The 55300-nt window shown below is 70.9% G+C and carries 55 protein-coding genes and 1 riboswitch (1 of these 56 cut by a window edge); of the genes, 28 read left to right on the forward strand and 27 right to left on the reverse strand.

Annotation, left to right across the window (positions count from 1 at the left end; translation table 11 throughout):
- Nucleotides 1–93: 93 nt before the first annotated feature.
- The 3 genes from POF73_RS37400 to POF73_RS37410 all read right to left on the reverse strand — a co-directional run bounded on the left by POF73_RS37400 (nt 94) and on the right by POF73_RS37410 (nt 1656).
- A complete protein-coding gene (locus POF73_RS37400; protein ID WP_272123724.1) occupies nt 94–402 on the reverse strand; it encodes a hypothetical protein in 309 nt (102 codons plus the stop codon).
- Between the two features lie 255 nt (nt 403–657).
- On the reverse strand, nt 658–948 hold the full coding sequence (locus tag POF73_RS37405) for a hypothetical protein (RefSeq protein WP_272123725.1): 291 nt from the start codon (nt 946–948) through the stop codon (nt 658–660).
- A gap of 219 nt (nt 949–1167) precedes the next feature.
- Nucleotides 1168–1656, reverse strand: coding sequence for a hypothetical protein (locus POF73_RS37410; RefSeq protein ID WP_272123726.1), 489 nt, complete (start codon nt 1654–1656; stop codon nt 1168–1170).
- A gap of 424 nt (nt 1657–2080) precedes the next feature.
- On the opposite strand from POF73_RS37410, the gene POF73_RS37415 reads away from it, so the two are divergent.
- The 6 genes from POF73_RS37415 to POF73_RS37440 all read left to right on the forward strand — a co-directional run bounded on the left by POF73_RS37415 (nt 2081) and on the right by POF73_RS37440 (nt 7481).
- Nucleotides 2081–2896: a hypothetical protein gene (locus tag POF73_RS37415; protein ID WP_272123727.1), complete on the forward strand. Its 816-nt coding sequence runs from the start codon at nt 2081–2083 to the stop codon at nt 2894–2896.
- A gap of 72 nt (nt 2897–2968) precedes the next feature.
- Nucleotides 2969–3250 carry a hypothetical protein gene (locus POF73_RS37420; RefSeq protein ID WP_272123728.1) on the forward strand — a complete coding sequence of 94 codons (282 nt, stop codon included), beginning with the start codon at nt 2969–2971 and terminating at the stop codon, nt 3248–3250.
- A gap of 142 nt (nt 3251–3392) precedes the next feature.
- On the forward strand, nt 3393–4670 hold the full coding sequence (locus tag POF73_RS37425) for a wax ester/triacylglycerol synthase domain-containing protein (protein ID WP_272123729.1): 1278 nt from the start codon (nt 3393–3395) through the stop codon (nt 4668–4670).
- A 36-nt stretch (nt 4671–4706) separates the two neighbouring features.
- Nucleotides 4707–4985, forward strand: a complete 279-nt coding sequence (locus POF73_RS37430) for an acyl carrier protein (RefSeq protein WP_272123730.1) — start codon at nt 4707–4709, stop codon at nt 4983–4985.
- A complete protein-coding gene (locus POF73_RS37435) occupies nt 4982–6190 on the forward strand; it encodes a beta-ketoacyl-[acyl-carrier-protein] synthase family protein (RefSeq protein WP_272123731.1) in 1209 nt (402 codons plus the stop codon). Before POF73_RS37430 ends, POF73_RS37435 begins: the two co-directional genes overlap by 4 nt.
- 22 nt (nt 6191–6212) lie before the next feature.
- Nucleotides 6213–7481 carry a wax ester/triacylglycerol synthase domain-containing protein gene (locus POF73_RS37440; RefSeq protein ID WP_272123733.1) on the forward strand — a complete coding sequence of 423 codons (1269 nt, stop codon included), beginning with the start codon at nt 6213–6215 and terminating at the stop codon, nt 7479–7481.
- Here POF73_RS37440 and POF73_RS37445 read toward each other — a convergent pair.
- Nucleotides 7369–8547, reverse strand: coding sequence for a DUF4037 domain-containing protein (locus POF73_RS37445; protein WP_272123734.1), 1179 nt, complete (start codon nt 8545–8547; stop codon nt 7369–7371). The two genes, POF73_RS37440 and POF73_RS37445, sit on opposite strands and share 113 nt — an antisense overlap.
- Nucleotides 8548–8753: 206 nt before the next feature.
- The gene (locus tag POF73_RS37450; RefSeq protein WP_443049708.1) at nt 8754–9665 is read right to left on the reverse strand and encodes an aminoglycoside phosphotransferase family protein; all 912 of its coding nucleotides are present in this window, start codon (nt 9663–9665) and stop codon (nt 8754–8756) included.
- A 26-nt stretch (nt 9666–9691) separates the two neighbouring features.
- Between POF73_RS37450 and POF73_RS37455 the strand changes: the two genes are divergently transcribed.
- Together POF73_RS37455 and POF73_RS37460 are read left to right on the forward strand one after the other, a co-directional pair.
- On the forward strand, nt 9692–11098 hold the full coding sequence (locus POF73_RS37455) for an NAD(P)/FAD-dependent oxidoreductase (RefSeq protein ID WP_272123736.1): 1407 nt from the start codon (nt 9692–9694) through the stop codon (nt 11096–11098).
- An 86-nt stretch (nt 11099–11184) separates the two neighbouring features.
- Nucleotides 11185–14436, forward strand: a complete 3252-nt coding sequence (locus tag POF73_RS37460; protein ID WP_272123737.1) for an IPT/TIG domain-containing protein — start codon at nt 11185–11187, stop codon at nt 14434–14436.
- A gap of 84 nt (nt 14437–14520) precedes the next feature.
- On the opposite strand, the gene POF73_RS37465 is transcribed toward POF73_RS37460, so the two are convergent.
- From POF73_RS37465 to POF73_RS37475, 3 genes are all read right to left on the reverse strand, one after another.
- Nucleotides 14521–16026, reverse strand: coding sequence for an MFS transporter (locus tag POF73_RS37465; protein ID WP_272123738.1), 1506 nt, complete (start codon nt 16024–16026; stop codon nt 14521–14523).
- An 80-nt stretch (nt 16027–16106) separates the two neighbouring features.
- Nucleotides 16107–17087: a zinc-binding dehydrogenase gene (locus tag POF73_RS37470; RefSeq protein WP_272123739.1), complete on the reverse strand. Its 981-nt coding sequence runs from the start codon at nt 17085–17087 to the stop codon at nt 16107–16109.
- Between the two features lie 81 nt (nt 17088–17168).
- Entirely contained in the window at nt 17169–18347 is a 1179-nt protein-coding gene (locus tag POF73_RS37475; protein ID WP_272123740.1) for an FAD-dependent oxidoreductase, read from the reverse strand.
- Between the two features lie 176 nt (nt 18348–18523).
- Between POF73_RS37475 and POF73_RS37480 the strand changes: the two genes are divergently transcribed.
- Nucleotides 18524–19219 (forward strand): pentapeptide repeat-containing protein, encoded by a 696-nt coding sequence (locus POF73_RS37480; protein ID WP_272123741.1) that lies wholly within the window; start codon nt 18524–18526, stop codon nt 19217–19219.
- A gap of 204 nt (nt 19220–19423) precedes the next feature.
- A complete protein-coding gene (locus POF73_RS37485) occupies nt 19424–19633 on the forward strand; it encodes a hypothetical protein (RefSeq protein ID WP_272123742.1) in 210 nt (69 codons plus the stop codon).
- Between the two features lie 77 nt (nt 19634–19710).
- Here the strand turns inward: POF73_RS37485 and POF73_RS37490 are convergent, their stop codons facing one another.
- The gene (locus POF73_RS37490) at nt 19711–20211 is read right to left on the reverse strand and encodes a hypothetical protein (RefSeq protein WP_272123795.1); all 501 of its coding nucleotides are present in this window, start codon (nt 20209–20211) and stop codon (nt 19711–19713) included.
- 86 nt (nt 20212–20297) lie between these two features.
- Between POF73_RS37490 and POF73_RS37495 the strand changes: the two genes are divergently transcribed.
- Nucleotides 20298–21689, forward strand: a complete 1392-nt coding sequence (locus tag POF73_RS37495) for a M1 family metallopeptidase (protein WP_272123743.1) — start codon at nt 20298–20300, stop codon at nt 21687–21689.
- An 82-nt stretch (nt 21690–21771) separates the two neighbouring features.
- Here POF73_RS37495 and POF73_RS37500 read toward each other — a convergent pair whose 3' ends face one another.
- The gene (locus POF73_RS37500) at nt 21772–22302 is read right to left on the reverse strand and encodes a GNAT family N-acetyltransferase (protein WP_272123744.1); all 531 of its coding nucleotides are present in this window, start codon (nt 22300–22302) and stop codon (nt 21772–21774) included.
- A 76-nt stretch (nt 22303–22378) separates the two neighbouring features.
- Entirely contained in the window at nt 22379–22954 is a 576-nt protein-coding gene (locus POF73_RS37505; protein ID WP_004000230.1) for a TerD family protein, read from the reverse strand.
- 179 nt (nt 22955–23133) lie between these two features.
- On the opposite strand from POF73_RS37505, the gene arfB reads away from it, so the two are divergent.
- Together arfB and POF73_RS37515 are read left to right on the forward strand one after the other, a co-directional pair.
- Nucleotides 23134–23571: an alternative ribosome rescue aminoacyl-tRNA hydrolase ArfB gene (arfB, locus tag POF73_RS37510; RefSeq protein WP_272123745.1), complete on the forward strand. Its 438-nt coding sequence runs from the start codon at nt 23134–23136 to the stop codon at nt 23569–23571.
- 97 nt (nt 23572–23668) lie between these two features.
- Nucleotides 23669–24583 (forward strand): sigma-70 family RNA polymerase sigma factor, encoded by a 915-nt coding sequence (locus POF73_RS37515; RefSeq protein ID WP_272123746.1) that lies wholly within the window; start codon nt 23669–23671, stop codon nt 24581–24583.
- 218 nt (nt 24584–24801) lie between these two features.
- On the opposite strand, the gene POF73_RS37520 is transcribed toward POF73_RS37515, so the two are convergent.
- Nucleotides 24802–25284: a GNAT family N-acetyltransferase gene (locus tag POF73_RS37520; RefSeq protein WP_272123747.1), complete on the reverse strand. Its 483-nt coding sequence runs from the start codon at nt 25282–25284 to the stop codon at nt 24802–24804.
- Between the two features lie 94 nt (nt 25285–25378).
- Nucleotides 25379–25981, reverse strand: a complete 603-nt coding sequence (locus POF73_RS37525) for a flavin reductase family protein (protein WP_443049706.1) — start codon at nt 25979–25981, stop codon at nt 25379–25381.
- A 311-nt stretch (nt 25982–26292) separates the two neighbouring features.
- On the opposite strand from POF73_RS37525, the gene cdgB reads away from it, so the two are divergent.
- Complete coding sequence (gene cdgB, locus POF73_RS37530; protein ID WP_272123748.1) at nt 26293–27951, forward strand: diguanylate cyclase CdgB; 1659 nt, start codon at nt 26293–26295, stop codon at nt 27949–27951.
- Between the two features lie 118 nt (nt 27952–28069).
- Nucleotides 28070–29026, forward strand: a complete 957-nt coding sequence (locus POF73_RS37535) for a CBM35 domain-containing protein (RefSeq protein ID WP_272123749.1) — start codon at nt 28070–28072, stop codon at nt 29024–29026.
- 3 nt (nt 29027–29029) lie between these two features.
- Here the strand turns inward: POF73_RS37535 and POF73_RS37540 are convergent, their stop codons facing one another.
- From POF73_RS37540 to POF73_RS37550, 3 genes are all read right to left on the reverse strand, one after another.
- Entirely contained in the window at nt 29030–29959 is a 930-nt protein-coding gene (locus POF73_RS37540) for a 1-phosphofructokinase family hexose kinase (protein WP_272123750.1), read from the reverse strand.
- A 143-nt stretch (nt 29960–30102) separates the two neighbouring features.
- Nucleotides 30103–31209 carry an N-acetylglucosamine-6-phosphate deacetylase gene (gene nagA / locus POF73_RS37545; RefSeq protein ID WP_272123751.1) on the reverse strand — a complete coding sequence of 369 codons (1107 nt, stop codon included), beginning with the start codon at nt 31207–31209 and terminating at the stop codon, nt 30103–30105.
- A gap of 131 nt (nt 31210–31340) precedes the next feature.
- The gene (locus POF73_RS37550) at nt 31341–32285 is read right to left on the reverse strand and encodes an ROK family protein (RefSeq protein WP_272123752.1); all 945 of its coding nucleotides are present in this window, start codon (nt 32283–32285) and stop codon (nt 31341–31343) included.
- 99 nt (nt 32286–32384) lie between these two features.
- Here POF73_RS37550 and POF73_RS37555 point away from each other — a divergent pair, with 99 nt between their 5' ends.
- The 3 genes from POF73_RS37555 to otsB all read left to right on the forward strand — a co-directional run bounded on the left by POF73_RS37555 (nt 32385) and on the right by otsB (nt 34927).
- Entirely contained in the window at nt 32385–33689 is a 1305-nt protein-coding gene (locus tag POF73_RS37555) for an ABC transporter substrate-binding protein (protein ID WP_443049707.1), read from the forward strand.
- A 35-nt stretch (nt 33690–33724) separates the two neighbouring features.
- Nucleotides 33725–33982: a DUF3263 domain-containing protein gene (locus POF73_RS37560; RefSeq protein ID WP_272123754.1), complete on the forward strand. Its 258-nt coding sequence runs from the start codon at nt 33725–33727 to the stop codon at nt 33980–33982.
- 66 nt (nt 33983–34048) lie between these two features.
- Entirely contained in the window at nt 34049–34927 is an 879-nt protein-coding gene (otsB, locus tag POF73_RS37565) for a trehalose-phosphatase (protein ID WP_272123755.1), read from the forward strand.
- A gap of 401 nt (nt 34928–35328) precedes the next feature.
- Here the strand turns inward: otsB and POF73_RS37570 are convergent, their stop codons facing one another.
- Together POF73_RS37570 and POF73_RS37575 are read right to left on the reverse strand one after the other, a co-directional pair.
- Nucleotides 35329–36771 (reverse strand): alpha,alpha-trehalose-phosphate synthase (UDP-forming), encoded by a 1443-nt coding sequence (locus POF73_RS37570; RefSeq protein WP_272123756.1) that lies wholly within the window; start codon nt 36769–36771, stop codon nt 35329–35331.
- Nucleotides 36772–36924: 153 nt separating this feature from the next.
- Nucleotides 36925–37869, reverse strand: a complete 945-nt coding sequence (locus POF73_RS37575) for a glucosyl-3-phosphoglycerate synthase (RefSeq protein ID WP_272123757.1) — start codon at nt 37867–37869, stop codon at nt 36925–36927.
- A gap of 129 nt (nt 37870–37998) precedes the next feature.
- Nucleotides 37999–38145: riboswitch (SAM riboswitch) on the forward strand.
- 18 nt (nt 38146–38163) lie between these two features.
- Between POF73_RS37575 and thrC the strand changes: the two genes are divergently transcribed.
- The 7 genes from thrC to POF73_RS37610 all read left to right on the forward strand — a co-directional run bounded on the left by thrC (nt 38164) and on the right by POF73_RS37610 (nt 45966).
- On the forward strand, nt 38164–39450 hold the full coding sequence (gene thrC, locus POF73_RS37580; RefSeq protein WP_272123758.1) for a threonine synthase: 1287 nt from the start codon (nt 38164–38166) through the stop codon (nt 39448–39450).
- Nucleotides 39447–39722: a MoaD/ThiS family protein gene (locus POF73_RS37585; RefSeq protein WP_161166812.1), complete on the forward strand. Its 276-nt coding sequence runs from the start codon at nt 39447–39449 to the stop codon at nt 39720–39722. Before thrC ends, POF73_RS37585 begins: the two co-directional genes overlap by 4 nt.
- A gap of 459 nt (nt 39723–40181) precedes the next feature.
- Complete coding sequence (locus tag POF73_RS37590; protein ID WP_030050353.1) at nt 40182–40388, forward strand: cold-shock protein; 207 nt, start codon at nt 40182–40184, stop codon at nt 40386–40388.
- A 393-nt stretch (nt 40389–40781) separates the two neighbouring features.
- The gene (gene groL / locus POF73_RS37595) at nt 40782–42404 is read left to right on the forward strand and encodes a chaperonin GroEL (RefSeq protein ID WP_272123759.1); all 1623 of its coding nucleotides are present in this window, start codon (nt 40782–40784) and stop codon (nt 42402–42404) included.
- Between the two features lie 371 nt (nt 42405–42775).
- Nucleotides 42776–43903 (forward strand): NADH:flavin oxidoreductase, encoded by a 1128-nt coding sequence (locus tag POF73_RS37600; RefSeq protein WP_272123760.1) that lies wholly within the window; start codon nt 42776–42778, stop codon nt 43901–43903.
- Nucleotides 43904–43952: 49 nt separating this feature from the next.
- On the forward strand, nt 43953–45077 hold the full coding sequence (locus POF73_RS37605; RefSeq protein ID WP_272123761.1) for an NADH:flavin oxidoreductase: 1125 nt from the start codon (nt 43953–43955) through the stop codon (nt 45075–45077).
- 28 nt (nt 45078–45105) lie between these two features.
- The gene (locus POF73_RS37610; protein ID WP_272123763.1) at nt 45106–45966 is read left to right on the forward strand and encodes a metallophosphoesterase family protein; all 861 of its coding nucleotides are present in this window, start codon (nt 45106–45108) and stop codon (nt 45964–45966) included.
- A gap of 279 nt (nt 45967–46245) precedes the next feature.
- Here POF73_RS37610 and POF73_RS37615 read toward each other — a convergent pair whose 3' ends face one another.
- Complete coding sequence (locus POF73_RS37615; protein ID WP_272123764.1) at nt 46246–46749, reverse strand: response regulator; 504 nt, start codon at nt 46747–46749, stop codon at nt 46246–46248.
- A 341-nt stretch (nt 46750–47090) separates the two neighbouring features.
- Between POF73_RS37615 and POF73_RS37620 the strand changes: the two genes are divergently transcribed.
- On the forward strand, nt 47091–48572 hold the full coding sequence (locus POF73_RS37620) for an MFS transporter (protein WP_272123765.1): 1482 nt from the start codon (nt 47091–47093) through the stop codon (nt 48570–48572).
- Nucleotides 48573–48581: 9 nt separating this feature from the next.
- Here POF73_RS37620 and POF73_RS37625 read toward each other — a convergent pair whose 3' ends face one another.
- The 7 genes from POF73_RS37625 to POF73_RS37655 form a co-directional block, all read right to left on the reverse strand.
- Nucleotides 48582–49157: a hypothetical protein gene (locus POF73_RS37625; protein WP_272123766.1), complete on the reverse strand. Its 576-nt coding sequence runs from the start codon at nt 49155–49157 to the stop codon at nt 48582–48584.
- 347 nt (nt 49158–49504) lie between these two features.
- Nucleotides 49505–49702, reverse strand: a complete 198-nt coding sequence (locus POF73_RS37630) for a hypothetical protein (protein WP_272123799.1) — start codon at nt 49700–49702, stop codon at nt 49505–49507.
- Nucleotides 49703–49922: 220 nt separating this feature from the next.
- Complete coding sequence (locus POF73_RS37635; protein ID WP_272123768.1) at nt 49923–50735, reverse strand: hypothetical protein; 813 nt, start codon at nt 50733–50735, stop codon at nt 49923–49925.
- Between the two features lie 128 nt (nt 50736–50863).
- Nucleotides 50864–51397 (reverse strand): DinB family protein, encoded by a 534-nt coding sequence (locus tag POF73_RS37640; RefSeq protein ID WP_272123769.1) that lies wholly within the window; start codon nt 51395–51397, stop codon nt 50864–50866.
- A 230-nt stretch (nt 51398–51627) separates the two neighbouring features.
- Nucleotides 51628–52473 (reverse strand): aldo/keto reductase, encoded by an 846-nt coding sequence (locus tag POF73_RS37645; protein ID WP_272123771.1) that lies wholly within the window; start codon nt 52471–52473, stop codon nt 51628–51630.
- 39 nt (nt 52474–52512) lie between these two features.
- The gene (gene murQ / locus POF73_RS37650; protein WP_272123772.1) at nt 52513–53457 is read right to left on the reverse strand and encodes an N-acetylmuramic acid 6-phosphate etherase; all 945 of its coding nucleotides are present in this window, start codon (nt 53455–53457) and stop codon (nt 52513–52515) included.
- Between the two features lie 113 nt (nt 53458–53570).
- The gene (locus POF73_RS37655; protein WP_272123773.1) at nt 53571–54488 is read right to left on the reverse strand and encodes a MurR/RpiR family transcriptional regulator; all 918 of its coding nucleotides are present in this window, start codon (nt 54486–54488) and stop codon (nt 53571–53573) included.
- A gap of 55 nt (nt 54489–54543) precedes the next feature.
- Here POF73_RS37655 and POF73_RS37660 point away from each other — a divergent pair, with 55 nt between their 5' ends.
- Together POF73_RS37660 and POF73_RS37665 are read left to right on the forward strand one after the other, a co-directional pair.
- Nucleotides 54544–54930: a hypothetical protein gene (locus tag POF73_RS37660; RefSeq protein ID WP_272123774.1), complete on the forward strand. Its 387-nt coding sequence runs from the start codon at nt 54544–54546 to the stop codon at nt 54928–54930.
- Nucleotides 54931–54967: 37 nt separating this feature from the next.
- Complete coding sequence (locus tag POF73_RS37665; RefSeq protein ID WP_272123775.1) at nt 54968–55237, forward strand: DUF4031 domain-containing protein; 270 nt, start codon at nt 54968–54970, stop codon at nt 55235–55237.
- Nucleotides 55238–55275: 38 nt separating this feature from the next.
- Here POF73_RS37665 and POF73_RS37670 read toward each other — a convergent pair whose 3' ends face one another.
- Nucleotides 55276–55300, reverse strand: the 3' end of a protein-coding gene (locus POF73_RS37670; protein WP_272123777.1) for a carboxymuconolactone decarboxylase family protein. It continues 449 nt past the right edge of the window; 25 of the gene's 474 nt are visible here — the last part of the coding sequence; its start codon lies off the right edge, out of view — the gene reads right to left on this strand; it ends in the stop codon at nt 55276–55278.

The raw sequence follows: 55300 nt of genomic DNA on the forward strand, positions 1-55300 counted from the left end.
CCCCCCGGCCCCCCCCCCCCCCCCCCCCCCCCCCCCCCCCCCCCCCCCCCCCCCCCCCCCCCCCCCCCCCCCCCCCCGAGGGGAGGGTGTTGCTTACTTGTCGAATGCGCTGTTGTTGCAGCCCATGTCCGAGCCGAGGTGGGTGGCCTGCCCGCCGGCGTTGCCCTCGCCGTTGAGCAGGTTGCCGCCCAGGCCGTTGGCGATGCCGACCTGGCCGAGGACGTCGACGTTGGCGTCGTGCGACCGGCAGTTGGTGCTCTGCAGGACGCTGACGCTGGAGCCGCCGTTGCCCCGGCTGCTCTTGCCCCATCCGCCCTGGTCGGCGTGGGCAGCGCCGATGCTCAGGACTCCGACGCTCCCGAGGGCGGCGACCAGAACGGCAGCCTTGCGGAGCTTGTTCATGTTCTTCTCCGGTGGAGTGAAGAGGATGCGATCCATAACGGATCGACTTCGAACAGTTACGGAGGCTAATAGGAAGTATTCGGCATTAATCGGAGGCACGCCGAATTTGAGAAACTCTCACCGCCTTGGCCGAATGTCGGGAAATAGCTCCCGGCCTGATAAATCCGGGCACAAGGCTGAGTCCCGGCACCGGGCTCTGGGCTCGGTACCGGGACTCTGTTCCCGCTGTCGGCCGGCTAGGCGGCCGTTGTGCGCTTAGAACGCGCTGTTGTTGCAGCCCATGGACGAGCCGAGGTGGGTGTCCTGCCCACCGGCGTTGCCCTCGCCGTTGAGCGCGTTGCCCAGCAGGCCGTTCAGGATGCCGACCTGGCCGAGGACGTCGACGTTCAGGTCGTGCGACTTGCAGTTGGAGCTCTGCAGGACGCTGAACTTGCCCCCGTCCTTGCCGCCGTGGCCGCCCTGGTCGGCAACGGCGGTGCCGGCGCCCAGGAGCCCGACGCTGCCGAGGGCGACGACCAGGACGGCAGCCTTGCGAAGCTTGTGCATGTCATCTCCGGTGGAGTGAGGTGTGTGTGCGATCCGTGAAGGATCGACTTCGTACAGTTACGGAAGATTAGTAGTGAATATCCGATATGTCCGAACGGCGCGCCGGGATTCTTGATCTCGTATCAGAAACACCCGGAAGTCCCATACCTCAAAGAAAAAGCGCTGGTCACAGCCCCTCGATGAAGGGCTGTGACCAGCGCTGTCGTGGCGGTCGGTGTGCTAGCTGGTCGCGCGGGCGTTCGCGGCGGAGTTCGCCTGGCTGTTGGCCTGGTCGCAGTCGACACCGCGGGCGTCCGCGGCGGCGAGGGCGGCGATCGGCACGTTCGCGTTGAGCAGGGACTGCGGGCTGCACTCCTGGGCGGGGCGGAAGAGGTTGGACTGGCTGAAGAAGCCCTCGCCGGAGGAGGCGGGCTGGGGCGAGAGCTGCGGGTTGATCTGCGGGCTCAGCTGGGGGCTGACCTGCGGGCTGACCTCGGCACCGCGCTGCGGGGCCGCCATGCGCTGCGGCGGGGCCTGATGGCTGCCGGGGGTCGACACGCTGGCCTGTGAGCGGGTCCAGGTGTGGGCCTGGGCGTCCTGCTGGCCGACGGGGGGCGGAGTGGCGCCCCGGTATGCGACGGGGGCGTCCGCGACGCTGGGGCCGGCGCCGATGGCTGACAGTCCACTGGCTGCTGCGACGACGAGCGCGACCTGCTGAAGCTTGCGCATGGAACCTCGGCCCTTCATTGACCTGTGCGTGGAACATATGGAAGTGCTGTAGCCAATTGCTCTGACCTTGTGGGGAACGAGGCAAGTGCATGACCGGTCACGTGTGTCCGAGTGTGCTCACCCATTTGCCGGTGCCGTAAATCATCGACGATCCGCATAGCGTTTTATCGGATAGATGGCAATTGAGTGACGGACTTTCTCATCCCGTGACCCGGCCCATTAATTGTCGTTGCCAGCTGGGAGAGGGCAGCGATCAGCAGTCAGAGAGGGCCAACGGGATCCGCTGCCGACTCCAGCGTGAAGTCCACACGACAGCTCAGGCATTACCCCTGTATGGGCGCAGTACGAATATCAGACTGAGCGCACGCAAGACTGCACTGAATAAACGGATTCCCTGCACAGGTAATGAAGGGCCGAGGGTTCCATGCGCAAGCTTCACAAGGCCGCGCTCGTCGTAGCGGCGGCAGGCGGATTGACCGCCATCGGCGCCGGCGTCAGCGAGGCCGCCGAATATCCCTATGGGTACGGCGCTCCAGCGCCCGCTCCCGAGTACCCGGCACCTCACTACGCCCCGGCGCCAGCCCCCCAGTACGCGCCACCCCAGTACTACGCAGCCCCGGCGCCCGCTCCCCAGTACGCGCCGCCCCAGTACGCGCCGCCGGCGCCCGCTCCCTACCCGGGGCCGCACGCCGTCGCGGAGGCGCGTTCGACGGGCGTCGCGCAGACCGCGACTCAGCAGCCCCAGTACGCGCCCCCGGCACCGCAGTACACGCCTCCGGCCCCGGCTCCCGCGCCCGCGCCTGCTCCGGCCCCCGCGCCTGCTCCGGCCCCCGCTCCGGCACCGGCCCCCGCTCCAGCGCCAGCTCCGCAGCCGCAGAGCGGTCACGCCTCTGCCTCGGCCATGTCGGGCGGTGCCGCGGAGGCCTCCAACGGGCCGCGCTCCGCGCCGCAGTCGCCTGCCCAGTCGCCGGTGTCGCAGGTCGTGCCGCAGGTCACCCCGCAGACGGCGCCGCAGGTCATGCCGCAGGTCGCCCCGCAGGTCCACGCGCCCCAGGTGTTCAACCCGGAGCCGCCGCCGCGGGTCGCGCCGCAGGTGAACCCGCAGGTGAACCCCCAGGTGAACCCGCTCATCAACCCGCTGGTCCCGACGGGCGGCGGCGTGCCGCAGGTGCCGGGGCTCGGGCTCGGGCAGGTCCAGGCGCCTCCCGTGGGTCAGTTGGGTCTGCCGAAGCTCGGCTGATCCCTCCCGTAGTTGTCCACCGTTCCAACTCGATCTGCTGCACAGCACATCTGCTCGACCAACGGAGAAGAAATGCGCAAGCTTCACAAGGTCGCCCTCGTGGGCGCCGTCCTCGGCAGTGTCGGTTCGTTCGGCGTCGGTACCGCCGTCGCCCACGGTGAGGGCGGGGCTCACGACCTCGACATCCAGCAGGGCATCGAGTGCCGCTCGCACGACATGAACGTCGACGTCCTCGGCAGCGTCGGTGTCCTCAACAGCCTGCTGGCGAACGCGCTCAACGGTGAGGGCAGCCCGGGTGCGCAGGACACCCACCTCGGCTCGGACATGGGCTGCAACAGCGCGGCGCTCAAGTAGAGCGTGTGAAGCGTTCGTCCGACGCCCGCTCCACCACGGGGCGGGCGTCGGACTGTTGGGCGCGCCATGTGCGTTGAGTGACCGATCGTAACCCTGCGTGTAGGGTGATGTCGTTTACCAGGAAGGGTGGGCGACCTGTCGCATGAGACTGTCCTGTGCCGACGAGATGCTGTTGCTCAACGGGTGTCCGGGAGTCATCGGCCTGGCGGCGGTCTTCTCCGGTGAACAGCCGGACGTGGATCAGGTGCGGGCACGTGTCGCCGAGCGGTGGACGGGCCTGGAGCGGATGAACTGTGTGCTCGACGGGCCGTCGGGCGACGGCGGGACGGCGCGGCGGGGGCCTTTCCGGCGGCGTGGGCGGGTGCGATGGGCGGTACCGGGACCGTTCGATCCCGCCGTGCATGTCACCGTGACCGGGACCGAGTTGGACGACCTGTGGGCGCGGAGCGTGGACCGGCCGATCACCGGCGCGGTTCCGCCCTGGCGGCTGCATGTGATCCCGGGCGCGGCGTACGGCGGCGGGTTCGCCCTGGCGCTGGTGGCCCAGCACGTGCTGCTGGACGGCCGCTCCCTGGCGACGTTGATGCGTCTGCTGACGGACAGTCCGGTGGCGGCACGGGAGTCGGCGCGGTCGGTGCCGCTGGCGCGGACCGGGCTGCGCGCCGCGGGCCGGGAACTCAGGGCGATGGCGGCCATCGGGCAGGCCCTGCCGATGCGGTCGCCGGGAGACACGTACGCCTCGGTCGCGGTGAGCGAACTGCCCGCGCACCTGGTGCGGTCGGCGCGCCGGCAGCCCGCCGACGGCCGGGGCGCGACGCTGAACGAGCTGCTGGTGGGCGCGGTGGCCGGGGCACTGCGGGCCAGCTACGGGCCGGTGCGGGGCTGGCGGCAGCGGGAGGAGCCCGCCTACACGGCCGTACCGTGTGACTTGCGCACCCGGGCGAATCCTCGGGAACTCGGGAACACGCTCACGGTCGTTCGGGTTCCGCTGCCCGTCGACGTGGACGGGCCCGTGGCGCGGCTGCGGGCGTGCCAGGCCGCTCTGGCCTCGGTGCCCGAGCGGGCCGCCGTGCATGCCGGTGTGTTGTTCCCCGCCGCAGAAGCGGTTCGGCGGACCGGGCCGTGGGTGACCGGACTGTTGACCGACCGCGGTCGCCGTTCCTGTTTCGCGGCGACCGCGACCACAGCCATGAAGTGGCCCGGCGGGGCGAGCACCTTCGAGGGGCGCCGGCTCGTGCGCACCGTGGGGCTGCCGCCCCTGCAGCACCCGGGCACCGTCAGCTTCGCCCTGGCACAGGCGGGGGACGCGTTCACGCTCACCGTGGTGGGCAACCTGCGCCGGGACGACGCGGGACGGCTCGCCGACGCGGTCGTCACGGAGTTCGAGACATGGGCTCGGATGGTGACGCCGTCGGTGTGAGTCAGCACTGACGGCACCAGGAATGGAGACAGTTGCATGGATGTGGAACACGGCGACGACGTATGGGAAGCGCTGCGCCCGCTCTGCGCGCGGGTGATGTCGGTGCCGCCGGAGGCGGTCGTGCCACAGGCGCGGCTCGTTGCCGACCTGGGAGCCGACAGCCTGGACATCACCGAACTGGAGGCGGCGTCCGAGGAATTGTTCGGGGTGTCCCTGCGCGGGTCCGACAAGACCGGGGTGTCCACCGTGGGTGATGTCGCCGACCTCATCGTGAGCCTGCGCACCCCCGCCGCCCACAGCCCCCTCGCCCGATGACCGGCCGGCACGCCGTCGCCGTCACGGGCCTGGGTGTGCGCTGCGCCGCCGGGGCGACTCCGGCGGCGCTGTGGGAGAGCCTCGCGCAGTGCCGTCCGGCGACGACGCTGCACGCGTTCGACGCCGAGTGCACCGTCGTGTACCCCGCGTGTCCGATGCCCGGCTTCGATCCGGCCGGCTATCTGACGCCCAAGGAGGTCCGCCGGGCCGACCGTTCGGTGCAGATGGCGGTGTGCGCGGCCGCGGACGCCGTGCAGGACGCCGGAGGACTGCACGTGGCACCCGGGCGGCGGGCGGTGGTCACCGGCACCGGGTACGGCGGGGTGATCAGCCAGGAGAACGGCATCGGACATCCCGACGTGCTCTACGCGCCCCGGCTGATGCACAACGCGGGCGCGTACTGGATCAGCGCCGGGCTCGGCATCACCGGCCCCAGCCTCACGGTCTCCACCGCGTGCGCCTCCGGGACGCATGCGGTGGGGGAGGCGCTGCAGATGATCCGGGCCGGGTGCGCGGACGTCGTGGTGGCGGGCGGCCATGACTGCCCGCTGACCCCCACGACCGCGCTCGCCTTCGGGCGGGCCGGTGCCATGGTCACCGAGTGCGAGGATCCCGCCGTCGCGTCACGGCCGTTCGACGCCGGGCGGCGCGGGTTCGTGCTCGCCGAAGGGGCCGCCTTCCTGGTGCTGGAGCGGCTGGACCTCGCCCACGCGCGGGGCGCCCGGATCTACGCCACGCTGACCGGCTACGGCCGTACCTCCGACGCCCACCACCTCACGGCGCCGCATCCCGACGGTGCCGGGGCGCGGGCGTGCATGGAGCAGGCGATCGCCGACGCCGGTACGACGGCGGACGCCGTCACGCATGTCAACGCGCACGGCACCGGCACCGAGTTGAACGACCTCGCGGAAGCCCACGCCATCGCCGCCCTGTTCGGCCCGCGCGCGGTGCCCGTGACCGCGCCCAAGGCGGTGACCGGGCACGGGCTGGGGCTGGCCGGAGCGCTGGAGGCCGTGATCACGGCCCTGTCCGTGCGGGAGGGGCTCGCCCCGCCGACCGCGTGCCTCACACAGCTGGACCCCCGCTGTGAGCTGGACGTGGTCACCGCCGAACCGCGCAAGATCCCGAACGGCCCGGTGATCAGCAACAGTTTCGCCTTCGGAGGCCACAACGCCTGTGTCGTCTTCGACTCACCGCACGGCTGATCACCGAAGGAGGCTGCGGAGCATGCGGCTGACGGCCATCGAGGAAGGGCACCTGCGCAACGGGCTGCCGGGGACGATCGGTATCGCCGGGCTGTTTCCCGGAGGGCCGTTCGAGCCGGAGCAACTGCGGTCCCGGGTGCGTGAACGCTGGGGCGCACTGGACCGGATGAGCCAGGTCCTGCAGCCCCCGACCGGGCCGGCGGCGCTGTCAGGCCACCGTTGGGCGGCGGCCCGGTCCTTCGACCCCGGCGCCCATGTCACCGCCACGGACCAGGACCTGGAGTCCCTGCTCACCGACGGTGTCAGCCACATGCTGCCGCCCGAACGACCGCTGTGGCGGCTGCTGGTCACCCGGCAGGCCGTCGTGCTGTTCGCCCATCACGCCCTGCTGGACGGCAGGTCCCTGGAGACCCTGTTCCGGCTGCTGATGGACGGCGCCGTACCGCCGCCCCCGCTCGCATCGGCCGCGACCCATGTGCTCGCGGCGGCACAGCGGCGCCCGCCGCTGCGTCCCGGCACCCTGGGCCGGGAGGTGCGCCGCATCGGGGCCGTCGGCCGGTCCCTGCCGTCGGCCTCCCCCGGTGGACCGCGGCCGTCGGTGGCCGTCGTGGAGCTCGACCCGCAGGTGATGCGTACGGCACGCCGCCAACCCGCCGGCGGACGGGGCGCCACCCTCAACGAACTGCTGCTCAGCACCTACGCCGGTGCCCTCCACGCCTGTTACGGCCCGCTGCGTTCCTGGCCCGGGGGAGCGGCCCCCTTCTACGCCACGGTGCCGGTCGACCTGCGGACCCGCCACCACGCACAGCAGCTCGGCAACGGCGTCACCGCGCTGCGCATCCCGCTGCCCGTCGACGCCGTGTCCCCGGTGGCCCGGCTGCGGGTGTGCCAGGACCTGGTCGCGGCGTTCCCCCACCGCTGCGACACCCACCGCGCGATCCTCCCCACGCTGCAGACGATCGCCCGTAACGTGCCATGGCTGTCCGGGGCGATGGCCAGGAGCCTGGCGCGCTCCGAGGTCACCACGAGCCTGTGCACCGCCTTCAAGTGGCGTGACAACCCCAGCCACTTGTACGGCCGCCCCCTGACCCGCGTCGTTCCGCTGCCGCAGCTCGCCCCTCCCGGCACGGCGAACCTCTGCCTCGTCCACACCGCCGACGCCTACACGCTCACCGTCGTCAGCCACTCGCGTGCGGGCGATGCGGGGATGATCGGTGCTGCCGTGGCGCGGGAACTGACGGCAGTGGCGACGGCGTCCGATGCTCCCGCCGCGTGTGCTGGACGGCCCTGACCAGATCCCGGCACAGGGCGGGGCGCATCAGCACGTCCGTACTGTCGGCGAACTGGTCCACCGCTCCGGCGGGCGGCAGGTCCTTGAGCACCGGGTCGGTGATGCGGGCGGTCAGGGCCCTGGCGAAGCGGTCGGCGCGCAGCACCTGGAAGGGACGCGAGTGGTACGCGCGCGTGGCGGGGTCCACGCGGTCGGTCAGACGGAGCTGGTTGTGCTGGTGCGCGACGATCTCGTAGGCGTGCACGAGGTGCTGCTCGCGTGTGTGCCGGTCCGTGGCGGCGAGCGCCGCCGTCAGCACGGGGGTCAGGCGGGGGGCGGCCGCGGTGCGGGCGAAGGAACTGCCCAGCCATTTGCCGTACGGCGGGTAGCGGCGGTCCATCAGGAGACAGAGCCGCATCAGGTCGCGGACCAGCCGGGCGGCCGTGACGGCGGAGCCCAGTTCGTCGCCGACCTCGCCGCAACGGCCCACGAACGCCTCCTCCTGCGCGACGCGCTGCCACTGGGCGGCCAGGACGTACAGCCAGACGTCGTGGGGGTACCAGCGCAGCGCGCGACGTAACGGGGTGAGCGTGTGCAGGCCGTCGTGGAAGACGGCGCCGCCGGTGATCTCGGCGAGCAGTTGGGTGGGGGTGGCCAGCCAGTCGGCGGGGGTGATGCCCTGCGCCGGGTCGAAGCCGAGGGTGTCGGTGAACCAGATGGCGGTGCTGGTCACTTCGACGCGGTGCCCTGCCGGTGGGCTGAACCGGGTCGGGTGGCCGAGGAACGTCTTCGGGAGGTGCTCGGTGAGTACGTGTCTGATGCGGGCGGCGTGACGCGGCACGTCGTGGCGGTGGAGAAAGACCTGGAGACGTGGGCCCCAGTCGTGGTCGGTGGAGCGCGGGGTGTCGTAGCCGAGGACCTCGGAGCCGGTGCCGATGCGGGCGGCGGAGTGGGGGACGCCGGGGGCGGCCTCCTCCAGCAGGGGGCGTACGGCGTCGGTGTAGAAGCGGCGGGAGAGTTCGAGGCCGGGTATGAACTCGGGTTCTGGCGCGGGGGAGTTGGCGTTGCGCATATTCGCGGGGCTCATGCCAGGGAGCCGTGCCCGTTTGGTGAGGGCCCATGCGAAGTGCGTTCACACTGTTGCGGGGTGCGGACATTTGGGGTGTGGCGGAGGGGGGCTTGTGTTGTTTGCCGGGTGCGGGTGCGTGGGGGCTGGTCGCGCAGTTCCCCGCGCCCCTTAGGGCGTGCAGTCACGTGTGCCTGTGGAGCTGAGTCGCGATGTAGGGCGTGCAGTCACGGACCCCCGCGCAGCCGCCTCGCGATTTCCAGTTGGCGGTTCTCCAGGGGGCGGCCGTCCTCGATGTCCCAGAGGGCGTTCTGCAGGAGGCGGCCGTATGTCCACGCACGCGCGCGTGCGCGGTCGAGGCCCAGTACGTCCGTCATGGCGTCGAAGCGCCAGCGGACGTCGTCGGCGTCGAAGCGGTTGTCGATGGCCGGCCAGAGCTCGAAACCGGGGTCGCCCGCGAGGGGCTTGGGGTCGATGGCGAGCCAGGGGGCGCGGTCGGAGGCGAGGACGTTCTCGTCGTGGAGGTCCCAGTGCAGGAGGCGGTCGCCGGGTTCGTCCACGACCTCTCGTACGGCGGCCGCGCAGTCGGCGACGGTACGGCGGGCCTCCGGGTCCGGGATGCGCTCCAGTGCCCAGGGTGCCTGCTCCAGCATGGCCTGCGCGATGTCGCCGAGGCGACGCAGACCGGCGGGCGCGGTGAAGGACGTGAGGTGGGCCAGCAGGCGGGCGATGACCAGGACGGACTCGTGGACGTCCGGGTGGTGCGCGAGCATGCGGGACGAGTCGAGGCGTTCCAGGAGCATCGTGCCCGTCGCCTCGTCATGGTCCAGGAGCCGTACCGCCCCGTCGCCGTCCCAGGCGCGCAGGGCCACCGGTTCGCCCTCGCTCTCCTCGTCGAGGAGTTGCAGCTTGAGGACGGCGGGGGTGTCGTCGTGACGGAGGACCGGGAGGACCAGGGCGGAGACGCCGTGCATGGGGCGGCCGTCGCTCTTCAGCTGCCAGCGGTCGAGGAAGTCGGCCGTCAGGGCCGGGAGTCCGGCGATGAAGGCGCTGCCCGCCTCCCCGTTGTACTTCTGCTGTGATGCGGCGAGCTCCTGCGGAATGTCGATCACCTCGTGACCGTACTGGGCTCCCGGAATCGGCTCACCCCGATTAACGTCCTGCCATGAGCAGCTCGGTGAGCGGTGCGGTGAACGGCGGCATCTCCTTCTGGTACGCGGACGACGGCCTTCCCGAGGTGCGCGATCCGCTGGCGGGGGACGCCTCCGCGGATGTGGTGATCGTGGGCGGCGGGTACACGGGACTGTGGACCGCGTACTACCTGAAGAAGGCGGTCCCCTTCCTCCGTATCACCGTTCTTGAGCAGAAGTTCTGCGGCTACGGGGCCTCGGGGCGCAACGGCGGATGGCTGTACAACGGCATCGCCGGGCGCGACCGGTACGCCAGGCTGCACGGCCGGGACGCTGCCGTACGGCTTCAGCAGGCCATGAACGACACGGTGGACGAAGTCATCAGGGTGGCGGGCGGCGAGGGCTTCGACGCCGGTATGCACAAGGGCGGCGTCCTCGAAGTCGCCCGTACGCCCGCGCAGTGGGCGCGGTTGAAGGACTTCCACGAGCACGAGGTGTCGTACGGCGAGAAGGACCGTGTGCTGTACGGCGCACGGGAGACCGCCGAGCGGATCAAGGTCGCGGACGCGGTCGGCTCGACCTGGACTCCGCACGGCGCCCGGGTGCACCCGGTGAAGCTGGTGAAGGGACTCGCGGCGGCCGTGGAGGCGCTCGGGGTCACCATCCATGAGCTGACGCCGGTCACGGAGATCCGGCCCAAGCACGCCGTCACGCCGTACGGCACCGTCCGTGCGCCCTATGTGCTGCGCTGCACCGAGGGGTTCACCGCGGCGCTGAAGGGCCAGAAGCGGACCTGGCTGCCGATGAACTCCTCGATGATCGCCACCGAGCCGCTGACGGAGGAGCAGTGGGCGGCGATCGGCTGGGACGGGCGGGAGACGCTCGGCGACATGGCACATGCCTACATGTACGCGCAGCGCACCGCCGACGGGCGGATCGCGTTGGGCGGGCGCGGGGTGCCGTACCGCTTCGGGTCGCGGACCGACAACGACGGGCGGACCCAGCCGGCGACCGTCGAGGCGCTGCGGGAGCTCCTCGTCGCGTTCTTCCCGGCGCTGGGCGGGGTGCGCGTGGAGCATGCCTGGTCGGGCGTGCTGGGCGTGCCGCGCGACTGGTGTGCGACGGTGACGCTGGACCGGTCGTCGGGGCTCGGCTGGGCGGGCGGTTACGTCGGCTCGGGCGTCGCCACCGCCAACCTCGCGGCGCGCACCCTGCGGGACCTGGTGCAGCAGGACTCCGGACAGGGCGGGCGGACGGAGCTGACCGAACTGCCGTGGGTCGGGCACAAGGTGCGCAAGTGGGAGCCGGAGCCCTTGCGGTGGCTCGGGGTGCACGGGCTGTACGCCACCTACCGGGCGGCGGACCGGCGGGAGCATCTCACCAACAGCGCCGAGTCGGCGAGGCTGGCGCGGATCGCCGACCGGGTCTCCGGGCGGCACTGAAACTTTCGTCCCTGGAATCTCACGAGGGCGTTGTCGCACCTCTGTGCGACTATCCCCTCAACGACCGATGATCCAGGGGGGATCCCATGTCCGACGACGACTCCTGCCCGCGTGCGAGACGGGGGCGGCGGGCCGTGCTGCCGGCCGTTCTCGCCGCCGTCGTCCCACTGTTCGCCTCAGCTCTGACCGTGACCGGGGCGGGCCCCGCCGTCGCCGCCGACGAGGAGTGCGCGCCGCTCGCGGTCGCGTCGTTCGGCGACCCGGGGGACGCCGTCGGCAAGGCGAGCGTCGCACCCGACTCCAGCGTCTGCTACACCGTCACCGTCGAGACACCGGGCCTGTATCTGGCACCGGCGAAGGACGGCTACGGCAACGCGATGACCAGGCAACTGCTCGCCGCCGACGGCAGCGAAGTGGACTGCCACGGCGACGGGTACGCCACGGACGGCATGTGCGCCGTCCCCGCGGCCGGCACCTACACCTTGAAGGTCCGCAACACCGAGTGGGAGGACAAGGCGACCGCCGTCACCTTCGTGCCGCTCGGCTCGGCCAAGGGCTGCGCGGATTCCGTCGGCACGAACTGGGACCAGCCGGACGTCCCCCGGACGACCGTGAGCCGGGTGGAGGTCGACTGCCAGCCCTTCGAGGGTGCGCGCGGCGACCGGGTCCGGCTGACCTACGGCTCGAAGGTGTACGGCGACTCCCTCGCCTGGATCACCGACGCGACCGGCAAGCGGATCTGTGAGCGGTTCCCGGAGGACAACGAGGACAGTTGCGTCCTGCCCGGAGACGGCCCCTACCGGGTGATCTCCACCGTCTGGCGCTCGGAGAACGGCTTCCCCGCCGAGTACGCGGTGAAGGTGCGCCGGCTCAGCGACCCGCGGGGGTGCACCGCAGCCCCGGTCCGCCCCTACGGCCCGCTGGAGCGGCAGGACCTCACCGCCAACCCGTGCTTCACCTTCACAGCCGCCTCGGCGGGCCCGTTCACCGTGCACTCGGTGAGCGAGGACCGGCAGGTCGGGGTGGCCCGGGTGTACGACTCGGCCGGGCTGAGCGTGTGCCGGTACGAGGCCGACCCGTGCCGGATCAAGGCGCCGGGCACCTACACGGCCGTGCTCGACGGCAGCTACCCGTTCCGTGACGGCCGGTCCGGGCTGGTCGTCCTCGACCGTGCCTCCGACACCGGGTGTGCGGCGACCGGGGCCGGGCTGCACAAGGGCGAGTTGAGCACCGTCGGGCAGTACGACTGTCTGGCGCTGGACGCCCCGCGGGGCGCCCGGATCGCCGCGCTGACCTCGCTGTCCTCGGCCGGGCTGACCCCCGAGGTGGAGGTCCTGGACCGCACCGGCACCCCGCAGTGCGACGAGGAGAAGCTGCGGGGCGGCGACTGCGCGCTCACCGGTGAGGCTCCCTACCGGGCGCTGGTGCACACCGAGGACACCGGGGACTCGGCGACCGGCGCCTACGCGGTCGCCCTCCACCGCACCGACGTGGCGCAGGGCTGCCCCGTCCTGCCCGCCGGCAGCTTCGCCGCGGACGGCGCGCAGGCCACGCTGACCACCGGCGGCGGCGTCTTCTCGCACTGCCTCGGCATCCCGGCGGACGCGCACACCGACACCGAGGTCTTCCAGCTGGCCGCCACCTCCGGGACCGCCTCCGCCGGGTTCTCGGTGGTGGACTCCGACGGCAAGCGGATCTGCCAGCGCGGCGGCACCACCAACGGCTGGACGATCTGCTCGCTGACTCCGGGCAAGGCCCACACCGTGCTGATGACCGGCCGCGACGAGGCCGCCACGTACAGCCTGACCCGGCGGGACATCACCGCGAGCGCCTCCTCGGCGGGCTGTGTGAAGACCGCCGCCGCGAAGGTCGGCGGACCCTCCGTGAAGAGTGCGTACGGCGCCCCCGGCACCCTCGACTGCCGTCAGGTGACCACCGCCGAGGACACCGACGTCGTGCACGTCAACGTGCGGGACGCCCTCGGCACCGCCAACTCCGCGGTCGTCGCCGGGGACGGCCGGGTGGAGTGCTCCTTCCGCAACACCTCCTGCGCGGTCACCGGGTCCACCACCCACCAGGTCCTGGTGCAGACCCCGGCCAACCTGAAGGCGGCGCCCGAGTACCGCCTGGACGCCCTGCGCATCGCGACCGCCGACGGGCCCGCCCCGGAGTGCGTCAAGGTGCCGTCCGTGGCGTACGGGTACGGGCCGGTCACCGGCACGCTGGACGAGTCGCGCACCGCGGTGTGCGCGGCGCTGCCGACCGCCGGGTTCGACCGCTTCGAGACCGACATCAAGGACACCGCCGGGGCCGCCACGACCGCGGTGCCGGTGCTCTACAACACCAGGACCTGGGCCAACGGCTGCACCCACTACATCCCGGAGGGCTACGACTGCGACACGCTCGGCTCCTCCCCGGAGAGCACGCCGACACTGTTCCTCCTGGGCCTGCCCGAGAAGGCGGCCGGCACGGCCTACAGCGCCAAGCTGACCTGCACGTCCGCGGTGTGCGGCACGGAGAAGACGTCCGTCACCGCGGTCGGCCCCGACACCGGGGCGGCCGGCGGCAAGGTGAAGCTCACGGTCACCGGGACCGCACTCGGCCCGGACGTCACCGTCCGGATCAGCCAGGCCGGGAAGACGATCACGGCGGCGGCCGACTCGGTCTCCGCCGACAACCGCACGGTGACCGCGACACTCGACCTGACCGGCGCGGCCACCGGCACGTGGAACATCAGCGTGCTCACCCGCGGCTGGGAGTTCCCGCGCGGTTCGTTCACCGTGACCCCGCAGCCCAGGCTGGAGAACACGGCCGCCCCCAAGGTGACCGGCACGGCCAGGACGGGCGCCAAGGTCACGGCCGCGCCGGGGAGCTGGTCGGGGACCCCGTCGTCGTACACGTACCAGTGGAAGGCGAACGGTACGGCGATCGGCGGGGCGACGGCGTCGACGTACACCGTCCCCGCCTCGCTGGTCGGCAAGAAGCTCACCGTGACCGTCACCGCGGTCAGGTCCGGCTGGGCCGGCGGGACGGCGACCTCGGCGGCGGTGACCGTGGCCAAGGGCGATGCGCCCAAGGCGACCAAGCTGCCGGTGATCAGCGGGACCGTGAAGGTCGGCAGGACGCTGACGGCGTCCAGGGGGACCTGGAGTCCGGCGGCGACGTCGTACGCGTACCAGTGGTACGCCAACGGCAAGGTGATCAGCGGGGCGACCAAGGCGTCGCTGGTGCTGAAGCCGGCACAGAAGGGCAAGAAGATCACCGTGAAGGTGGTCGCGCGTCGCACCGGACACCAGGACGGGGCGGCGGTGAGCAAGGCGACGAGGGCGGTCGCCTAGGGCTGTCCGCCGTACAGGCACCGGCCCTCGGCAGGAGGGTGGGGGAAGGGCTCCGCGGTCCGGTGGGGCCCCTCCCCCCGTTTCTCAGGCCACCTTCTCCGGTACCGGTGCCCCCTGGGCGGCGCCGTGCTTCGGGGGCTTCGCCGTCACCATCAGGGCCGCGACCAGGCCGGCCAGGAGCATGATGGCGGCGGCCCACCAGATGGCGACCGTGTAGCCGTGGACTATGCCCTCCCTGGTGACCGACTCCCGCTGGGCCGGGTCGGTGAGATGAGCGGTGATGTAGGCGGCGCTGCTGGTGGTGGCGATGGTGTTCAGCAGGGCCGTACCGATCGAACCGCCCACCTGCTGCGAGGTGTTGATCGTCGCGGAGGTCACCCCGGAGTCCTGCGGGGCCACGCCGGCCGTCGCCGTGGCGAACACCGGCATGAAGATCAGGCCCATGCCGAGGCCCATGAGGATCAGGGCGGGCAGGATGTCGGCCGCGTACGACGAGTGCACCGTCAGCCCGGTCAGCAGCATCATGCCGACCGCCGCCAGCAGGGCGCCCGGGGCCATGAGCAGACGTGGCGCCACATGGTCCAGGAGGCGGGCGGCGATCTGGGTGGAGCCGGTGATGATCGCGACGGTGAGGGGGAGGAAGGCCAGGCCGGTCATCACCGGCGAGTAGTCGAGGATGACCTGGAGGTAGTAGGTCATGAACAGGAACAGGCCGAACATGCCGATCACGGCCAGCGCCATGGTGAGGAAGCAGCCGGCGCGGGTGCGGTCCTTGATGATGTGCAGCGGCAGCAGAGGCACCGGAGCCCTGGTCTGCCACCACACGAAGGCCGCGAGGAGGACGACACCCACGGCGAACAGGGCGAGGACCAACGGGTCGGTCCAGCCGCGCGGCTGCGCCTCGGCGAAGCCGTAGACGATGGCGACCAGACCGCCGCAGCCGAGCAGTACACCGGGTACGTCGAGGCGGGCGCCGGGGTGGCCGGGGCTGTCGTGGAGCAGGGCGAGGGCGCCGATGACGGCGATCACGGCGATCGGCACGTTGACGTAGAGACACCAGCGCCAGTTCAGGTACTCGGTGAGCAGCCCGCCGACGATGAACCCGATCGCGCTGCCGCTGCCGGCCAGGGCGCCGTAGATACCGAAGGCCTTGCCGCGTTCCTTGGGGTCGGTGAAGGTCGTCGTCAGCAGCGACAGTGCCGACGGCGCCAGCAGGGCGGCGAAGGCGCCCTGGAGCGCGCGGGCGGCGAAGAGCATGCCGGCCGTGGTGGCGGCACCGCCCAGCGCGGAGGCGGCGGCGAAGCCGACGAGGCCGATGACGAAGGTGCGTTTGCGGCCCACCAGGTCGGCGATCCGGCCGCCGAGCAGCAGCAGTCCGCCGAAGGCCAGCGTGTAGGCGGTGATCACCCACTGGCGGTTGCCGTCGGTCATGCCCAGGTCTTCCTGCGCGGACGGCAGCGCGATGTTCACTATGGTCGCGTCGAGGACGACCATGAGCTGCGCGAGCGCGATGACCACCAGGCCCCACCAGCGGCGGGGGTCGGCGTCGGCGGCGGCCCGGGCGGGTTCACCCGTTCGGGTGGCGTCCACCCGGCCAGAAGACCACGGTTCGGGACGTATCGCATCCGGGGCGGGGCGCGGTGTCGGATCGGGCGGGGGCTTGCGGCCGGTCATGGCTCCAGTACCACCTTTCCGGTGGTCGCGCGTGTTTCGAGGGCGCGATGGGCGGCCGCCGCCGCGGCGAGCGGGAAGCGCCGCACGGCCGGGGTGAGCCGGCCCGCGGCAGCCTCGGCGAGGGCGCGCAGTTCGAGGGTGCGTACGGGGTTGGGGCCGCCCGTCTTCTGCATCATCACGGGGCCGAGCACCTGCTCGGAGACGCCGTCGACGAGGTAGGGCTCGCCGTCGTGCAGCCCGGCGCCGGACCAGCCGAAGACGAGGTGGCGGCCGCCGGGCCCGAGCAGGGCGACGGACTCGCGGGCGACGTCGCCGCCGACGCCGTCGAAGACGACGGTCGCCGGCCGTCCGCCCAGGAAGGCACGGACCTTCCCGGGCCACGCGGGGTCGGTGTAGTCGACGGCGAGGTCGGCGCCGTTCTCCCGCACCCGGGCCACCTTCCCGGGCCCGCCCGCGAGGCCGATGACGACGGCGCCCGCGTGCGCGGCGTACTGCACGAGCAGGGTGCCGATGCCGCCGGCGGCCGCCGGGATCACGGCGACCGAGTCCGGGCCGAGCTCGGCGAACTGCAGGATCCCCATCGTGGTGCGGCCCGTGCCGATCATGGCGACGGCCTCGGCGAAGTCGAGGTTCGCCGGGATCTCGTGGACGCGGTCGACGTCGGTGACGGCGAGCTCGGCGTAGCCCCCGGGTGCGAAGCCGAGGTGGGCGACGACGCGCCTGCCGAGCCAGAGCGCGGCGACGCCCTCGCCGAGGGACTCGACGACACCGGCGACCTCGCGGCCGGGGATCGTGGGCAGGGTGGGCGGCTGCGGTGCCGGGCCCTGGAGTCCCTCGCGCAGGGCGGTGTCGAGGAGGTGGACGCCGGCCGCCGCTACGGCGATCCGGACCTGGCCGGGGCCGGGCGCGGGGTCGTCGACCTGCTCGTAGGTGAGGTTCTCGGCCGGGCCGAAGGTGTGCAGGCGGATGGCGTGCATGTGGGATCCCCCATCGCTGTGGACTCGGGTTCGGCAGGTTGCCCGACCCGTCGCCGGAGGCGACTGAAAGATGCTGCAACCTCAAGCTTGCTTGAGGTCAAGGGCGTGCCGGCCGAGGGCCAGGGACACGGCCGTGAGCGCGCTGTTGAAGGAGACCTCGGACAGGACGCCGGGGGCGGCGACCTGATCGCCCGCCAGATAGACGCCGTCGCCGCGGTCCACGGCAGGACGGTCGCGCCAGCTGGTGCCGGGCAGGTCGACGGCGCCGGTACGGCCGTTCGCGAGGGCCTCGCGCCGCCAGGTGACGCGCTCGCGCCAGCCCGGGAAGCCGAGGTCGAGCAGCTCCTCGGCGCGGGCGACGCCGTCGGCCTTGGACTCGTGCGGGGCGATCGGGATCTGACCCTGGATCAGCTGCTCCCCGGCCGGCGCCAGGGACCGGTCCTGCGCGGTGAACCGCTCCAGCCACCCGGTCCGGTCCAGGTCGGAGACGGCGAAGGCGTCTCCGCGCCGGGTGCGCACCGCGAGGTCGATGAGTGCCGTACGGCCGCTGGTCCAGGTCAGCGAGTCGTCCTTGAGGAGCCGGCGGGCGGCGTCGAGGGAGGTGGCGACGACGACGGGCGCGCCGGTCGCCGGGCCGTCGAGGTCGTCGAGGCTGCCGACGCGGGAGAGGGTCTCCATCCGCACCCCGAGGTTCCAGGCCCGCGCCGCCATCCGGTCGATGACACTCGCCCACCCGCCCCGCGGATAGTGCGCCTCCGGCGGCAGCTTGGTCGCCCGCCGCAGCCGCTCCCGCACGAACGCGGCGGACAGGGCGCCGGGATCGTGGTGGAACAGGGCGACGGCGGAGTAGTGCGCGGCGGCACGGGCGCCCTCCTCGCCGGCGATGCCGGTGGCCCAGGTCAGGAAGTCGACGTCGACGGGCGCCGGGGGCAGGGCGGGCCGCAGCAGCTTGAGCATGGCGAAGGGCGGGGTACGGCGCAGCACGCCCCGGTGCCGCAGTCGCAGCCGAGCCGCCTCCAGGGGCGGGATCGGCGCCAGCGGTCCGATCAGATCGCGCTGCCTGAGCCAGGCCCAGTGCGGGCCGCCGTTGTACAGCGCGTGCGGTCCGTCGTTCGTCCGGTACGGCTCCTCGGAGGTCCGCGCCCGCCCGCCGAGGGTGTGGTGGGCTTCGTACACGGTGACCTTGGCGCCCGCCTCGGCGGCGGTGATGGCCGCGGTGAGTCCGGCGAAGCCGCCGCCGATGACGGTGATGCGGTGCATGGCTGGGGGTCTCCCTCTTGCTCGGGTGCTCGGGTGCTCGGCCTTGCTCGGGGGCTCTCGGGGGTCGCCTTCTTGCCTTCCTTGTGAGTACGACGGTCCGGGGCACCCGGAATGTGACACCGGCAGTGTTTTCGCAGGTCCGGGGGATTGTCAGTGGCGGGGTGCAGCATGGGGGCATGGTGCGGAAAGCGATGCGTGAGGCCGGCGGTCCGGGCCGGGGCGGCGTGAAGGGGGCGCGGCGGCCCGAGGTGCGGCTGCCGCCGCTGGAGCCCTTCCGGGACGGGGAGTTGGAGCCGGACGGGGACTACGACGGGCTGGAGTTCCGGGAGGAGGAGCTCGTCGGGCAGGACGGCGCGGGCGCCCGCTTCATGGACTGCGCGCTGCGGGGCTGCGCCCTGGACGAGACGAGACTGCGGCACGCCCGGATCCTCGACTCCGTCCTCACGGGCCTACGGGGCGTCGGCACCGACCTCGCCGAGTCGAACCTGCGCGATGTGGAGCTGGTGGACGCCCGGCTGGGCGGGGTGCAGCTGCACGGGGCCGTGCTGGAGCGGGTGCTGATCCGGGGCGGCAAGATCGACTACCTCAACCTGCGCAAGGCGAAGCTCAGGGATGTGGTCTTCGAGGGCTGCGTCCTGCTGGAGCCGGACTTCGGGGGCGCCCGGCTGGAGCGGGTGGAGTTCGTGGACTGCGCGCTGAAGGGGGTGGACCTCACCGGCGCGACCCTGACGGACGTCGATCTGCGGTCGGCGGCGGAGCTGGAGATCGTGCGGGGCGTGGACCGGCTGTCGGGCGCGGTGATCAGTTCGGGTCAACTGCTGGATCTGGCTCCGGTGTTGGCGGCGCAGCTGGGAATCCGGGTGGAGGGATGACGGTCGATCGGTGGAGGGCCTACGAGGGTGAAGGACGCCGTTGGTCAATGCTGTGAACGGTGCGTAAGGGGCGGACCTTTGCTTCCCCGAACTTTGCGCGAGCGTGCTTCGATCCCGGCATGCGGGAGCCTTCGTGGGGCTCCCGTCGCAGTGCGCCGCAACGCATTGCGCCCCACCCACCAGAGAAGAAGGACGCCCATCAGCATGAGCAACTCCTCTCGCATCGAGACCCGTGAGATAGCCGACGCCGAGCTCGACAGCGTCGCGGGCGGCCTTTCCGTCAGCGGCTCCGTGGAGGGCCTGACCGCCAAGTTCGCCCCCGGCCCGAACGGCCTGCCCGTTCTGACCGACGCCTCCGTGAAGTCCCTCGGCCTCACGGTCTCGGACATCGAGCTGGGCCCGATCGCCGGCTGAGACCTCGGAGGCCCGGGGTCTGCGCGACGTCGGCCTTCAAGACCTGATCGTGGTCTGGAAGGCCGACACCCATCCGCTCACCCCACCCGGGGATAGCGGGCCTGGAGCGTCCAGATCGCCGGGTTCTCGCCCAGGTCCTCGTGCAGGTCGATCAGGTCGGCGATCAGGTCGTGCAGGAAGTCGCGGGCCTCGCGGCGCAGTTCGCTGTGCGAGAAGGTCAGCGGGGCCTCCTCCGCGGGCATCCAGTCCGCCTCGATGTCCACCCAGCCGAAGCGGCGCTCGAAGAGCATGCGGTCCGTGGACTCGGTGAAGTCCAGTTCGGCGTGCTGGGGGCGGGAGGCGCGGGAGCCGGCCGGATCCCGGTCCAGCCGCTCGATGATGTCGCACAGGGCCCACGCGAAGTCGAGCACCGGAACCCATCCCCAGGCTGTGGACAACTCCCGGTCCGCCTTGGTGTCGGCGAGGTAGACGTCACCGCAGAACAGGTCGTGCCGCAGGGCGCGGACGTCCGCGCGGCGGTAGTCCGTCTGCGGGGGGTCCGGGAAGCGGGTGGAGAGGGCGTAGCCGATGTCGAGCACGGAGGTGATGGTGTCATGTCTCACCCGGTGTCCCCGTCTCACCCGGTGTGCCCGCGCGGGTGCCAGGCGCCTCATAGGATCATGGCATGTCCCGATTCGCGCCCGTTGCCCTGACCGTCGCCTCCGCCCTGCTCGTCCTCACCGCGTGCAGCAGCGGAGTCCAGGGCAGCCCCGGATCCTCCGGCCTGCGCGACCCGTACTTCCCCAAGGCCGGCAACGGCGGCTACGACGTCACCCACTACGACCTCGACCTCGCCTACGAGCCCGAGGAGGAGCACGTCTCCGGCACCGCCACGCTCACCGCCCGCGCCACCCAGGACCTCTCGGCGTTCGACCTCGACCTCAAGGGGATGGACGTCAAGGACGTCAAGGTCGAGGGCAAGCACGCCCGTTGGAACCGCGCCGGGCAGGAGCTGACCGTCCGCCCCCACGACGACCTCGCCGACGGCGAGACCTTCCGCGTCACCGTCCGCTACTCCGGCACCCCGGCGACGATCACCGACGCCGACGGTTCCGAGGAGGGCTGGCTGCCGACCGAGGCCGGGGCGCTCGCGCTCGGCGAGCCGGTCGGGTCCATGGCGTGGTTCCCCGCCAACAACCACCCCTCCGACAAGGCGTCGTACGACATCGAGGTGAGCGTGCCGGAGGAGTTCGAGGCGGTCTCCAACGGCGAGTTGCTGAACCGGACGACCCGGGACGGCCGGACGACCTTCCGCTGGCGCACCACCGAACCCATGGCCAGCTACCTCGCCACGCTCGCCGTCGGCGACTACGAAATCCGTCGCTTCACCACCGACGGCGGCCTGCCCGTGTACGCGGCCGTGACACCGGACCAGGCCGGCCCCGGCGGCAAGGCCGTGGCCCGGATTCCCGAGGTCATGGACTGGGCGGAGGACAACTTCGGCCCGTACCCCTTCTCCTCCACGGGCGCCATCATCGACCGCCCGGACTCCGCCGAATACGCCCTGGAGACCCAGAACCGCCCCGTCTTCCCCGGCACCCCCGACACCGAAACGCTCGTCCACGAGCTCGCCCACCAGTGGTTCGGCAACTCCGTGACGCCGAAGACCTGGCGGGACATGTGGCTGAACGAGGGCTTCGCGACCTATGCCGAGTGGCTGTGGAACGAGGACCACGGCGGCAAGAGCGCGCAGGAGAAGTTCGACGCCATGTACGACCACGGCGAGGACGACTACAAGGACCTCTGGTCCTACCCGCCCGCGAAGCCCGGCGACGCCGAGTACATCTCCGGCAACCCCGTCTACCAGCGCGGCGCGATGGTCATCCACAAGATCCGCGAGACCGTCGGCGACGACACCTTCTACGACATCGTCCAGGGCTGGACGAAGACCCACCGCCACGGCAACGCGGACACCGACGACTTCACCGCGTACGTGGAGAAGATGGCGCCGGACGAGGACTTCGACGCCATCTGGGAGGACTGGCTGTACGGCGACGGCAAGCCGGACGAGGCGTGAGCGGGGCCACCGTCTGACCCGCCGCGACCGGTGACGGCGGCCGAGTGCGCGGCCTGCCAGGGACGTCCGGGTCCAGGCCGGTTCAGGCCCCGTCGCCGGCGGCGAGCTCCTTGCGCAGGACCGTGCAGGGCCGGTCGAGCTGGCGGTCTTTTCCGTAGCCGATGGTCTCGTAGCCGAGGGCCGTCCAGAAGGTGAGGGCGCCGGGGTTGTTGTCGAGGACGGCGAGGCGTACGGCGGTGCGGTCCGCCGCGCGGAAACGGTCCTCGACGAGGCCGGCCAACCGGCGTCCGTGCCCCTGGCGCCGGTCGCCCGCGTCCACCATCAGCAGGCCGATCCAGGGGTCCGGGTCGGACGGGTCCGGGTGCCGGTCCAGCGTGATCACGATTCCGACCAGCCGCCCGGCGCTGCGCGCGAGCAGCACCTCCGCCCCGGGGACCTGCAACTCCTCGGCCAGCGCGGCGGCCACCTGCTCCGGGCGGATGTCGTCCGGGTCCGGGAAGTCGCCGCTGAGCGCGTGGAAGTCGCGGTTGGAGGCGTAGAGGGCGGTGAGTTCGGTGAGGACCGGGGCCAGGATGTCGCGGTCGGCCGTGAGGGGGAGCGGGTCGAGGATCATTCGGGCAACCTATCGAAGGCCGCGAACGCCAGAACCCCCGGCCGAAGCCGGGGGTTCCAGTGCGGGGTGGCGTCGGTCAGACGTTGACGCCGAAGTCCTGCGCGATGCCCACCAGGCCCGAGGCGTAGCCCTGGCCGACCGCGCGGAACTTCCACTCGGCGCCGTTGCGGTACAGCTCGCCGAAGACCATGGCGGTCTCGGTGGCCGCGTCCTCCGACAGGTCGTAGCGGGCGATCTCGGCGCCGCCGGCCTGGTTGATGATGCGGATGTAGGCGTTGCGCACCTGGCCGAAGTTCTGCGAGCGCGACTCGGCGTCGTAGATGGACACCGGGAAGACGATCTTGTCGATGTCGGCCGGGAGGCCGGCGAGGTTGACGTTGATCGCCTCGTCGTCGCCGGCGCCCTCACCGGTGCGGTTGTCCCCGGTGTGGACGATCGTGCTGTCCGGGGTCTGCTTGTTGTTGAAGAAGACGAAGTGGGCGTCCGAGTAGACCTTGCCCTGCGTGTTCACGGCGATCGCGGAGGCGTCGAGGTCGAAGTCCGTGCCGGTGGTGGTGCGGACGTCCCAGCCGAGGCCCACGGTGACGGCGGTCAGGCCCGGAGCCTCCTTGGTGAGCGAGACGTTGCCACCCTTGGACAGGCTTACAGCCATTGTTTGGGAGTCCCTTCCCTCGTTGCGGTACGGCTAGAAGCTACAGCTACCCCTATGAACGCGGAGAGGGGTGCCTCAGGTTCCAGGTGTCTTTACTTTCTTTGCCAAAGAGCACCCTTAGGGGCTCAGACAGGCCACAGGGGATATTCGCGTGACGTGGACCGGACAGGCGCGGGAACATGTACGGCATGTCTGGTCCCTACGTCATCCGTGGCTCCGTCTCGCTTCCCGAGGCCGAGCTGATGTGGCGTTTCTCGCGGTCGAGCGGCCCGGGCGGCCAGCACGTCAACACCAGTGACTCCCAGGTCGAGCTGCGCTTCGACGTGGCCGGCACCGAGGCGCTGCCCGAGGTGTGGAAGCAGCGGGCGCTGCAGCGGCTGGCCGGGCGGCTCGTCGACGGTGTCGTCACCGTGCGCGCCTCCGAGCACCGCTCCCAGTGGCGCAACCGCGAGACCGCCGCCGTACGCCTCGCCGCGCTCCTCGCCGAGGCGACGGCCCCACCGCCCAAGCCGCGCAAGCCCACCCGGATTCCCCGTGGGATCAACGAGCGGCGGCTGAGGGAGAAGAAGCAGCGGTCGGACACCAAGCGGGGACGGTCCGGGCGGGACTGGGGGTAACGACCGGGGGTCACTCCGGAGGAGCTCCGGCTGTCACATCTTCGCCGCGCCATCCGTCAAGCCACTGACGACGGACCGCGACGAGAGGCTGCGACTGATGAGCGCCGACGACCCCCACCACACCCCCGAGGCCGACTTCCTCGCCCAGCGTTTCGAGACGCACCGCGGCCACCTCCGTGCCGTCGCCCACCGCATGCTCGGCTCGGCCGCCGAGGCCGACGACGCGGTGCAGGAGGCCTGGTTCCGGGTGAGCCGGTCCGACACCACCCGCGTCGACAACCTCGGCGGCTGGCTGACGACCGTCGTCGGCCGGGTCTGCCTGGACATGCTCCGCTCCCGCAAATCCCGCGCGGAACTGCCCCTGGACCCCGCGGCACCCCCGCCCGCCGCTCCGGTCGCCTTCGCTTCCGCAACCGCGGCCGACCCCGAGCAGGACGCCCTCCTCGCCGACTCGGTCGGCGTCGCCCTCCTCGTCGTACTGGACACCCTGACCCCCTCCGAGCGGCTGGCGTTCGTGCTGCACGACCTGTTCGGGGTGTCCTACGACGAGGTGGGCGCCGTCGTGGACCGTACGCCGGCCGCCGCGCGGCAGCTCGCCAGCCGGGCCCGGCGACGGGTGCGGGGCGCGGAGGTGCCGGAGGCCGACGCGGTCGCGCAGCGCAGGCAGCGGGAGATCGTCGACGCCTTCCTCGCCGCCGCCCGGGACGGTGACTTCGACGGGCTGCTCGACGTCCTGGACCCGGATGTCGTCGCGCGTTCGGAGGCCGGAGTGACGACCGGCGCGGCGGCGGTGGCGCGGGGCGCGTCGACGTTCGGACCGGCCGCCCTTGCCGCACGGCCCGCCCTGGTCTTCAGGCAGGCGCTGATCGACGGCGCGGCGGGGGCCGTGGTGCTTGTCGCGGGGCGGATGGAACGGGCCTTGAAGTTTGCCTTCGTACGGGACCGGATCGCCGTGATCGACATCGTGACCGACCCCGTCCGGCTGTCCCGGCTCGACGTCGGGCCGATCTAGGGGGTGTTGTGAAAGTCCCGCACAGCACCCACGGCGCCCGGCACGCTCCCCCACTGCCTTAAGGGCGTGGGAGGTGCCCCCACTCGCCGCACCGGCCGAAGGCCCAAGTAGCTCCGCTACGAGGGCCTTCGTCCGGCACGCCGAGGGCACGCACCGGCTGTGACACCAGCCGCTGCCGCGGCGGGCGCGGGCACCGCACGGGACTTTCACAACACCCCCTAGTCGTCGAGCTCCAGTACCCCCACCGTCTCCCCCTCGCTCGTCTCCCCGTTGGGGCGGAAGCCGAGCCCGAGGTAGAAGTCCTCGGGGCCGTGCGCGCCCGGGTGCCAGGTGACGTACAGCCGGCTGCCGCCCCGGCGGCGGATCTCCGCGGCGACGGACTCGACCGCGAACCGGCCGTATCCGCGCCCCTGTTCGTCGGCGGCGATGTTCAGACGCCACAGCCCGGAGCGCCGGATGGTGCCGTCGTCGCCGGGCCAGTCGATGTCGAAGAAGGCCATCAGGAAGCCGACCGGACGGTCGCCGTCGACGATCAGACGCGGCCAGGCGACGCCCGCGGGATGGACGTACGCCTCGGCGAGGGACTTCATCACGGGGGAGACCGCGAATTCCTGCTCGGGGCGTACGCGTATGCCGGTCGCGGCCTCGAAGTTCACGGGTGTGATCTTTTCGAGGCGGAGCGTGGAAGTGGTCGACGTCATCCCGGAACGGTAAAGCGGGTGATCGGCCGACGGCCACGGAATTGTCTGCGTGCCGTGCCGCTCTCGGCCCGCGCGGGTCATCCCGACCGGTGCTTCATCCCAACTGCCGGTATCGCCCGCGGAAATACGTCAGCGGACCCCCGTCCGAGCTCGGCAACGAGGCCGACAGAACGCGGCCGATCACCAGGGTGTGGTCGCCGGCCGTCACCCGCTGCTCGGTGCGGCACTCCAGGGTGGCCAGGGCGCCGCCCACCAGCGGGGCGCCGGTCTCCCCGCCGCGGACGTACGGGATGTCGGCGAACAGCAGCCGGTCGCTGACCCGGCCCTTCATGGCGAAGCGGCCGGCGATGTGGCGCTGGCTCTCGGAGAGCACCGAGACCGCCCACAGGGGCTGTTCGGCGAGCAGGTCGTCCATGCGGGAGCCGTCACGCAGGCTGACCAGCACCAATGGCGGGTCCAGGGACACCGACATGAACGCCGTCGCCGTCATGCCGACGTCCTCGCCGGCCGGGGCGTGCGGGTCGTCGGGGTCCAGCGACGGCTCCAGCGCGGTCACCAGGACCACACCCGCGGCCAGTCGTGACATCGCGGCACGGAACTCGTCGTTGCTCACTCCCACAGCATGCCCGGAGGCGCTCCTGGAGGCGGGGAGGACGGCGGGCACGGGCGCTGTGGGGGGAGGAGAAGTGTTCGGCACGCCGGAAACGCTAATGTCGCTCCCGCACCCTTCACATCGGGCCGAGGGCCGAGACCGGACCTAGGACTCCCGACGGACGTGGGATCTCCACACGCGCACAAACTTTGCGTTCAGTAAACGCACAGGAAAAACGCAGAAACACCGCTCAATTGTTCACGTTTACCTGTGACTTGAGTCACAAGGGCCATTAATTGTTGACCCTGTGTACCGAGTGAGCAGCGCGCTGTGATTCAGTGGCGGGGAACTAGCAAGGGAAGTTACGCCGAAGTAGAACCCTTGATTCGCTGCGAGGTCTCGGGGGGAGGGCGAGCATGGAGACCGAGTCGGAGCCGTATGTCCGCCTTGCGACCCTGCGACAGTTGCACCAGGTCATGGCTGACATGAACACGGCCCGTAGCCTGGCGGACACACTACAGACCGTCGCCGACGGCGTTGTCACCGGCCTCGGCTATGAGCTCGCGTGCGTCAATCTCGTACGCCCCGACGGCGACCTCGTCGTCGCCGCCTTCGCCGGCAACCCCGCCGCCGAGGCCCTGATCACCGGCCGCGTCGGCTCCCGCGACTCCTGGGAGCGTCGGCTGAGCATGGGGCGGCACTGGGGCGACCTGGTGTTCATCCCGCACACCGAGGGCTGGATCCTCGACGACGACGACGTCCCGCAGTGGTACACCGACGGGCCCGCGCCCCGCTTCGAGGACGAGTGGCACCCCTCCGACCGCCTCTTCGCGCCGATGTACACGCCCGGCGTGCCGGGCGGCTCGTGCGGCGAGCTGATCGGCGTCCTGTCCGTGGACCGGCCGCGCAACGGCCGGCTGCCCGGCGCGTGGGGGCGCGAGGCGCTCCAGATGTACGCGTTCCAGGCGGCGATCGCCATCAGCAACGCACGTCTACGCGCGAATATGCAGCGGGCGCTGGTCAGGCTGGAGCGCGATCAGCAGGCCCTGCGCGCCAGTGAGGAAAGCTTCAGGCAGGCCTTCGAGTACGCCCCCTCCGGCATGGCCATCGCCGAGATGGGCGGCGACCAGCACGGCCGGATCCTGCGGACCAACGACGCGCTCTGCCGCCTCCTCGGCCGCCCGGCCTCCGCGATGCGCCGCTACTCCTTCTCCGACCTGGTCCACCCCGAGGACATCGGCACCCTGCTGCGGACCTCGGCGGAGGGCGGCCGCGCGGAACTCCGCCTCGGCCGCCGCGACGGCACCTACGTCTGGGTCTCGCTGCGCAACTCCGTCGTCGCTGACGCAGCCGACGGGCCCCGGTTCCTGCTCACCCACGTCGAGGACATCGAGGACCGCAAGCGCCGCGAGCTCCAGCTCGCCCACCGCGCCTCCCACGACTCCCTCACCGGACTGCCGAACTCCGCCGAGCTGCGCTCCCGGCTGGCCGCCCGGCTGTGCAAGCGCCCCGCCCACGCGGGCGCCCTGGAGTCCACCGACGCGGCCTACGGCCACCCCGCCGTGTACGACGCCAACGGTCACGGCTTCGACTTCCGGCCGGCCGCGGCGGCGCTCGACGGCTACGACCACCATGTCCACACCGTCGCCCCGGACGAGAGCGAGCGTGACGAAGGCGCCAAGGGGCTCGCGGTGCTCTTCTGCGACCTCGACGGCTTCAAGTCGATCAACGACCGGTTCGGGCACAACGCGGGTGACGCGGTTCTCATCGAGGTCGCCCGGCGGCTGACCCGCCAGGTCCGCGACGGCGACACCGTCGCCCGGCTCGGCGGCGACGAGTTCGTGATCCTCGCCGACGGACTCGGCCGGGCCGACGCCGAGGACCTCGCGGTACGCCTGCGCAACGAGATCATCCAGCCCATCCGGGCCGAGGGGCGGGCGGTCCGCGTCGGCGCCAGCTTCGGGATCGGGTGGGCACACTGCGGCATGACCGCGGACGAAGTGTTGAAGTCCGCCGACGAGCGGATGTACGTAGAGAAACGATCTCGTCCCAAACAACACAGACGCGCGGGGTGAATCCCAGGTCAGCGAGCTGATGCGGTCTGAGTCACCTGTTTGGGCCAGCGGGAGCGGGTAGGCTCGCCAGTCTGACCGGCATACCGCAACGCCCGCACCTGGTGAGGAGTACCAAGGGATGACGTCCGGCAACAACGGCGCGAGTACGCCCGAGGACGACGACCCGTTCGGCTACCTCTACGCCGACGGGCAGGCCAACGGGGCCCAGCCGCCGTCGGGTGGCGGGGGCTACGGCTACCCGGGCTCGGTCAACCGGGTGAGAGCGGTCGGGCAGCGCCAGTACGGCCAGCCGCAGCAGGCCGCGCCCCCGATACCGCAACAGCAGGGCGCCTACGGCCAGCCGAACGCCCACTACGCGGCGCCGGAGACGCTGCCCGGCGGCGCCCAGACCACCCAGCAGCCGTCCTACAGCGGCGGCAGCGGGTCCGGGTCCGGCCGCGGCGGCCCCAACACCAAGGGCCTGCTGATCGGCGCCATCGCGGTCGTCGCGGCGGTCGTCATCGGCATCAGCGTGGCCATGCTGGGCGGCGACAAGGACAAGGACAAGGCCGACGGCAAGGCGGATGCGACGCCGACGCAGTCCCAGCAGAGCAGCGCGCCGAGTCCATCGAACAGCAACAGCCAGGCGGCCGAAGAGGACCTGCCGACGATCGACGCCAAGGCCCTCGCCCTCGGCGGCACGGCCGCCACAGCGTCCGACATCAAGGGCGCCAAGGCGGACGGCGGCATCTACGTCAGCGGCTTCAACCAGGTCGGCTCTTCGGTCACCTGGACCGTCAGCGGCATCCCGAAGTCCGGCAAGTACACGGTGTTCGTCGGCTACAGCGTCCCCGGCAAGGACCAGAACGCCACTCTTACCGTCAACGGCACGGCCTCTGACAGCCCGGTCGACCTGAAGAACTGGTCGGGCGGCCCCGAAGGCGACTACGAGAAGGGCTGGACGAAGACCTACAACTGGATCCAGCTCAACAAGGGCACGAACACGATCAAGGTCTCGTGCGAGCAGGGCAATCAGTGCGACGCGCTCCTCGACCAGATGTGGCTGGTCAAGGGCTGGGTCAAGTCGTCGTCGTAACCGTCAGGCCGCGGTGACCTCTCCGGTCACCGCCACCCTCCCCAGCAGCTCCTCGTACGTCCTGTGGTCGAACTCGCCCGCCACCGGCGCCACGACGCTCGCCGCGCTCAGTGCCACCGCCCGGGCCAGTCGGTCCGGCCACGGGAGCTTCTCCACCAGGCCCGACAGGAGGCCTGCGACCGCCGAGTCGCCGGCGCCCGTCGGGTTGCCGTGGAGGCGGGTGGGTGGGGTGGCTCGCCAGCGGCCCTCGGGGGTCGCCGCGATGAGGCCCGCCGCGCCCAGGGAGGCGACGACTGCTCGGGCGCCGCGCCTGCGTGCGTCCTGCGTTGCGCGGAGCGGCTCGTGGGAGCCCGTCAGTTCGGCCAGTTCGTCGGCGTTGGGCTTGATGAGGTCAGGGCGGGCGGCGATACCGCGGCGCAGTGCCTCGCCGGCGGTGTCCAGCAGCACCGGAACCCCGGCGGCCTTCGCGGAGCGGACCAAAGTGGCGTACGCCCCCACCGGCACCCCCGGCGGCAGGCTGCCGCACAGGGCCACTGCCGAGGCCGAGGCCAGCAAGCCCTCGTACGCCTCCTGGAAGGCGGACCACTCGGCGGGGGTGACCGTCGGGCCGGGTTCGTTGAGCTGGGTCGTGTCGCCGGTCAGCTCGTCGACCACGGCGATCGTGCGGCGGGTCGCGCCCGTCACTGGGACCAGGGCGTCCACCACACCGGGGGCGGCCGTCAGCTGACCCTGGACGACACGTCCCGTCGCGCCGCCCGCGAAGCCGGTGACCGTCACTTCGTGGCCGAGGGCCGCCAGCACCCGGGCCACGTTCAGGCCCTTGCCGCCGGGGCGTTCGGTCACCTCGGAGACCCGGTGGGACGCGTGCGGGCGTAGCGCCCGTACCCGGTAGGTGATGTCGAGAGCGGTGTTCAGCGTGACCGTGAGGATCACCCGGGCCGACCTCCCCCGAAGAAATTCAGCATGTGTTCGCCGTCTGTCCGCCGGACGCTCCGCCCGGTGGCCCTGATCATGCCAAACGGGCGGCGGCCGTCCCAGTCTCGCAGGACAACCGCCGCCCCCAACAGCAGGACAGATCAGCCCAGTTGTGGCTCAACCACCCATTCGCCCCGGCGCATCACGCCCTTGAGCTCGAAGTCGGCGTCCAGGATCACTAGGTCGGCGTCCTTGCCGGTTTCCAGCGAGCCGATGCGGTCGTAGCGGCCGAGCAGCTTGGCGGGGTTCGCCGACAGGGCTGCCACCGCGTGCTCCACCGGCAGCCGGTCGATCGTCACCGCCCGCTTGAAGGCGCGGTCGAGGGTGAGGGTGGACCCCGCGATCGAGCCGCCTTCGACGAGGCGTGCCACGCCGTCCGCTACCTCCACCTCCAGCGGGCCGAGCATGTAGCGGCCGTCGCCGAAACCGGCCGCGTCCATCGCGTCCGTGATGAACGCGACCCGGTCCGCGCCCGCGTGACGGAACGCCAGCTGGAGGGCGGCCGGGTGCAGGTGGGTGCCGTCGTTGATCAGCTCGACCGTGATCCGCTCGTCCTCCAGCAGCGCCGCGATCGGGCCCGGCTCACGGTGGCCGAGCGGCGGCATCGCGTTGAAGAGGTGCGTGGCGACCGTCGCACCCGCCTCGATCGCCTCCACCGTCTGCTCGTACGTCGCGTCCGTGTGCCCGATCGCCGCGATGACGCCGTGATCGGCCAGCAGGCGTACGGAGTCGATGCCGCCCGGCAACTCGGTGGCGAGGGTGACCATCGTCGCGTGGCCGCGCGCCGCGTCGATCAGTTTGCGCACGTCCGCCGGGTCCGGGTCGCGCAGCAGCGCCTCGGAGTGCGCGCCCTTGCGGCACGGGGAGATGAACGGGCCCTCGAAGTGGATGCCGGCGATGTCACCCTGCTCGGCCAGCTCCGACAGCAGGCCCGCGCGGTGGGCCAGGAAGTCCATGTCGCCGGTGACGGTGGAGGCGACGAGGGTGGTGGTGCCGTGCAGGCGGTGGGTGTGGATGCCGGTGACCACGTCGTCCGGCGTGCCTGAGGTGAACGAGGCTCCGCCGCCGCCGTGGTTGTGGATGTCCACGAAGCCCGGGAGGAGCCAGTGGTCGGTGAGGTCGATGCGGTGAGCGTTCTCTGGGGCTGTGCCGGCGATTCGGGTGCCGTCGATGACTACTTGGGCGTCTTTGACGGTTCCCGTGGGCATGACCGCGGTGGCGCCGGACAGGATCAGGGGCGCCTTGTCGGTTGCGGGCTGCGGGTTCGGTGTGGCTGGTCGCGCCCACGCGGCGTTAGCCGCAGATTCAGCGCTGTCCCGCGCCCCTAGGGCGTTCGCCATCAGGGGGTTACCTCCGTACGGTCGGTTTGGTCGAGGAGATCCCAGGCCAGAAGGCCGGCACCCAGGCATCCGGCGGTATCGCCCAGAGCTGCAGGGACGATCTCCGGCAGCTTCTGGAAAGTGACCCGGCGCCGGACCGCGTCCCTCAGGGGTGTGAACAAGGTTTCCCCCGCCTCGGCCAGGCCGCCACCGATGATCAGGGTGCGGGGGTCCAGCAGGGTGAGGGCGGTGACCAGGCCGTCGGCGAGGGCGGACACCGCCTCCTGCCAGATCCGTACGGCGTTCGGGTCACCGGACGCGACGGCCTTGGCGCAGTCGGCAGCGTCCGCCTCCGGGTCCCCGCAGGCGGCGGCCCATGCCTCGCTCACCGCCGCCGCCGACGCGAACCGCTCCAGACAGCCGCGCTGTCCGCACGGGCAGGGGGCCCCGCCGGGCCGTACAACGATGTGGCCGATTTCGCCCGCGAAGCCGTGCGCGCCCGCCTCCACCCGGCCGTCGATGCCGATGGCACCGGCGATCCCGGTGCCGAGCGGCACGAAGAGGAAGCGGTCGGCGCCCTTGCCCGCGCCGATCCGGCCCTCGGCGAGACCGCCGGTGCGCACGTCGTGGCCGAGGGCGACGGGGATGCCGCCCAGCCGTTCGGAGAGCAGTCGGCGCAGGGGTACGTCACGCCAGCCGAGGTTGGCCGCGTAGGCGGCGACGCCGTTGTCCTCGTCGACGATGCCGGGGACGGCGACGCCGGCGGCGGCCGCGGGCTCGCCGAAGTGCTCCTCGCCGTACGCGCCGAGCTCGGCGGCGAAGTCGAGGATGCTCTCGACGACCGCGTCCGGGCCGCGCTCGCGTCCGGTCGGGCGGCGGGCCTGATGGATCAGTTCGCCGCTCGCCCCGGCCAGGGCGGCCTTCATCCCGGTGCCGCCCACATCGAGGGCGATGACATGTCTCACGGGGGACAGTGTGTCTTGCGCACCCGCGAGAGGTCTAGTCCACTTACGTGGTGTAGACCTTATGGGGGCAATATGTATGACGTTTCGAAAGTTTCGAGCATGGGTGTGGGGCGGGTTCGCGTGCAGCGGCACAGGAGCACAGGACGTACGGGAACGATCGCGGCGGTGACCGCGCTGGGCCTGGCGGCGGTTCTCGGCGGCTGCGGGCTGACCGGAGGTTCGGGCGACGGGGTGACGCTGAAGCTGGTGGCCGCCGACTACGGCGACAGCCCCGCGAACGGCTCCCAGAAGTACTGGGACAAGCTGGTCAAGGCGTACGAGGCGGAGCACCCCGGTGTGACGGTCGACGTCTCGGTGTACTCCTGGACCGACGTCGACGCCGAGGTCAAGAAGATGGTCGACGCCGGGGAGGCCCCGGACATGGCGCAGATCGGCGCCTACGCCGACTACGCCGCGAAGGACCTCCTCTACCAGGCCGACGACCTGCTCTCCATCCCCGTCCAGGCCGACTTCGTCTCCCAGCTCGCGGACGCGGGGCAGGTCAACGGCGTGCAGTACGGCATTCCGTTCGCCTCCTCCACGCGGCTGCTCTTCTACAACAAGACCCTCTTCGAGAAGGCCGGCCTCACCCCGCCGAAGACCTGGAAGCAGCTGGCGGCCGACGCCGGGGTGCTCAAGGCGCAGGGCGTGAAGTACCCGTACGCGCTGCCGCTCGGTCCCGAGGAGGCGCAGGCCGAGACCATGCAGTGGCTGCTCAGCGGCGGGGGCGGCTACACCGACGCCGACCTCGGCACGTACAGCATCGACTCCACCGAGAACGTCGCCACCTTCGACTGGCTCAAGAACGACCTGGTCGCCAAGGGGCTCACCGGCCCGGTCGCGCCGGGCGAGCTCAACCGGGCCGCCGCGTTCTCCGCCTTCGCCGCCGGGGACGTCGGCATGCTCAACGGGCACCCGTCCCTGATGCAGATGGCGGAGAAGAAGGGCGTGAAGTACGGCATGGTGCCGATGCCCGGGGTGGAGGGGCCCACCAAGATGTCCATGGGCGTGGCCGACTGGATGATGGCGTTCAAGCAGAACGGCCATGCCGAGCAGGTGGGCGAGTTCCTCGACTTCGTCTACGACAAGGACAACGTCCTGGACTTCTCGCGTCAGTACGACCTGCTTCCCGTCACGAACTCCGCGTCCGGCGTGATGGCCGAGGCCAAGGCGGACGCCGACCTGAAGCCGTTCCTGGAGCAGCTGTCGGCCTCCGAGCTCTACCCGGTCGGCCGGACCTCCTGGGCCGCGGTCAGCGCGGACGTCAAGAAGCGCATCGGCAGGACGGTCTCGGCGGGCGGCAGCCCGTCGGCGATCCTTGGTCAGCTGCAGTCGACGGCCACGCGGGTGGAGAGCGCCGAGTAGCGCCGTTGTCGGTGGCGGGCGTTACGGTGCGGTTCATGGACCAGCACCAGGACCGGGACCAGCCCGACGCCACCCTCGCCGACCGCGAGCGGGCCGTCCTCGCTCTGGAACGCCGGGGCTTTTCGAGCCCCGGCGCCAAGGAGCGCGCGATACGCGAGGAACTGGGCCTGGCCCCCGTCCGCTACTACCAGCTCCTGAACGCCCTGCTGGACGACCCGAGGGCCCTGGCCCACGACCCGGTGACGGTGAACCGGCTGCGGCGGGTACGGGAGACCCGGCGGGCGGAGAGATGAGTGCGGAGAGCCGGTGCGGAGGATGAGCGAGGGGTAGGTCCGCGCATCCCTGGATAGGGTCGCGGTATGGCCAGTCACAAGGATCTGACCGACTCCGAGCCGACCGACTCCACGGCCCCCCTGCCGACCCCCACGACCCAGCCGGGCCGCGACGGACTCGCCGCCCTCCTCGCCCGCCCCGCCCGGGCGCTGGTCGCGCTGGACTTCGACGGCACGCTCGCGCCGATCGTGCCGGACCCGGAGCAGGCCCGCGCCCACCCCGACGCCCTCCCGGCCCTCGCGGAACTCGCCCCGAAGGTGGCCGCCGTCGCGGTGGTCACCGGGCGCCCGGCCGACGTCGCCGTGCGGTACGGCGGTTTCGCCGGGGTCCCGGGGCTGGAGCACCTCGTCGTGCTCGGGCACTACGGCGCCGAGCGCTGGGACGCCGTCAGCGGTGAGGTCACCGCACCCGACCCCCACCCCGGTGTCGCGGCCGTCCGCGCCGAACTCCCCGGCGTCCTCGACGCGCACCACGCCGCGACCGGCACCTGGACCGAGGACAAGGGACACGCCCTCGCCGTGCACACGCGCCGCGCGGCCGACCCGCAGGGCACCTTCGACGCCCTCCGCGCCCCCCTCACCGACCTCGCCGCCCGCAACGGCCTGATCGTCGAACCGGGACGCATGGTCCTGGAGCTCCGCCCACCCGGCATGGACAAGGGCGTCGCACTGAGCGAGTACGTCCGGGAACTCGGCGCCGAGTCCGTCCTCTACGCCGGCGACGACCTGGGCGACCTCCCCGCCTACGCCGCCGTCGAAAAACTCCGCACCGACGGCACCCCCGGCCTCCTGGTCTGCAGCGGCAGCGAGGAGGTCACCGAACTGTCGGAGCGGGCGGATGTCGTGGTGAACGGCCCGGAGGGGGTCGTGGCTCTGCTGCGGGCGATCGCTGAGCAGGCCGGGTGATCCCGCGGCGCTTGGCCGGGCTTGGCGATCCGGTGCACTCGACCGCCCCAGCGCCCGTCGCTCGGCCCGCCCCGCGCTCGCCGCTGGGCCCGCCCGCCCCCGCGCCCGCCGTGTGACCTGACTGTCCCCGTGTCCGCCGCTCGGCCCGGCCGACCAGTGCTCGTCGCTCGGCTCCGCTGTGCAGTGCTCGCCGTGTGGTCTGGCCGTCCGTGCTCGTGGCTCGGCCTGGCTGCCCCGTGCTTGTCGCCCGGGCGGCTGTCTCGCGTGCGTCGTGCGACTTGGCCCGCGTGCCTGCCGCTCGGCCGGGCAGCCCCCGTGTCCGCCGCTCGACCCGGCCGCCCCGCCCCCTTTGCCCAAGCGGTCTGGGTCAAACCCCACGCCCCCCAGCGCGCCGGCCTCGCTCAGGCCGGTCGGTCCGCCGTTCCCTCGTCCAGTGCGTGCAGCTGGTCCAGGAACCACTGGGCCGGGGGGAGCGCGGTCGCGGACGCGGCCAGGCGTTTTGAGCGTTCCGCTCGCTCCTCCGGCCCCATGGACAGCGCCTCGTGCAGTGCCTCCGCCGTGCCGATGACGTCGTACGGGTTGACGGCGATCGCGTCCTCGCCGAGTTCCTCGAAGGCACCGGCCTCCCGCGACAGCACCAGTACGCATCCCTCGTCGGAGACGACCGGCACCTCTTTGGCGACCAGGTTCATGCCGTCCCGGATGGGGTTGACCAGCGCCACGTCCGCGAGCCGGTACGCGGCCAGTGAGCGGGCGAAGTCGTCCTTGACGTGGAGCACGACCGGGGTCCAACCCGCCGTCCCGTAACGGGAGTTGATCTCCTCCGCCAGCCGCTGCACCTCGGCCGTGTAGTCGCGGTACACCGCGAGGTCCTGCCGCGAGGGGTAGGCGAAGGCCACGTGCACCACCCGTTCGAGCCACTCGGGGTGGTCGTCGAGCAGCTGCCGGTAGGCCAGCAGTCCGCGCACGATGTTCTTGGACAGCTCGGTCCGGTCGACCCGTACGACGGTCCGACGGGCGCTCCCGTCCGCCGCCGTGCCGATCTCGTCCCGCAGCACCGCCATCCGCTCGGTCACATCCTCCTGGTGCGACCGCCTGCGCAGGAAGTCCGCATCCGCCCCGAGCCCGTGCACCCCGACGCGCGTACCGCCGAGCCCGCCGACGAACTGCGCACAGCACGCCTCGAACGCGTCCGCCCACCGCCGGGTGAGGAACCCCAGCCGGTCCGCGCCGAGCATCCCCCACAGCAGCTGCGAGCGGATGTCGTCCGGCAGCATCCGGAAGTACTCCGGCGGTGCCCACGGCGTGTGCGAGAAGTGGCCGATCCTCAGGTCCGGGCGCAGCTCCCGGAGCATCCCCGGCACCAGGCACAGGTGATAGTCCTGCACCAGCACCGCCGCCCCCGGCGCCGCCTGCCCGGCCAGCGCCTCGGCGAAGGCGCGGTTGTACGTCTCGTACGACGCCCACTGCCGCCGGAACTCCGCGTCGAAGACCGGCTCCAGCGGGGTCTGGTACAGCATGTGGTGGACGAACCAGAGCACCGAGTTCGCGATGCCGTTGTACGCGTCCGCGTGCACGTCGGCCGCGATGGGCAGCATGCGCACGCCCTCCTCGCCCGCCCCGCGCCGGACCGCCTCGCGGTCGCCGTCGGACAGCGCCGCGCACACCCACAGCGCGCCCGCCTCCGGCCCGATCGCCGACAGCCCGGAGACGACTCCGCCGCCGCCCCTCTTGGAGTGCAGCGAGCCGTCCGCGCGCACGGCGTACGAGACCGGGCCGCGGTTCGACGCGACCAGCACCTTGGCAGCACCCGACATACCCGGCGCATCCTGCGTGGAAGCCATACGCCTCAACCTAGCCCGGTCCGGAAACGCTCAAACGTACGGTTCCGCTCTGTGGGCGGCTCCGGCGCGCCTCCGGTACGCCCTGTATACGGCCGGTTTTCCGCGTTTACGCGATCGCCTGCACGCCCGCGACACCACCGTCGACACGCCCGTCTACGCGACTCTTCGTGCCGCGTACTCGGCGATCTCCACCATCGGCGGCCGCTCCTCCGTGTCCACGGAGTACGTGCGCGGCTCAAAACCGTCCTCCCCCCGCTCGAACTGGGTCAGCGACGGCCGCACCAGATGCCCGCGGGCCAGCCGCAGCTGGGCCGTGCGGTAGATCGCGGCCGACATCCGGCCGAGCGCCTGCCCGTCCTGGTGCCGGTGCTTGCGCACCCCCACGTCCACCTGGGCCAGCGCGTCCAGGCCCACCAGGTGCAGCGCGTCTACCAGCATGCCCAGCTCGACGCCGTATCCGACGGGGAACGGGAGCTGTTCCAGCAGGCTGCGGCGGGCCGCGTACTCGCCGCCCAGCGGCTGCACGAAACCGGCCAGCTGCGGCCAGTGCATGTTCAGCAGCGGGCGGGCCATCAGCTCGGTGACCCGTCCGCCCTGTCCGGCGGCGCCGGCGAGCGGGCGGTCGTACATGGCCTTGACCAGGTCGACCCCGGCGTCGGTGAGCAGCGGGCCCACGATGCCGGAGACGAAGTCGGAGGAGAACTCCTTCAGGTCGGCGTCGATGAAACAGACGATGTCCCCGGTCGTGACGAGCAGCGAGCGCCACAGGACCTCGCCCTTGCCGGGCATCGCCGGGATGCGCGGGAGGATCTCGTCCCGGTGCACGACGGTCGCGCCCGCGGCGGCAGCCACCTCGGAGGTACGGTCGGTGGATCCCGAGTCGACGACGACGATCTCGTCGACCAGCGGAACCTGCTGCATGAGGTCGTGACGGATGATCGCGACGATCTGGCCGACCGTCTCCTGCTCGTTGAGGGCGGGCAGCACGACGGAGACCGACTGCCCCGTCCTCTGCTTGGCGGCCAGGATCTGATGGAGCGGGCGATCGGTGACGGACCAGGAGCGGGTGCTCAGCCAGCGCTCGGCTTCTTCCAGCACAGTCTGCGGCTCCTCACATGTGTCTCGCGGTTCGGACGACTCTCTCAACTGTCCTGGCCTTCGGTTACAGTCTTGAACAACGTCGATGACCATCGCATGTCCGACGTCATTGAACTGACAACCGAATACCGCTCATCCAGAGGGGCAGAGGGATACGGCCCGATGAAGCCCCGGCAACCCTCCAGCCGGTCTTTCCACGTCGTTGTGGTGAGGCTCCCGGCTAGGGAAGGTGCCAAATCCGTCTCACGGCGAGATGCGTCGTGAGGAAGATGAGGAGAAAGGGCCTCGCCTCACATGGCTGTGCAGACTGTTGCAAGCAGCACCGACTCCACCGTAGACCTCGGTCCCGCCGCGGCGCTCTCCTGCCGCGAGTGTGGTCACCGGGTACCCCTTGGCCCGGTCTTCGCGTGCGAGGAGTGTTTCGGCCCGCTGGAGATCGCCTACGACTTCTCGGCCTACGACACCGAGGAGCTCCGCAAGCGGATCGAAGCGGGACCCGCGAACATCTGGCGTTACGCGCCCCTGCTGCCCGTCCCCGCCGACGTGGCGACCAAGCCGAACATCAACCCCGGCTGGACCAAGCTCGTCCAGGCCGACAACCTCGCGCGTGAGCTGGGCGTCGACACCGGCAAGCTGTTCATCAAGGACGACTCCGGCAACCCGACGCACTCCTTCAAGGACCGGGTGGTCGCCCAGGCCCTGGAGGCGGCGCGCGCCTTCGGCTTCACCACGCTCTCCTGCTCGTCCACCGGCAACCTGGCGGGTGCGGTCGGCGCCGCGGCCGCCCGCGCCGGCTTCCGCTCCTGCGTGTTCATCCCGCACGACCTGGAGCAGGGCAAGGTCGTCATGGCCGCGGTCTACGGCGGCGAGCTCGTCGGCATCGAGGGCAACTACGACGACGTGAACCGTTTCTGCTCCGAGCTGATCGGCGACCCGGCCGGCGAGGGCTGGGGCTTCGTCAACGTCAACCTGCGGCCGTACTACGCCGAGGGCTCCAAGACCCTGGCGTACGAGATCTGCGAGCAGCTCGGCTGGCAGCTCCCGGACCAGCTGGTCGTCCCGATCGCGTCCGGCTCGCAGCTCACGAAGATCGACAAGGGTCTGCAGGAGCTGATCAAGCTCGGGCTCGTCGAGGACAAGCCGTACAAGATCTTCGGGGCTCAGGCCGAGGGCTGCTCGCCGGTGTCGACCGCGTTCAAGGCCGGCCACGACGTGGTCCGCCCGCAGAAGCCGAACACCATCGCCAAGTCGCTGGCGATCGGCAACCCGGCCGACGGCCCGTATGTCCTGGACATCGCGCGGCGTACGGGTGGTTCGGTGGAGGACGTGAACGACGAGCAGGTCGTCGACGCCATCAAGATCCTGGCCCGCACCGAGGGCATCTTCGCCGAGACGGCGGGTGGTGTGACGGTGGGCGTGACGAAGAAGCTCATCGAGAACGGCGTACTCGACCCCGCCAAGACCACCGTCGTCCTCAACACGGGTGACGGCCTCAAGACCCTCGACGCGGTGGCCGGCACCGGCCTCACCGCCACCATCCGCCCGAACCTGGACTCCTTCCGAGAGGCTGGCCTCGCATGAGCGTGACCGTTCGCATCCCCACCATCCTGCGCACCTACACCGGCGGGCAGGCCGAGGTCGCCGCCGAGGGGGCGACCCTCTCCGAGGTCATCTCCGACCTGGAGAAGAACCACACCGGGATCGCCGCCCGGGTGCTCGACGACCAGGGCAAGCTGCGCCGGTTCGTCAACGTGTACGTCAATGACGACGACGTCCGTTTCGAGCAGGGGCTGGAGACGGCGACGCCGGACGGCGCCGGTGTCTCCATCATTCCGGCCGTCGCAGGTGGCTGAGCTGGACAGAATGACCGATCATTACCATCGGTAACAGCGGTCACCGAGAGTTCACTGAATTGCCCCCTCCGTGAGAGAAGCGGAGGGGGCAATTCTGTGTGGTTGAGCGAGGTACAGTTGGGGAACGCGTCGCCGATCCACAGGTCGGTGACCCTTGATTCGCCTTTGATTTCTGCCGCAAGCCCGACAAGAAGTAGCCAAAGTGTGCGGGTTTTTTGCGGCTTTTGTTCCCTTTGCCGGGCCCGACTTGACCTGAAGTCAGCGGAATTGTCCCCACATTCCCGACCGGTCGTGCCCGGATTTCTCGTCCGATTGACCTGTTGCAGACGGCAGTTGGGCAGATACATTCAGCCGCGGTCGACGCGTTCCGGCGCACGCCCCCGACCGATGGGGGGTGAGGTCTGACCCGGATCCGCGAAGTGTGGATCTGTGCAAGGGCCAGTAATAGGGGAGTTAGGCATGGCTCAGGGCACCGTCAAGTGGTTCAACGCGGAGAAGGGGTACGGCTTCATCGCGGTCGACGGTGGTGCGGATGTTTTCGTCCACTACAGCGCGATCCAGATGGACGGGTACCGCACCCTGGAAGAGGGCCAGCGGGTCGATTTCGAGATCTCGCAGGGTCAGAAGGGGCCGCAGGCGGACATGGTCCGGCTGGCGGCCAGCTGAAGCACGCGTCGACTTAAAGCAGCGACGTTCTTCTTCGAAGGGCCCGCACCTCCCGGGGTGCGGGCCCTTCGCCGTGCCCGAACCCGTGACAGGGCCCCGTTCGCCCACGGCCGCCCCGGGGCTCGATCCCCGAGAGCCGTCTGCGCCCGCCCGTCGCCCGGCCACCACCCCTCAAAGGAGCGCCCGCTCCGCGAGCGCGCCTTGCACTCTCATGGGTCGAGTGCTAATCATTGGCGTTAGCACTCTGAAGGTGAGAGTGACAACGAAGGACCGGGTCGGTGAGGCCCACAGGCCGGGTGGGGCTAGGAACCACAAGGTATGTGAGCCGTCCGTCGCGGGCGCGGGCGCGGTCCAAAGAGGTACTCACCGCCAGTCCTGGAGGGACCACTTCACATGGCCAAGATCATCGCGTTCGACGAGGAGGCGCGGCGCGGCCTTGAGCGCGGTATGAACCAGCTCGCCGACGCCGTCAAGGTCACCCTCGGCCCCAAGGGCCGCAACGTCGTCCTTGAGAAGAAGTGGGGCGCTCCCACGATCACCAACGATGGTGTGTCCATCGCCAAGGAGATCGAGCTGGAGGACCCGTTCGAGAAGATCGGCGCCGAGCTGGTCAAGGAAGTCGCCAAGAAGACGGACGACGTCGCCGGTGACGGTACGACCACCGCGACCGTTCTCGCCCAGGCCCTGGTCAAGGAGGGCCTGCGCAACGTAGCCGCCGGCGCCAACCCGATGGCCCTCAAGCGCGGCATCGAGCGTGCCGTCGAGGCCGTCTCCGCCGCCCTGCTTGAGCAGGCGAAGGATGTCGAGACCAAGGAGCAGATCGCCTCCACGGCCTCCATCTCCGCCGCCGACACCCAGATCGGCGAGCTCATCGCCGAGGCCATGGACAAGGTCGGCAAGGAAGGCGTCATCACCGTCGAGGAGTCCCAGACCTTCGGTCTGGAGCTGGAGCTCACCGAGGGTATGCGCTTCGACAAGGGCTACATCTCGGCGTACTTCGCCACCGACATGGAGCGGATGGAGGCGTCGCTCGACGACCCGTACATCCTGATCGCCAACTCCAAGATCGGCTCCGTCAAGGACCTGCTCCCGCTCTTGGAGAAGGTCATGCAGTCGGGCAAGCCGCTGCTGATCATCGCCGAGGACGTCGAGGGCGAGGCCCTGTCGACCCTGGTCGTCAACAAGATCCGCGGCACCTTCAAGTCCGTCGCCGTCAAGGCCCCGGGCTTCGGTGACCGCCGCAAGGCCATGCTCGGCGACATCGCCATCCTCACGGGCGGCGAGGTCATCTCCGAGGAGGTTGGCCTCAAGCTGGAGAACGCGACCCTGGACCTCCTGGGCCGCGCCCGCAAGGTCGTCATCACCAAGGACGAGACCACCATCGTCGACGGTGCCGGTTCCTCGGACCAGGTCAACGGCCGGGTGAACCAGATCCGCGCCGAGATCGAGAACAGCGACTCGGACTACGACCGCGAGAAGCTGCAGGAGCGCCTGGCGAAGCTCGCCGGCGGTGTCGCGGTCATCAAGGCCGGTGCCGCCACCGAGGTGGAGCTCAAGGAGCGCAAGCACCGCATCGAGGACGCCGTGCGCAACGCCAAGGCGGCCGTCGAGGAGGGCATCGTCGCCGGTGGTGGCGTGGCCCTGCTGCAGGCCTCCGGTGTCTTCGAGAAGCTGGAGCTGGAGGGTGACGAGGCGACCGGCGCTGCCGCCGTCAAGCTCGCCCTTGAGGCCCCGCTGAAGCAGATCGCCGTGAACGCCGGTCTTGAGGGCGGCGTCGTGGTGGAGAAGGTCCGCAACCTCACCCCGGGTCACGGTCTGAACGCCGCGACCGGTGAGTACGTCGACCTGGTCGCCGAGGGCATCATCGACCCGGCGAAGGTGACGCGTTCCGCGCTGCAGAACGCCGCGTCGATCGCCGCGCTGTTCCTCACCACCGAGGCCGTCATCGCCGACAAGCCGGAGAAGGCCGCCGCGCCCGCCGGTGGCGGTATGCCGGGCGGTGACATGGACTTCTGATCGACGTCGGGGGTCTTGGCCTCCGGTTGATCAACGTCCTTGCCGAGGGCGGTACGTCCTGTTGCGACATTCGCGACGGGGGGTGCCGCCCTCGGCGTTTTGGCGGGTGCGGGTGCGTGGGGGCTGGTCGCGCCCACGCGGCGGTAGCCGCGAATTCAACACAGCCCCGCGCCCCTGAGGTGCGTCCACCGCACGTCCCTCAGGGGCGCGGGGAACTGCGCGAGCAACCACGAATCACCCGTACCCGCCTCGAAACAGAACCCTCTCCTTGGGAATACGCCGCATCACACCACCGTTGCTTAATGAGGTGCAACAATGCGTGCGCACATACCGAGTGGTATAAGCAGCCCCGTTTCCAAGGAGCCCTCCCTGTGACCGTCACCGAGTCCGCCGCCTCCCGCGCGGCCCAGATTCTGTCCCGGCCGACCACGATCAACGGCCTCACCGTTGCGAACCGCATCGCGATGGCGCCGATGACGCGCATGTTCTCGCCGGGCGGTGTGCCCGGGGACGACGTGGTGTCGTACTACTCCCGGCGGGCGGCGGCCGGCGTCGGACTGGTCGTCACCGAGGGGACCTACGTCGGTCACGACTCGGCCGGGCAGAGCAGCCGCGTCCCCCGGTTCCACGGTGAGGAGCAGCTGGCCGGGTGGGCCAAGGTGGCCGAGGCGGTGCACGCCGCGGGCGGCGCGATCGTGCCGCAGCTGTGGCACATCGGCATGGTGCGTGAGCAGGGGCAGCCGCCGTTCGCCGACGCCCCCGCCGTCGGCCCCTCCGGACTGCGCATCGGTGCCGACGAGCCGACCGGCAAGGCGATGACCCAGCGCGACCTGGACGACGTCATCGGCGCCTTCGCCGAGGCCGCCGCGGACGCCGAGCGCATCGGCTTCGACGGCGTGGAGATCCACGGCGCCCACGGCTACCTCGTCGACCAGTTCCTGTGGGAGGGGACGAACCGCCGCACCGACGCCTACGGCGGTGACCCCGTCGCCCGTACCCGGTTCGGGGCGGAGATCGTGGCCGCCGTACGCGAGAAGGTCTCCCCCGAGTTCCCGGTCATCTTCCGCTACTCGCAGTGGAAGCAGGAGGCCTACGACGCGCGTCTCGCCGAGACCCCCGAGGAGCTGGAGGCCATCCTGACCCCGCTCGCCGCGGCCGGCGTCGACGCCTTCCACGCCTCCACCCGCCGCTACTGGATCCCGGAGTTCGACGGCTCCGACCTCAACCTGGCCGGCTGGACGAAGAAGCTCACCGGCAAGCCCACCATCACCGTCGGCTCGGTCGGCCTGGACGGCGACTTCATCAAGGCGTTCGCCGGCCAGGGTTCCGAGGTCAAGGGCATCGACGACCTGCTGGACCGCCTGGAGCGCGACGAGTTCGACATGGTGGCCGTCGGCCGCGCCCTGCTCCAGGACCCGGAGTGGGCGGCGAAGGTCCTCGGCGACCGCTTCGACGAGCTCAAGCCGTACGACGCCGCGTCGCTCAAGACGCTGAGCTGACCCCTGGACCCCCTTGTGGGGCAGGGCAGTTGGGGGTGACGGTACCGCCATGACCGTCACCCCCTCGGCCACCCGTGCCGCGCAGATCCTCTCCCGTCCGTTCGAGCTGAACGGGCTCACGATCCCCAACCGGATCGTGATGGCGCCGATGACCCGCAAGTTCTGCCCCGACGGTGTGCCCGGCGAGGACGTCGTGTCGTACTACGCCCGCCGGGCCGCGGCCGGGGTGGGGCTGATCGTCACCGAGGGGGTGTACGTCGACCACGCGTCGGCCGGGGAGTTCGACCGCATCCCCCGTCTGCACGGCGAGGAACGGCAGGCGGGCTGGGCCGAGGTCGTCCGGGCCGTGCACGCGGCGGGCGGCACGATCATGCCGCAGCTCTGGCACATCGGCATGATCCGTGACCAGCCGGAAGGGGCCTACACCGGGGCCCCGAACATCGGACCCTCGGGCCTGCGCATCGACGGCACCGAGGGCACCGGCAAGGCGATGACCCGGCGCGACCTGGACGACGTCGTCGCGGCGTTCGCCCGTGGCGCGGCCGAGGCGGAGCGGCTCGGCTTCGACGGCGTGGAGATCCACGGCGCGCACGGCTATCTGATCGACCAGTTCCTGTGGGCGGGCACCAACCGCCGCGCCGACGCGTACGGCGGTGACCTCGTCGCCCGTACGAGGTTCGCGGCGGAGATCGTGGCGGCCGTACGGGAGTCCGTGTCGCCGTCCTTCCCGGTCGTCTTCCGTTTCTCCCAGTGGAAGCTGTGGGCGTGGGAGGCCCGGCTCGCCGAGACGCCGGCCGAGCTGGAGGCGCTCCTCGCGCCGCTGGTGGACGCGGGCGTGGACGCCTTCCACGCCTCCACCCGCCGGTACTGGATCCCGGAGTTCGAGGGCTCGGACCTCAATCTGGCCGGCTGGACGAAGAGACTCACCGGCAGACCGGTCATCACCGTCGGCTCGGTCGGCCTGGACGGCGACTTCCTCGCCGCCTTCGTGGGCGAGGGCGCCCCGCTCCAGAACCTCGACCACCTCCTGGACCGCCTGGAGTCCGCCGAGTACGACCTGGTGGCCGTCGGCCGCGCGCTGCTCCAGGACCCGGAGTGGGCGGCGAAGGTACTGACGGGCCGGTTCGGGGAGCTGGCGGCCTACGAGGCGGAGTCGCTGAAGACGCTGAGCTGAGCCGCAACTCGGGACTATTGTCCGGGAGATGAGGATCATTCATCTCTCGGACACCCACATCGACCGTACCGACGCCCCCAACAAGTACGGCGTCAACGCCACCGACTCACTGCGCCTGATGCTCACCGAGCTGCGCCATCTCCGGAACGTGGACGCAGTCGTCGTCACCGGGGACATCGCCGACGACGGGGCCGTGGAGGCGTACACGGCCGTGAGGGAGCTGGTCGGCGAGTTCGCGGGGCGGCTGGGGGCGCCGGTGTTCTACACGACCGGCAACCACGACGAACGGGATGCCTTCGGGAAGGTGCTGGGAAGCGGGCACCCGGAACCGGAGGCGGTTCTGGAATCCGGGGCGTCGGAGCGTGTGGCGGTGAGCACGGTCGGCGGCACGCGCGTCGTAACGCTGGACTCGCTGGTGCCGGGGGAGGTGTACGGCCGGGTGAGCGAGGCCCAACTGGGCTGGCTGAAAGGTGTGTTGAGCACCCCGGCCGAGCACGGCACCGTCGTCGCTCTCCACCATCCGCCGATCAGCCTCGGCATCTCGGCGACCCAGCCGTTCTTCGGGCTGCGCAACCCGGGCGAGCTGGCGGAGGCGATCCGAGGGAGTGACGTAAGGGTCGTCCTGACCGGGCACTACCACCTCCAGCTCCTCGGTTTCCTGGCGTCGGTGCCGGTCTGGGTCACTCCCGGTGTCGTCAACCGCATCGACCTGGCGTCGGCACCGGGGACGGAACGGGTGGTGCGCGGGGCCTCGGCGTCCCTCGTAGAGCTCGGAGGGGCGGAGGGGCCGATGTTCCACACCTTCCATGCGCGGGACCCTCGGGCGCACGAGACGGTGTACGAACTGGACGAGGGGCAGGTGAGGGGGTTCGTCGAGAGGCACGGCTGACCATGAGAGTGGCGCCGACCAGCTCTTGTCGAGGAGCAGCGCCAGTGACCTCCGCGCTGAAGCCCACGACTGCACGACACGGCTGAGCCTACGGGCTGGTGCCGTCCGCTACGAACGATTCTGGTAGCGGAATCCCCGACTCATGCGCGACCCGTCGCGCCCAGCCCTGAGAGCCCTGCCGGTCACCGTCGTACGCGTAGTGTTTTCCGTCAAGGAGGACGACTGGATTCCGCGTGGTCCGTCCCGCAACACCTGACGCGGGGCCTTCACCGTGGATCGTCAGCCGCGGGTACGCTCCAGCACGTCGAAGACGAGGTGAAGGAGTTCGTCCACCCTATTCGTCATTCCGAACGCGTACGGTGGGAGCCCTCTTTCGGGTTCATATCTGCCCACGGTGAAAATGACAGGCTGAGGGTATTCGCGTCGCCGCATCTCGTCGAGTAGTTCGATGCCTGCTGCCTCGTTAGTATCGCGCTGCATGTCCGAGATCACGACCTCGTATGCTACGAGGCTTAGCCTGGTCAGCGCCTCATCGGTGGATGTGGCGACGTCGAGCAGGACGCCCAGGGATCGCAGGATAGAGATCGGTGCACGCATCTCGGTCGGGACGTCGTTGACCAGGAGTACGTTGGATCCCTTTGTGATGTCGCTCAGTCGGGCGGCTCTCCGCGCGGTCTGCTCCCGCTCGAATTCTGTTCCCGCCGGGATCTGCTCAGCGGCGCGATCCAGTTCCTCTTTTACGCTTGCCTCAATTTCGACACCGAAAGCGCTGAAGCGGGTCATGCGTGGAAGCAAGTGCTCGCGTATCGCGGAGCGGAATGTGAAGGCCAGGGCGAGAGTCACCGAGGCCCAAATGACGGTAGGAACCAAATGAATTAGCTCCTTTGCTATTTCAGTGTCCACCCTGCCTCGTTTCCGCCCCTGCCCGCTGGCTCGTCCATCCAGCCCCACGTCGTGTTTGTGCCCCTCGCCTGCTCCCCGCCAACCGGCTGTGGTGCCACCCGAACGTCTCGCCCGTGGCGGAGAGGTCCGGGTCGCTTGAGTAAGTCAATCAACTGACTTAAGGTTGCCTTGGTCAATTACAAGCCATGCACGCACGCACGTACGCCGACGGAGGCCGAGCCATGTCCGACGCACCGACCCCTACCGCCGAGGCGGCCGGGGGCTCCGCCCTGCCGCGGTCGAACGCCGTGGTGGCGGTGCTGGCCTTCGCCGGGATCGTCGTTTCGCTGATGCAGACCCTGGTCATCCCGATCGTCCCGGAGCTGCCGAGGCTGCTGGACGCTCCGGCGTCCGACACCGCCTGGGCGGTCACGGCGACGCTGCTTGCCGCGGCCGTCGCGACGCCCGTGACGGGGCGGCTAGGCGACATGTACGGGAAGCGGCGGATGCTGCTGGTCAGCGTCGTGCTGCTGGTGACGGGCTCCGTGGTGTGTGCCCTGAGTGAAGCGCTGGTCCCGATGATCGTCGGGCGGGTGCTCCAGGGCCTGGCCTCCGGTGTGATCCCGCTCGGCATCAGCATCATGCGCGACGAACTCCCCGCCGAGCGCCTCGGCTCCGCCACCGCCCTGATGAGCGCCTCCCTCGGTATCGGCGGCGCGCTCGGGCTGCCCGCCGCCGCGCTGATCGCGGACAACTTCGACTGGCACGTCCTGTTCTGGACGTCGGCAGGCCTGGGTGTCGTGGCGCTGGGGTGTGTGCTGCTGTTCGTACCCGAGTCGAAGGTGCGCACGGGCGGGCGCTTCGACCTGGTCGGCGGCGTCGGCATGGCGGCCGGGCTGGTGTGTCTGCTGCTGGGCATCAGCAAGGGTGCCGACTGGGGCTGGACCAGCGGAACCACGCTCGGCCTGTTCGTGGCCGCCGCGGTCGTCCTGCCGGCCTGGGGCTGGTGGGAGCTGCGCACCGAGCAGCCGCTGGTCGACCTCCGCACGACCGCCCGCCGACAGGTGCTGGTCACCAACCTGGCCTCGATCGCGGTGGGCTTCGCCATGTTCGCGATGAGCCTGGTCATCCCGCAGCTCCTCCAGCTCCCGACGCGGACGGGCTACGGCCTCGGCAAGTCGATGCTGGTCGCGGGCCTGTGCATGGCCCCGTCGGGTCTGGTCATGATGGCCACGGCCCCGGTGTCCGCCGCGATCTCCCGGGCCAAGGGGCCGAAGGTCACCCTGATGATCGGCGTCCTGATCGTGGCCGTCGGCTACGGCCTCAACATCGTCCTGATGTCCGAGGTCTGGCACTTCATCCTGGTGGCCTGCATCATCGGCGCCGGTGTCGGCTTCGGCTACGGCTCGATGCCGGCCCTCATCATGAGCGCCGTGCCCGCGTCGGAGACGGCCGCCGCGAACAGCCTCAACACGCTGATGCGTTCTCTCGGTACGTCCACCGCGAGCGCCGTCGCGGGCGTGATCCTCGCCCAGATGACGACGGACCTCGGCGGATACGCCCTCCCGTCCGAGGACGCCTTCAAGGTGGTCCTTGCGGTGGGTGCCGGGGCGGCGCTGCTGGCGTTCGTGGTGGCGTCGTTCATCCCGCGGCAGGCGGTGGCCGCCGCCGGGGAGCCGGTGGCGGAGAAGGCCACCGAACCGGCGGGGGCATCGGCCCAGTAGCTCTCCCGGCTACAGGTTGCCCAACGGCTCGATGTCGACCTTCACCGGCGTACCCCACACGCGCAGCACCTCGTAGTCGGTGAACTCGTGCACCAGCCGGTAGGCCATGGCCGGGCGCGGGCCGCGGCGCTGGGCGGCGAGATAGAGCTCGGCCTCCCGGCGGTCGCGGCGCGGGGTGCCGCAGAGCTGCCACTCCTGGCCGTTCCACAGCTCCGGCAGCCAGCGCTGCTGGGGCTGCGGGCGGTCGCCGCGGACGCCGTAGCGGGAGGGGACGGGGTGCTCGGGGGCGGGTGGGGCCGCAGGGCCGGGGCCGTTGTACTCGGAGCGGCGGGCGGCGCGGCGCCGGGTCTCGCAGAGCAGGCAGAGGTCGGGGGCGGCGGTGTCGACCGGACCCTGCGGGTGCTCCGGGCAGCGGGTGGTGGGGGCGGCGCCGGAGACGCTCTCGTCCAGGAGGTCGAGGGCGCGGCGGAGGTCCGCCTTGACCTCGTGGAGCCGGGCGTCCGGGGTGTCGGCGGTCAGGGACTCGCCGTGTTCGCCCACCAGACGGAGGGCTCGGCCGAGGGCGGTCAGCTGGGCGTGATTCATCGGGGTGCCGTTCCGGTCATTCGGCGTAGTCCTTGAGCTTCTCGGTGTCGAGGGTGACGTCCACGGGGGAGGGTACGTCGATGGTTGTGCCTCTCAAGGGTAGGAGGGGCAGTAGCCACATGAAGATGCAGCTGCGGGTGTTGCGTCACCGGCGTGTCCGCTGCCGTCGTTCGGACATGGCGGCACGGATCCCCGCCGCGCGGGCTTGGACTGTGGAGGCCTGCACGGGCGCACTCGGGCGGTTGGGGGCGGGTTCGCCTCGGCGTGCGCCGCAGATGCCGCCCGGTAGCGCCTCGGGGCGGCCGGGCACCCCGCACTTCGCGCACTCCAGGATGCGGAGTGCGTTTTTACGGAGATGCCGGCGCCGTCGGGGGGCGGTCGACGTAGGCGGCGATGGCGGCTTCGCGGGGTGGGAGGGCGGCGAAGTCGTGGGCGGTGCGGGGGCGTTGGTCCGGCGCTGACCGTTTCCCGTAGCCCGGGTTGGCCATTGGGTGCGGGGAGACACGGGCGGGCAGGGAGGCAGCACTGAACTGGGCGTCAGCCATGGGATCGAACTTGTCCTTCGATCTCGTGGGTCAAGCCCCCGCAGGTGTTCCACCACCTGGCGGGGGCTGTTCGTTATTCGGGCACGCCAGACCGACGTGACTCTGCGTGGCAAGCCGAACGCGTCAAGCCAACTCGCCGGGTGGGAGGGTGGGTTGAGGCCCTCCACCCATTCCTTGAAAAGAGGGCTCGGGGCTGAGTGCTTGAGCCTCGGGGCCGCTGTCAGCCGAGCTTTGCCGCCTGCTTCTCGATGACCGCGGTCGGCTGCTCGAACGCCTCGCCCCGGCTGACCGCCGCGATGTTGAAGGACGAGAACCCCGCGAGCGTGGTGCCCTGCCGGAAGACGACGACCTTGGTCTCGGCGGCGGAGCCGTCCTGCTTCGTGCCGACCGTCCAGGCGACGGCGTCCTCGCCGGCCGCGAGCTTCTCCTCGCTGACCTTGGTGACCTGCTGCTTCTCACCGTCGACCGTCATGGTGAAGCCCCCGGCGCACTTCTTGCCCGCCTCCCGCAGCGTGGCGAGGGTCTGCTCGGCGCCGTCGGCGTCGTAGGACCAGAGGGAGGTCATCGTCTTGGTGATGTCGAGCGAGTCGAGTGTGGCCTCCTGGGCCTCCTCCTCGGACATGCCCGCGAGCTCCTTCGTCGAGGGCATGCCCTTCTTGGCCGCCGCGGACTCCTGGACGACGAGCCGCTGGACACTGGCCGCCGGGGCGCTCGCCGGCAGGGCCGACAGTGCCTGGGCGACGGGCTCGCACTCGGCCTTGTCGGAGGAGACGGAACCGGGTGCGAAGACGTCCTTCTTGCCCGGCTTCCTGATCTCGTGGCCCTTGACGTCGCCCTGCGCGACGACGAGCTTCTCCAGCTCCGCGGCGGTGAGGGCCTTCGCCGCCGGCTTCTCGGACTTGGCGCCATCCTTCGTGTTCTTCGTGTCCTTGTCCTCGCCGCCACCGCAAGCGGTGACCAGGAGGGCGAGGGAGACCGCGGACGCGGCCAGGACGGTACGGCGGATGGCGGTTGGTTGCGTTGCGTAGTTCACGCAGGCAAGACCAACGTGACCGGGGCGGGGTTGTGCGACCTGCGGAGCCTTTACGCAGGTGACGGAGGCGGACCAGGCAGAACCGCCGTCTGAGCCTGGACGACGGTCCGCCCGCCTGCCGCTGTCGGTCAGCCCATGCTCTTCGACCCGTCGAGGGACTCGCGGATGATGTCGGCATGGCCGGCGTGCTGGGCCGTCTCGGCGATGACGTGCAGGAGGACCCTGCGGGCGGACATCTTGGCGCCGGGCTCGTTCCACGGGGCCTTGGGCAGGGGGTGGGTCACGTCGAGGTCGGGCAGGGTGGTGACCAACTCGTCGGTTCGGGCGGCCGTTTCGGCGTAGTCGGCCAGTACGCCTTCCAGCGTCTCGCCCGGCAGCATCCGGAACTCGTCGGCCCGCTTGGCGAAGTCGGCCTCGGTCATGGCGGTGAAGTCGGGCATCACCGACGGGCCGTGCTGGATGAAGGCCGCCCAGTGCCGTTCCACCGACGCGACGTGCTTGATCAGACCGCCGATGCACAGCTCACTGGCCGTGGTCCGCTGTCCGGCCTGCTCGTCGGTGAGGTCGCGGGCGGTGAAGCGCAGGAAGTGGCGGTGCTTGGCGAGCGCTTCGAGCAGGTCGGCGCGCTCGCCGGTGGCGGTGGTGTTCGTGGTGTCCTGCATGATGTGGCCCTCCGAGAGTCCTGGTCCTATGCCTGTCGCATCGGCCGAGGCCTACGTTAGGAGCCGTTTAGGTCAGATCCTGACCTCGATCCGACTCAATCCCCGGAACCCCTCACCTCGATCACCCCGCTCACCGACGCCGCGCCGTTCTTCCTGATCGAGGCCGTGGCCCGCTGAGCACGCGCCGCCGAGGACCGACCGGGTGTGGTGCCGGGAGCGTCGAGGTTGCGTCAGGCCGACCCGGAGGCACGGCTCAGACGGTTGTACTGATCCTGACCGAGCCGTACGGCCTCGGCCCGCACGTTCTCCTCCAGGTGCGCGATGTTCGCCGTACCCGGGATCGGGAGGATCACGGGGGAGTGGGCGAGGAGCCAGGCGAGGGCGATCTGGGTCGGTGTGGCGTCGAGCTCCTTGGCCACGGCGGCGATCTCGGCCGACCTCGCCCCGGAATCCCCCCACGCCACGGGCCGCCACGGCAGGAACGCGATGCCCGCCGCCTCACAGGCCTTCAGTACGGGTTCGTGCTCGCGGTCGAGCAGGTTGTAGCGGTTCTGGACGCTCGCGATGTCCACGACGGCACGCGCTTCGGCGAGTTCGGCGACCGTCACCTCGGACAGCCCGATCCGGCCCACCTTGCCCTCGTCCCGCAGTTCACGCAGGGCGCCGAGCTGGTCGGCAAGGGGCACGCCCGGGTCGAGGCGGTGCAGCTGGAGCAGCTCGATGCGGTCCAGGCGCAGGCGGCGCAGGGCCTCGTCGACCTGCGTGCGCAGATCGTCCGGCTCGCCCGCGTGCCGCCAGCCCTCACCGGAGGAGGTCCGGCGGAAACCGACCTTCGTGGCGATCACCAGCCCCTCCGGGTACGGGTGCAGGGCCTCGACCACGAGATCCTCGTTCGCTCCCCAGCCGTACATGTGCGCCGTGTCGACCAGCGTCACGCCCAGTTCGACGGCGCGCCGGGCCACCGCGATGCAGGCCGCGCGGGCCTCGGCCGATTCCGGCAACAGGTGCATCGCCCCGAACCCGAGCCGTCGTACTTCCAGATCGCCGCCGATACGAAACGTGCCCGATGCCGTCATACGGCCACGCTAACAAGGGAGTTGCCGCAGGGGAGTTGCTCAGGGTTGTTCGGGCCCCGCCGTTTTCAGCGCCGCCCGCAGATGTCCGCCCGCCCCGGACAGCAGCCCGGTTGCGGTGGGCCCGTCCACGTCGGCCAGCAGGATCAGGATCGCCGTCTTCACCTCGCCGCCGGCCTCGGTCAGGGCCCGCTCGATGTCGGCGTCCGGCGCGCCGGTGGCCAGGGCGACGATACGGCGGGAGCGGGCCCGCAGCTTGTCGTTGGAGGCGCGGACGTCGACCATCAGGTTCCCGTACGTCTTGCCCAGCCGGATCATCGTGATCGTCGACAGCATGTTGAGGACCAGCTTCTGGGCGGTGCCCGCCTTGAGCCGGGTCGACCCGGTCAGCAGCTCCGGACCCACAACGATCTCGATACCGTGATCGGCCGCCGCCGCGAGGGCACTGTCCGGGTTGCAGGACAGCCCGACCGTCAACGCGCCCCGCGCCCGGGCGTGCTCGACCGCGCCGATGGCGTACGGCGTGCGCCCGGAGGCGGAGATGCCGACGACCGTGTCGGCCGGGGTGAGGGTCAGCGCGTCCAGATCGGCACGGGCCAGCTCACCGGAGTCCTCGGCCCCCTCGACGGACGTGACCATCGCCTCCGGGCCGCCCGCGATGAGCCCGACGACCTGATCCGGCTCGGTGTTGAAGGTCGGCGGACACTCGGAGGCATCGAGCACCCCGAGCCGCCCGGCGGTACCGGCACCGGCGTAGACGAGCCGCCCGCCGCGGGACATCCGCTCGGCGATGGCGTCGATGGCCGCGGAGATCTCGGGCAGCCGCGAGGCGACGGCACCCGACACGGAGGCGTCCTCGCCGTTCATCAGCCGGGCGATGTCGAGGGTGGGGAGTCGGTCGATGTCGGCGAGTTCGGGCCGAAAGGCCTCGGTGGTCAGAGTCTCCAACTCGGCGCGGAGATCACGGGGGTTGGAAGTCGAGGTCATGAGAGACGGCTCTTTCTGATGTGCGGTGTCCTGTCCAACCCAAAGGGGCGCGGGGAACTGCGCGACCAGCCACATGCGACCCGCAGGCGGGCACAAACGGTCGGAGCTACGGTCTATCGACGATGCCGATGTGCCAGCGCCTCATAAGACGCAGCAAGCGCAGGCGCCGCAGTCTCATAAGTCCGCTGAGCAACCCCCACGAACAGACAGTCCACGACAAGAAGCTGACTGGTCCGGGACGACATCGCCGCGGGACGCAACTCGCTCTCCCGGGCCGTCGACGTCGTGAGGATGTGATCGGCGTACTGACTGACGGCCCCGTCGGGCCGCCCGGTGATCGCGACGGTGGTCGCCCCGTGCTCGAACGCGACCCGCAGCGGCTCGATGACGTCCCCCGTCGACCCGGAGTGCGTGATCGCGATCGCCACGTCACCGGCCCGCAACTGCACCGCGTTCGTCACGGCGAGATGCGGATCGCTGTGCGCCTGGGCTATCAGCCCTATCCGCAGCAGCTTCTGGGCGAGGTCCTGGGCGACCAGCCCGGACGCCCCGACGCCGTACACATCGATACGGCGGGCCGCGGCGGCGGCCGACACGGCCGCTCCCAGCTGGACGGTGTCGAGACCGGCGGCCGTGTCGGCGAGGGTCTGCTGCTCGTCGTAGGCGAGCTTGGCCACCACGTCGGCGATGGGGTCGTCCACCGCGATGTCGGTCGTGATGGCGGGGGCCCGGCCCGACTGCTGCTGGGCGGCGAGGCCTGCGAGCGCGAGGCGCAGATCGCGGTAGCCGGGGTAGCCGAGGAGGCGGGAGGTGCGGACGACGGTGGCCTCGCTGGTGCCGGTGAGTTCGGCGAGGCCGGTGACCGTGAGGGCCGAGCAGCCCGCCGGGTCGCTCGCCACCGCCTCGGCGACGCGCTGCATGGAGCGGGTCATCGACGGGGCGAGGGTGCGCACCTTGGCCGCGAGGGCGGCGGGGGCGGGCGGAGGTCCGCCGAGGCCGCTTCCGAAACTTTCCTTCAGTTCCTGGGTCACATGTGAAAGATATTTTCGGCTCTGCGTCGCGGTCAAGAGTGCGCACAATGGGACCATGGAACCCATCAGTCCGCTGGAGCAGTTTCTGCACACGGCTCGCGCACTCGTGCTCGCCGACCTGGTCGCGGGCGAGGTCGCCGAGGCGGACGTCGTGTCGCTGGTCGAGGAGTCGGTCGTACAGCGGCGCTGGTGGGTGGAGCAGTGGCCGGACGGCGCGGAATACGTGGCCGGGCTGGTCGCCCAGGACGTGCAGGACGCGCTGCTGGACCGGTACGGCCGCTGGCCGCTGTGCCCGGTGTGCCCCTCCGGCGACCCGCACGCGCTGGACGTCGAGCCGGAGTTGGGCCCCGATCCGCACTGGGTGTGTCACGAGGCGGGGGTGACGGTCGCGGCGGTGGGCGCGCTGGCGTCCGCCGTGCCGGGCGGCGGTCCCTCCTCGTGACGCGGCGGGCCGTCCGCCGGACCGGATCCCTGCCGTCGTGACGGTCTACATCGACCCGCCGACCTGGCCGGGACACGGGCGGATGTGGTCGCACCTGGTGAGCGACGTGTCGTACGACGAACTGCACACGTTCGCCGAGAAGCTGGGCGTACCGCGCCGGGCCTTCGAGCGGGACCACTACGACGTCCCGTCGCACCGGTACGCCGACGCGGTGCGCGCGGGTGCCGTGGAGGTCAGCAGCCGTGAGGTGGTGCGGCTGTTGCAGGGGGCGGGGTTGCGCAGGCCGAAGGGTCGGGGAATCGGTTAGCGCCCTGCCCCCTCGGCCCTGCGTGGTCCCGCTGCCGGTTATGCGAACTGGCCGGGCTGATAG

Origin of the sequence: Streptomyces sp. HD (assembly GCF_028369295.1) — a bacterium.
In the GTDB taxonomy this organism is placed as follows: Bacteria; Actinomycetota; Actinomycetes; order Streptomycetales; family Streptomycetaceae; genus Streptomyces.

Bases quoted from the DNA above. Each gene is read 5' to 3' on its own strand.
- POF73_RS37630 (WP_272123799.1), bottom strand. From the start codon at position 49,702: ATGGCTGACGCCCAGTTCAGTGCTGCCTCCCTGCCCGCCCGTGTCTCC.
- POF73_RS37425 (WP_272123729.1), top strand. From the start codon at position 3,393: ATGAGACTGTCCTGTGCCGACGAGATGCTGTTGCTCAACGGGTGTCCG.
- POF73_RS37480 (WP_272123741.1), top strand. From the start codon at position 18,524: ATGGTGCGGAAAGCGATGCGTGAGGCCGGCGGTCCGGGCCGGGGCGGC.
- POF73_RS37460 (WP_272123737.1), top strand. From the start codon at position 11,185: ATGTCCGACGACGACTCCTGCCCGCGTGCGAGACGGGGGCGGCGGGCC.
- POF73_RS37570 (WP_272123756.1), bottom strand. From the start codon at position 36,771: ATGGCTTCCACGCAGGATGCGCCGGGTATGTCGGGTGCTGCCAAGGTG.
- POF73_RS37410 (WP_272123726.1), bottom strand. From the start codon at position 1,656: ATGCGCAAGCTTCAGCAGGTCGCGCTCGTCGTCGCAGCAGCCAGTGGA.
- groL (WP_272123759.1), top strand. From the start codon at position 40,782: ATGGCCAAGATCATCGCGTTCGACGAGGAGGCGCGGCGCGGCCTTGAG.
- POF73_RS37495 (WP_272123743.1), top strand. From the start codon at position 20,298: ATGTCCCGATTCGCGCCCGTTGCCCTGACCGTCGCCTCCGCCCTGCTC.
- POF73_RS37520 (WP_272123747.1), bottom strand. From the start codon at position 25,284: ATGACGTCGACCACTTCCACGCTCCGCCTCGAAAAGATCACACCCGTG.
- POF73_RS37475 (WP_272123740.1), bottom strand. From the start codon at position 18,347: ATGCACCGCATCACCGTCATCGGCGGCGGCTTCGCCGGACTCACCGCG.
- POF73_RS37440 (WP_272123733.1), top strand. From the start codon at position 6,213: ATGCGGCTGACGGCCATCGAGGAAGGGCACCTGCGCAACGGGCTGCCG.
- POF73_RS37405 (WP_272123725.1), bottom strand. From the start codon at position 948: ATGCACAAGCTTCGCAAGGCTGCCGTCCTGGTCGTCGCCCTCGGCAGC.
- POF73_RS37430 (WP_272123730.1), top strand. From the start codon at position 4,707: ATGGATGTGGAACACGGCGACGACGTATGGGAAGCGCTGCGCCCGCTC.
- nagA (WP_272123751.1), bottom strand. From the start codon at position 31,209: ATGCCCACGGGAACCGTCAAAGACGCCCAAGTAGTCATCGACGGCACC.
- POF73_RS37515 (WP_272123746.1), top strand. From the start codon at position 23,669: ATGAGCGCCGACGACCCCCACCACACCCCCGAGGCCGACTTCCTCGCC.
- POF73_RS37435 (WP_272123731.1), top strand. From the start codon at position 4,982: ATGACCGGCCGGCACGCCGTCGCCGTCACGGGCCTGGGTGTGCGCTGC.
- arfB (WP_272123745.1), top strand. From the start codon at position 23,134: ATGTACGGCATGTCTGGTCCCTACGTCATCCGTGGCTCCGTCTCGCTT.
- POF73_RS37645 (WP_272123771.1), bottom strand. From the start codon at position 52,473: ATGACGGCATCGGGCACGTTTCGTATCGGCGGCGATCTGGAAGTACGA.
- otsB (WP_272123755.1), top strand. From the start codon at position 34,049: ATGGCCAGTCACAAGGATCTGACCGACTCCGAGCCGACCGACTCCACG.
- POF73_RS37420 (WP_272123728.1), top strand. From the start codon at position 2,969: ATGCGCAAGCTTCACAAGGTCGCCCTCGTGGGCGCCGTCCTCGGCAGT.
- POF73_RS37505 (WP_004000230.1), bottom strand. From the start codon at position 22,954: ATGGCTGTAAGCCTGTCCAAGGGTGGCAACGTCTCGCTCACCAAGGAG.
- murQ (WP_272123772.1), bottom strand. From the start codon at position 53,457: ATGACCTCGACTTCCAACCCCCGTGATCTCCGCGCCGAGTTGGAGACT.
- POF73_RS37615 (WP_272123764.1), bottom strand. From the start codon at position 46,749: ATGACCCGCTTCAGCGCTTTCGGTGTCGAAATTGAGGCAAGCGTAAAA.
- POF73_RS37605 (WP_272123761.1), top strand. From the start codon at position 43,953: ATGACCGTCACCCCCTCGGCCACCCGTGCCGCGCAGATCCTCTCCCGT.
- POF73_RS37485 (WP_272123742.1), top strand. From the start codon at position 19,424: ATGAGCAACTCCTCTCGCATCGAGACCCGTGAGATAGCCGACGCCGAG.
- POF73_RS37640 (WP_272123769.1), bottom strand. From the start codon at position 51,397: ATGCAGGACACCACGAACACCACCGCCACCGGCGAGCGCGCCGACCTG.
- POF73_RS37590 (WP_030050353.1), top strand. From the start codon at position 40,182: ATGGCTCAGGGCACCGTCAAGTGGTTCAACGCGGAGAAGGGGTACGGC.
- POF73_RS37555 (WP_443049707.1), top strand. From the start codon at position 32,385: ATGGGTGTGGGGCGGGTTCGCGTGCAGCGGCACAGGAGCACAGGACGT.
- POF73_RS37500 (WP_272123744.1), bottom strand. From the start codon at position 22,302: ATGATCCTCGACCCGCTCCCCCTCACGGCCGACCGCGACATCCTGGCC.
- cdgB (WP_272123748.1), top strand. From the start codon at position 26,293: ATGGAGACCGAGTCGGAGCCGTATGTCCGCCTTGCGACCCTGCGACAG.
- POF73_RS37445 (WP_272123734.1), bottom strand. From the start codon at position 8,547: ATGAGCCCCGCGAATATGCGCAACGCCAACTCCCCCGCGCCAGAACCC.
- POF73_RS37620 (WP_272123765.1), top strand. From the start codon at position 47,091: ATGTCCGACGCACCGACCCCTACCGCCGAGGCGGCCGGGGGCTCCGCC.
- thrC (WP_272123758.1), top strand. From the start codon at position 38,164: ATGGCTGTGCAGACTGTTGCAAGCAGCACCGACTCCACCGTAGACCTC.
- POF73_RS37400 (WP_272123724.1), bottom strand. From the start codon at position 402: ATGAACAAGCTCCGCAAGGCTGCCGTTCTGGTCGCCGCCCTCGGGAGC.
- POF73_RS37560 (WP_272123754.1), top strand. From the start codon at position 33,725: ATGGACCAGCACCAGGACCGGGACCAGCCCGACGCCACCCTCGCCGAC.
- POF73_RS37455 (WP_272123736.1), top strand. From the start codon at position 9,692: ATGAGCAGCTCGGTGAGCGGTGCGGTGAACGGCGGCATCTCCTTCTGG.
- POF73_RS37585 (WP_161166812.1), top strand. From the start codon at position 39,447: ATGAGCGTGACCGTTCGCATCCCCACCATCCTGCGCACCTACACCGGC.
- POF73_RS37415 (WP_272123727.1), top strand. From the start codon at position 2,081: ATGCGCAAGCTTCACAAGGCCGCGCTCGTCGTAGCGGCGGCAGGCGGA.
- POF73_RS37470 (WP_272123739.1), bottom strand. From the start codon at position 17,087: ATGCACGCCATCCGCCTGCACACCTTCGGCCCGGCCGAGAACCTCACC.
- POF73_RS37660 (WP_272123774.1), top strand. From the start codon at position 54,544: ATGGAACCCATCAGTCCGCTGGAGCAGTTTCTGCACACGGCTCGCGCA.
- POF73_RS37610 (WP_272123763.1), top strand. From the start codon at position 45,106: ATGAGGATCATTCATCTCTCGGACACCCACATCGACCGTACCGACGCC.
- POF73_RS37625 (WP_272123766.1), bottom strand. From the start codon at position 49,157: ATGAATCACGCCCAGCTGACCGCCCTCGGCCGAGCCCTCCGTCTGGTG.
- POF73_RS37535 (WP_272123749.1), top strand. From the start codon at position 28,070: ATGACGTCCGGCAACAACGGCGCGAGTACGCCCGAGGACGACGACCCG.